A 57,671-nucleotide genomic window follows, 5' to 3' on the forward strand; every position below is an offset into this window, starting at 1 on the left:
TAAATGGCGACAAAATAGGTGGTAGAAACACATTAGCTATCGTATTAGGAAGAACGAGAGCTGCAAAAATAATTGCTGTTTGCATTCTAGGTATAGTAATTCTTATAGGTTGGTACGTTTATGAATACATATATGTAAATGACCTAGCAACTTACTATTTTATATTCCTTATCATGGGACCTTTAATGTTTGTGATGATCAAATTGTGGACCGCACAAACTTCAAAAGAATTTCACTTACTTTCTACTATCTTAAAGGTAGTTCTATTGTTAGGAATACTTTCTATTGGGATTTTTAGGATCAATTATTACTTTAATTAACACTTATGCTTAGCGCAAAATTTAAGAATACTCAAATTATTCTTGCCTCACAATCACCTAGAAGACAAGAACTTTTAAAAGGACTGGATCTAGATTTTACTATAGAGACCAGACCTGTAAATGAAATTTATAATAAAGATTTAAAAGGACATGAGATAACAGATTACCTTTCTAAACTCAAAGCAAGTGTCTTTGAAGATGACTTAAAGGAAAATCAACTTTTAATCACTAGTGACACCATCGTTTGGTTTGAAGATGCTCCGTTAGAAAAGCCTAAAAATGCACAGCATGCTAAAGAAATGATCGCTTCTATGAGCGGTTCTACTCACGAAGTGTATACTTCAGTGTGCTTTTCAACTTTTAATAAACAGCAAATCATTAACGATTGTACTAAAGTTCATTTTGCTTCTCTTACAAATGAAGAAATTGATTACTATGTTAACAATTATAAGCCTTTTGATAAAGCTGGAGCCTATGGCATTCAAGATTGGTTAGGTTATGCAGCAGTTACAAGATTAGAAGGTTGCTATTATAATGTGATGGGGTTACCTCTTCCTAAGGTGTATGAGTTTTTGAAAAGGTTTTAATGATATTTCGTTTTCGCGAAAGCGGATTACACAAAGTAATTCAAACAAAAAAATCCACTTCAATTGAAGTGGATTTTTTTTAATATAGTAAAGGCGTTCCTTAAAACATCTCACGACCTGAGAAATGGAATGCACTTTCTATAGCAGCATTCTCATCACTATCACTACCGTGAACAGCGTTTTCTCCCATGCTCTTTGCAAACATTTTACGGATAGTTCCTTCTGCAGCATCTGCAGGGTTAGTAGCACCTATTAAAGTACGAAAATCTGCAACAGCATTTTCTTTTTCAAGAACTGCAGCAACGATAGGACCACGAGTCATAAATTCTACTAATTCACCATAAAATGGACGCTCACTGTGTACCGCATAAAATTCCTGTGCATCTGCAACAGTCATTTGAGTTTTTTTAAGAGCTACGATTCTAAAACCGCTTGCTGTAATCTTATCAAGTATAGCACCTGTGTGACCGTCTTCAACGCCATCAGGCTTAATCATTGTAAATGTTCTATTAGTTGCCATTTTCATATTTTTTAAAATGCGCTGCAAAAGTAATGTTTTTAGTTAGTTTACTTTCAGCTAATTTATTGTTTTTATAAAATGTAAATCTTTCTGGAAAAATAAGTAGGTGAATCTAATAGTCTATTTCATAAAAAGCTTGAAGAACAATGCAAAATAACGCTCAAAGACTCTAATCTATCATGTTTACCTAAATCATTAAGCGATAGTTAAAGTATTTCAAATAAGAAAAGTCTGTTCACTTGAGACTGATAACTTACAGCTAAATAGCTATTTTTGCTATCCTATGAATAAAGATCAAATACAAAGCTTAAAACAAGAGCTTTCTACCGTTAAAAATATTGTAATTGTACCTCATAAAAATCCTGATGGCGATGCAGTCGGTTCTGTTACTGCGCTATATGGCTATTTAATTCAGTTAGGTCATCAAGTTACCATGATCAGTCCTAATGACTTTCCATCCTTTTTAAAATGGATGGATTACAGTGAGTTGTTTTTAAATTATGAGAATCAGGAAGAAAAAGCTAACGAAATCATCAATCAAGCAGATTTTATATTCAACCTAGATCATAACGCTTTTCATCGAGCAGGAAACATGGAGTTGATATTAAATAAAGTGACGCCTACTTACGTGATGATTGATCATCACCAGCAACCAGATGATTTTGCTACGTATATGTATAGTGATACCGCTATGAGTTCTACTTGCGAGATGATTTATCATTTTTTAGAAATGATGGGTGACACAGATAAAATAACACCTGCAATGGCGACTGCTATGTATACAGGAATTCTTACGGATACAGGAAGTTTTAAATATCGTTCTACCACTTCTACGACATTGCGAGTGGCCGCAAATCTAGTAGATAAAGGCGCTAATGCCGAAAATATAAATCGTAAGATATATGATGTAAATACTCCTTCTAGAATGAAGCTTTTAGGTGTTGCCTTAAACAACATGACGATTTTAGAACAATACCGCACAGCTTATATTACACTTACACAAAAAGAACTAGACGATAATAATTTTAAAAAAGGTGATACAGAAGGTTTTGTCAATTATGCATTAAGTCTAGATGGTATCGTTTTTGCACAAATATTTATAGAAAAAGCTAGTGAAAGTATTATCAAAACCTCTTTAAGATCAAAAGCAGATTTTGATGTAAATCAATTGGCTCGAGAACATTGGGAAGGTGGTGGCCATAAAAACGCTGCTGGAGGAAAATCAGACTTATCAATGGAACAAACAGTACAAAAATTAATTAGTATCTTGCCTACGTATGAAAAAGAGCTGCATGAAGTTGTTATTTAAGAGCGTTTTTGCTGGTGTACTAAGTGTTTCACTTTATAGTTGTAGTAATAAAGTAGAGCCTAGAAAACCCATAACAAATACCACAAGTTCTACCATACAACAATCTATCGAAAACAATAAAAAACGATATGCTGCAGAGGAAGCTTCTATAGAAAAAATAATTGCAGGTCTAGATCAAAAATTTGAACGCAGTGCAAACGGTTTTTACTATTCATTTACAAAGAAAGATTCTACAGTAGGCTTACAACCACGGTTCGGTGATCGTGTTACTTTTGAATATGATGCCGTTGCTCTAAATGGAGACACCATTTATAAAAAAGAAGACCTTTCACCTATAACTAAAAGCCTAGAACAAGAGTACGGCATTTTCAGAGGAATGAGAGAAGCTTTAAAATTAATGAAGGCTAACGAGGAAATGACTGTATATTTTCCATCTTACGCAGCTTATGGTTACTATGGTGATAATAATCGTATAGGGGCAAATGTTCCGTTTAAAAGTAATATAAAATTAATAGGTATTAACATAGAAGAATAAAAGTGAGTGAAATATCTAGCTTTTTATTATAATTTCGCTTTGGCGAAAGCATATTCTGAAATAAAAAAGTAACGAAAAATAAAAAAATGAAAATGAAAAAAATCCATGGACTTTTAGCAATACTAGCCTTAGTATTTATAACATCATCTTGTGAAGAGAAATATCCAGATGTTGAGGATGGTATTTATGCAGAAATACAGACAAACAAAGGAACCATGTTTGCCGAATTATATTATGAAGATGCACCTGTATCTAGTGCAAATTTTGTTGCATTAGCAGAAGGTAAGCATCCTCTTGTAAATGATTCTTTAAAAGGAAAACCATTTTATGATGGATTGATTTTTCATAGAGTTATCAAAGACTTTATGATTCAAGGTGGTGATATTACTGGAACAGGTGGTGGTAATATAGGCTACACATTTGATCAAGAAGTAAGTGATTCCTTAAAACATGATGAAAAAGGAATTCTTTCAATGGCAAATGCTGGTCCTAACACAAACGGTACACAGTTTTTTATCATGCATAAAGAAAATCCTGGATTAGATATGCGTTATAACGTATTTGGAAAAGTTGTAAAAGGATTAGAAGTTGTTGATTCTATTGCACTAACAAAAGTAAATGGAGAGCGCCCAGTAGATTCTATGATCATGCAAAAGGTGTCCATTATTCGTAAAGGAAAAGCGGCTAAAAAATGGAATGCTGTAAAAACGTTTGAAGAAGCTCAGGAAGCTGCAAAACAAAAAAAGGAAGAAGAAGCAAGAATTGCTGCAGAAAGAACAGCAGCTGCACCAGCTGAAAGAGCTGCAAAAGCAGCAGAACTTGCATTACTTAAAGAAAAAGCTACTAAGTTACCTAATAGTGATGTGATGGTATATGTAAAGAAAAAAGGTACAGAAGGAAAGCCTGCAGAAGGTACTTCAGTGACTATGGATTATAGTGGATTCTTTACTGATGGAACATTGTTCGATTCTTCTATGTTAGAAATTGCTCAAAAATTTGATGCTGTAAATCCTAGAAAAGAACAAATGAACGCCTATGCCCCTATGCCTGTTCAATACAGCCCATCAGTAGGAATGGTACAAGGTTTCAAAGACGCAATGTTAAGCATGGAATACGGTGATGAAATCGTTGCTTTTATACCATCTGATCTTGCATATGGTGAACGTGGCGCTGGTGGCGTCATTCCTCCTAATACAGATCTAGTATTTGAAATGACCATTACTAAATAAATAAAGCTTTTTTAAAATTCATAAAGCACGTTGTTTTGAAAACAACGTGCTTTATTTTTTGATATCTTAAAATTATCTTAGCTAGCCATAATTTCCTTTTCCCCTATATTAAATTAGTCCTATGAAAACAATAATTTACACAGATCTCGCTCCAAAACCTATTGGACCTTACAATCAGGCCGTTTTTTATAAGAACGCATATGAAGCGACACTATACACTAGCGGTCAGATCGCTATCGATCCAGCATCTGAAGAATTGAAAATAGATGATCTTAAAGAAGAGACCCATTTAGTAATGAAACATTTGAAAAGTCTATTAGATCAAGTAGATATGACTTTTGAACATGTTCTTAAAACAAGTATTTTTTTAAGTGACATGAATAATTTTGCTACTGTAAATGAAGTTTATGGCAGTTATTTTAACGAGGCTACTGCACCTGCAAGAGAAACAGTAGAAGTTGCAAATCTACCTAAGTATGTAAATGTAGAGATTTCACTTATCGCAAAAACAGACATTTAATATGCCCATAGCAAATTCAGAATTGATTATCAATCCAGACGGTAGTATTTACCATCTTAATTTAAAACCACATCAGTTAGCAGATACTGTAATTACTGTAGGAGATCCTGAACGTGTTAGTGAGGTTTCTAAATACTTTGACGTTATAGAGGTTAAAGTAGGAAAACGAGAGTTTCATACGCATACAGGTGTTTATAAAAACAGACGCATCAGCGTGATATCAACTGGTATAGGTACAGATAATATAGATATCGTTTTTAACGAATTAGATGCTCTTGTTAATGTAAATTTTCAAACGAGAGAAGTAAAAAATGAACTTAAATCGCTTGACATCATTCGTATAGGAACTAGTGGTGCGGTACAAAGCGACATTCCTATTGATAGCTTTTTACTGTCGCAACGTGGGATTGGGTTTGATAGTTTGATGCATTGGTATGATAACGATGGTGGTGATCTCGCTTTCGCGAAAGCGGTATCTCAACAAATTTCAAGATCCAACTTACATTCTGCTCCTTACGTAGTCTCTTGTGATAAACAGCTTGCCAAAAAATTCCAAACAGTAGAAATGCAAAATGGGAATACCATCACCAACGTAGGATTCTATGGACCGCAAAGTCGTAAAATAAGACTAGAACCAGCAGAGAAAAATCTAAATGAACAAATAGCTGATTTTACATTTGAAGATATTAAAATTACCAATCTAGAAATGGAAACTGCCGGTATATATGCCATGTCCTCTTTATTAGGACATAGAGCCGTTTCATTAAATGCTATATTAGCAAATAGAGCTACTGGCGAGTTTTCTTCACAGCCTAACGAACTAGTTGACAAATTAATTCTATTCACTCTAGATTGTATTGTTGCATAAATTGTAGAAGTTATTATTATTTAACGTCATTTTACCTAGACAAAGTTTTAATAATTCTTAATTTCAATGCATGGAAAAGCAAGAGGATTATCCCTTTCAACATAGAGATATTAACTGGTTAAGTTTTAATGATCGCGTGCTACAAGAGGCAGCAGATAAAAGCAATCCGTTATTTGAAAGACTAAAGTTTATTGCTATATTTTCTTCTAATCTAGATGAATATTTTAGAGTGCGCGTTTCTCAATTAAGACAACTTAAAAGAGTTGATAAGTCTATAAGAAAGAAGCTTGCTTTAAAGCCTTCTAAATTTGTGAAACAACTACTCATAAAAGTATCTTCACAACAGGAGGAATTAGGAGATATTTTCTTTGATCAAATTATTCCAGAGCTTAAGAAAAATAATATTGAACTCTTAAATGACCAGTGCATACGCGATTGTTTTAGAAATGCAGCGCAAGAATATTATCAAAAGAATTTAAAAGAATTTATTAAAGTAAATATTGTGCAAGCATCTAAATCGAGTGAAATCTTTTTAGAAAATCAACATTTGTACTATTTAGTGACGTTTGAAGACGAGAAACAGTATGGTATAGTTAACATTCCATCTGATCGTCACGATAGATTCATAGAACTTAAAAAAGATCAAGACACATTTTATATTGCTTTTGTAGATGATCTAGTTAAATTAAATCTAGCTGAATTATTTCCTAATAAGAAAGTAAAGGATTCATACGCCATAAAATTGTCTAGAGATGCAGAATTATATTTAGACCAGGAAATAGACGGAACCCTAGCAGATTTAATTTATGAATCCCTCTCACAGCGTGATGCTGGTCAGATCACTAGACTTCTATATGACAAAAAAATGCCCAAAGAAGTTAGAAAGAATTTAAGAAAAAGCCTTGGGCTGGGAAAAATCGATATGGTTGCTGGTGGGACATACCATAATTTTGATGACTTCTTTGGGTTTCCCGATATTACAAATAATAGTCGTTTGCACGCTGATACTTTACAACCAATCAAACATAAAAAGTTAGAAGAAACTTCCTCTTATTTTGAATTGATTGCTATAAAAGATCAACTAGTACATTTTCCGTTCATGTCATTTGATTATGTGCAAAATTTTATTGATCAAGCTTCTCAAGATGAATTAGTAGAAGAAATTAAAATCTCTTTATATCGTGTCGCTGAAGAATCTGCACTGACAGATGCATTGTTGACAGCTCTTAAAAATGGTAAGAAAGTTACTGTTTTTGTAGAGGCAAAAGCTAGGTTTGATGAAGAAAACAACATCAAATGGGGACGTATTTTTGAAAAACATGGAGCAAGAGTCATTTACAGCTATCCTAGGATCAAAGTACACAGTAAAGTCTTATTAATTATACGCAGAGAAAAAGGAAAGAAAAGAAGATATGCGTACATTGGGACCGGTAATTTTAATGCCAAAACATCAAAGATCTATTGCGATCATGGACTTTTTACAGCACATAAAAAAATAACAAAAGACCTTTTACGCACCTTTAAAGTATTACAAGGAGAATTAATCATTCCTCGTGCTAGTCATCTTTTGATAAGTCCATTTACCACTAGAAGCACTATAGAAAATCTGATTAGAAAAGAGATAAACCTTGCAAAAAGTGGTAAAGAAAGTAGCATCACAGCAAAAATGAATCAGCTGGAAGATTCGGGAATCATTAAATTGTTATATCAGGCAAGTCAGGCAGGCGTTAAAATCAGGATGATTGTTAGAGGTTTCTCATGTTTAATACCGCAATTAAAAGGAATTAGCGAAAATATAGAAATGACCTCTATAGTAGATCGTTTCCTTGAGCATGGTCGTATTTATAAATTTAATAATGACGGTGATCCTATAATGTTTACAGGAAGTGCAGACTGGATGAGTCGCAATCTAGATCGTAGGATTGAAGTGCTTACTCCTATTTATGATCCAGATATTTTTGAAGAATTAGACACGATATTAAATATTCAATTGAAGGATAATGTAAAAGCTAGAAGACATACACCAGAAGAAAATAATCCAATGGTGAAACGTTTTAAGAACGAGGTATCTATAAGGTCACAAAAAGAAATTTATAATTATCTGACAGCAAAAAACAGATGAAATCTATTTGAAATTTAACTAATATATCTTAAAAATACTTCTGTTTAAATGGTTACATAAGGTATTTAAAGATGTAACTTGTTGGCTTCCATTTGTAAAAAATATAAAGTCTATATTTTATCTAGCAATCAATCGATTGTAAAATTATAACTAATCGTACTAGAGCCTCCACTTTTTTCTGTTTTAATAATAACAGTTTGAGCACCTGTATAAGATGCCTCTGGTTGGAAGGTGAAAAAATTAAGCTCGTTTCCTTGATTATTTATTCTTGCAGTAATTTCACTTACTTCAAAAATATCTGCCTGACTTATAATACGATGTGTTTCATTGTCAATATCTAGACTTAATAGAATTTCAAACACTTCATCTACCTCTAGATCGACATTGATCTCTCCTACTATCTCATTATCGTCTTCAGTGCATGAAAGTGCCAATAAGCTGATCAATAATAAGAACATTACTTTTTTCATAATAAATACCTTTAAAAATTGAAAATAGCTAATTTCTTCATACCAGCAAAAATTAGTTGATCATTTGACTATAATTAATTAAATAAAATCTGAAAAATATTTTTAAATACAACAATGATTATGTTCAAATAATAATTTAAAAATAAAAATACTAACAAAACGAATGAAGTTGAAATTACAAAAGCATAAATAAGCCTTGTGTGTTATCTTTGTTACGATGGATAAAAATATAACCATAAAAATAGGAGGTGTTCCAGAACATTTCAATTTGCCTTGGCATTTAGCAATTGAGGACGACGCTTTCGCGAAAGCGGGAATAGACTTACAATGGGAAGATGTGCCAGAAGGAACTGGACAGATGAGCAGGTTGCTACGTGAAGAAAAACTGGACGTTGCCTGTATACTTACCGACGGTATAGTTAAGGATATCATCGCCGGAAATCCATCACGCATACTGCAAGTTTATGTATCTTCTCCCTTACTTTGGGGCGTTCATGCTCCAGGAAAAATTGAAGCAGATCGCACACAGCAACTGCAGGACGCTAAAATAGCTATAAGTCGCTACGGAAGTGGCTCTCATCTTATGAGTTATTTACTAGCCAAAAGGCATGGATGGGACACAGATGATATACAATTTGAGTTGATCAATACTCTAGACGGTGCGATAGAAGCTTTAAGCTCTAACAAAGCGCAGTTATTTCTATGGGAACGATACATGACACAACCCATCGTAGATCAAGGTATTTTTAAGCGTTTAGAAACAATTGCCACACCATGGCCTAGTTTTGTAATTGCGGCCACAGAAAACTGTATCAGAGAAAAAGAAGAAGCACTTGCAAGAATGCTATCCATCATCAATACATATACAGCAGATTTTAAAAATATACCAAGTATAGATCGTACCATTGCTTCTCATTATGACCTTCAGGTAGGTGATGTACAACAATGGTTATTGCGTACAGAATTTAGCGATGATCAACTTTGGAAAAGTACGGTCGATACTATTCTTGAAGAATTTATAGCCGTTGGTATCATAGAAAAAGAAGTAGCACTACAAGATTTGATTTATGAACTTCCTAAATTAGACGAAGAAGAATAACTACTTCTTATTATTTTTAAAAGTCTAATACTTCAACAATGATAAAAAACATTCTATTTAAATTACCTGAGTATTATTTCATTATCATTGTTTTTGCTGCAGGTTACACACCGCCATTCTCCATAAGTTTACTTTATATAGTGCTCATCGCAGCACTTGGGTTACAAATCTATTTTGCTAATAAAGTAAGTGGATTATTAATAGGCGGATTGATTTTCTTTTTCAATATCTTTTTTCTTGTTGCAGTGGTTTCTGAATTTAATGACTTTATAGAGTTCAATTCTGAGGCGCAACAACTTCTTTTTGTGGGTTTACTTATTTGGCTGTTGAATATGGTAGCTTCAGTCACCATGATCTATAGATATTCTAAAATGAAAACCAGAAGTAGTCAAAGAATCAAATTTTATTAAAATTACAATACTTCACTAAATAACAATTTTGAACAACCGTTAGAGTAACTTTGCGTTGTAATACAAATTATGTCCTTTACCCTACTTTCATCTCCTTTACAAGGTTTTACAGAATTTCGTTTCCGCAATGCGGTGCATGAATATTTCGGAGGAATTGACACCTATTATGCGCCATACATAAGATTTAATAACAAACCGATCATTAGTAGTAAATACCAGCGAGATTTACAATTAGAGAACAACCAGGTGCCTAATTTGATTCCGCAAGTGATGACAAATGATGCAGACGAATTTTTAATTGCTGTAAAATATATAAAATCGCTAGGTTATAAAGAACTTAATTGGAATCTAGGCTGTCCTTATCCCATGGTAACAAAAAAAGGAATGGGATCTGGATTGATTTGTGATCCTTCAAAAATAGATGCCATTTTAGAACGTGTACATGAAGAAACTGACGTGGTTGTTTCTATGAAGATGAGAATGGGATATCTAGATCCTACTGAAATACTAGGAACTTTTCCTATTCTAGAAAAATATCCTATCAAAAGTATTGCTATTCACGCGAGAATTGGAAAACAATTGTATAAAGGTGGTGTGGACCTAGATTCTTTTCAAACCTGTCTTGATACTTCAAAACATAAACTTTACTATAATGGCGATATTACTACAGTTGCCAATTTTAGAGAAATGCAAGAACGCTTTCCTAAGATAGACCATTGGATGATAGGTCGCGGCCTTATTGCAGACCCTTTTCTTCCTAGTATGATTAAAGCAGATACTGAAGAATACCCATTAAATCGCTGGGAAGTTTTTAAAGAATTTCACGATAGAATTTATAAAGAGTACGATGCTTTTCTTCAAGGTCCTACACCTATAAAAATGAAAATGCAAGGCTTTTGGGAATATTGGTCACAAACCTTTCCTAATCCACAAAAGGCATTTAAAGCGATCAAAAAAGCAAACAATCCTCGTGCTTATGAACAAGCTGTACGAGATAACTTGAAAACGGTTCAATAGGTTTTCATTTCGTAAGTCGTTGATTTCATACGCTTTTAAGAAAATACCTATTATCCAACTGAGCTAGTCTTAGACTTATGTATATTGATACAAAAATAAAATTTTAATAAGATTTATGAAATCATTGATTCTCTATTTTTCTTATGAAATACCAGTTGAATTTAATTATCACTTTTCTCTGAACATAATTGAGCCTATTGATATAGTTAGACTAATAGAAACCCAGAATTATTCAATTTTAGAATTTTACAATCAATTTGATATTATCTATGATTGCTATAATTAACAGTTTATTCAGTAAAGTTTAAATAATCTGTTTGTGATTGATCCTAAGATAATTTTAATCTTTACAAACGATAAGTAATACATATAATTGCTAATCGTTAACTAAGCAAATGACAAATAGAAAAAAACAAGCTAACCTCTTACGGTTATTTAGAAAAGCGCATAGAAAAACAGGAGCGTTTTTATTCATTTTCTTCTTTATTATTTCCATTACCAGTTTATTATTAGGCTGGAAAAAAAATAGCAATGGCACCATTTTACCTAAAACAGAAATAGGAGTTTCCAGCGATCTTAAGGACTGGATGAAAATAGATACATTGCAAACCATTGCGTTTAATACCTTAAAAAAGTCTATTGATGGTAATATCAAACTTGATCTTAACAGAATTGACATAAGACCTGAAAAAGGTGTCGCAAAGTTTAATTTTGATAACGACTATTGGGAAGTACAACTGGATGGAACTACTGGTAAAGTGCTTGCTATCTCAAAAAGACATTCAGACCTTATAGAAAATATTCACGACGGATCTATATTGGATATTTTGTTTGGTACCGATAGTGATATTTTAAAATTGATCTACACTACCATTATGGGTACAGCATTACTAATCTTTACAATAACTGGATTTTGGCTTTGGTATGGACCTAAAAAAATGAGGAAAGAAAATAGATAAGTGCCCATTAGCCCTATTATAAATTACCAATACATTTGGGTTAATTTCTACGAACATCTGGAAGAAATAAAAAAGTTGAAATTCTACAAAAATTAGATCGGTAAGCATTAGAAACTTATACTTAATAAATCTTCTAATTTTCATCATATCCTGATGATGATATGGTCAGTGAAACAAGTTAAAGGTTCGGCTTTCGCGAAAGCGAGATATTCAACAATTTCTTTTCAAAAATTATATAAAGTAACAACCTTACAAACATTAAATTTGCATTCTACATTGATTTATGCAAAAAGATCTTTTCCTTTTTACACCGCCATTTACACAACTGAATACACCGTATCCAGCGACGGCTTATATTAAGGGGTTTTTAAATACAAAAGAAATAGATTCCTATCAAATGGATTTAGGAATCGAGGTGATTCTAGAGTTGTTCTCTAGTAAAGGAATGAACGCTGTTTTTGAATATGCGCTGGATCAAAACTCTATATTAAGTGAGAACAGCCAGCGCATTTATGCATTAAGAGATCACTATATTAAACCTTTAGATGACATCATACTTTTTCTACAAGGTCATAACGATACTTTTGCAAGACAAATTTGTACCGATAATTTTTTACCACAATCATCTAGATTTGACCAATTAAATGATCTAGAATGGGCTTTTGGAAATATGGGAATACAGGATAAAGCAAAACATCTAGCTACATTATTTCTAGAAGATCTTTCTGATTTTATTGTAGACTGTGTGGATGATCATTTTGGTTTCAGTCGCTATGCAGAACGATTGGGAATGAGCGCTAATTCTTTTGACCAACTTTACAATGGATTACAACAACCACTTTCTTATATAGATCAAATTACCTTATCCATTCTTAAGGATCGATTAGAGCAAACACAGCCACAGTTGATTGTAATGTCTGTTCCTTTTCCTGGTAATTTATACAGCGGCTTGCGATCGTGCCAATTTATAAAACGACATTTTCCCAATATTAAAATTGCCATGGGTGGCGGCTTTCCTAATACAGAACTACGATCTTTAAAAGATGCACGAGTTTTTGAATTTGTTGATTTTATATGTCTAGATGATGGTGAATTACCTCTGGAACTGGTAGCAGATTTTGTATTAAATGATCCTTCAAAACCAATTGAAGAAGTAGATTTTAAAAGAACTTACGTATTAGAAAATGAAGTCGTTACTTATAAAAACAATACAGCAAAACTAGATTATAAACAACTTAAAGTAGGTACTCCAGATTATAGTGATCTTCTACTCGATAAATATATTTCAGTTATTGAAGTGGCAAATCCTATGCACAGTTTGTGGAGCGATGGAAGATGGAATAAACTAACTATGGCACATGGTTGTTACTGGGGAAAATGTACCTTTTGTGATATTTCTTTAGATTATATCAGTCTTTACGAACCTGTAGCGGCAAATGTTCTAGTAGACAGAATGCAACAACTTATCGAACAGACTGGAGAACGAGGATTTCATTTTGTTGATGAAGCTGCGCCACCGGCATTGATGCGGTCAGTTGCATTAGAAATTTTAAAGAGAAATCTTACCGTAACCTGGTGGACCAATATCCGTTTTGAGAAAAACTTTACGCAAGACCTTTGTCATTTACTCAAAGCATCTGGTTGTATAGCTGTTTCTGGTGGACTAGAAGTAGCTTCAGATCGATTGTTGAAATTAATTGACAAAGGTGTTACGGTAGAACAAGTGGCACAGGTAACTAGAAATTTTACTGAATCTGGTATCATGGTCCACTCCTATTTGATGTACGGTTATCCTACACAAACAATTCAGGAAACTATTGATAGTCTAGAAATGACTAGACAGTTGTTTGAATTAGGTATTATACAAAGTGGTTTCTGGCATCAATTTGCACTCACAGCCCACAGTCCCGTGGGAATGAATACAAAGGATTATGGCGTTGTACCTCATTTAAAAGAAATAAGTTTTGCTAATAATGATGTTCAGTTTACTGACGCAACTGGAATTGATCACAATGTATTTAGTGAAGGATTAAAGAAATCGCTATTTAATTTTATGCACGGTATCGGTTTTGATATGTCACTGCAAGAATGGTTCGATTTTGAGATTCCGTCTACTACTATCGCACCTTTTTATATTGAAGATGGTTTGGGTAAAGAATCATTTAAACCCATAAAACCTAATTCAAAGATCATCTATTTAGGTAATTTGCCCTTAATAGGTTCTTTTACTAAAACTAAAAAAGGGATAGAAATACCCTATTTAGACTTGGTTTTTCATAATAAAACGAACTCTTTTAAAATCGAACTACCAGAAGATCAAGGAAACTGGTTAATAGATCAGCTGGAACTAATACAGCCTACCAATAAACTGTCTACTTACTCTCAAATAAAAAGCGCTTACGAATCTAGATTTGGTTCCATAGAACCATTTTGGTATTCTAAAGAAATGGAACTATTGAGAAGTAATGGATTATTGGTACTTTAATCAAATAAAAAAATCTTTTAGTTGATCTTACTGCAAAAAAAAGAGAGGATCTCTCCTCTCTCTTTCAAAGCGATCTCCACCGCTTTATTTTAATAAACAAATTTGTATTAACTAGTTTGCTTATTTACTTAAACCATTACAAACATACTAGTTTTACCGAATACGACAAAATATAATCATCTTCAAAAAGCGTATTTTTACGATTAAAAGATAAGTGATTCATAAACAAAGTTCTATAAAAGTTATTTTACTACCGTTTATAGATAATTTTAATCCAATATCTTAAACAGCATCACTTAAGCAAGAAACTACTTACTCTATTACGTCCAGCTAAAAACCCTTCTTTAGAGTTGATCATATGCACTGTATAAAAACCTTCTTTTGAAAGTTGTTTCCATGATTCTCCTTGATTACCACTCCACCATATACCTTCAGAACTAACTGTAAGAATTTCATTACCATCAGTTTCTGGAACAAAAATGATATCGCTAGAATATCCTGGACCATTACCAGAATTCATATACTTCCAGTTTTTACCACCATCGTATGTAATGGCCTTGTTATAAAGATTGTCTTCTTTTTTATTCCAGTCTCCTCCTATCATGACGCCACGATTCTCATCTATAAAATCAATCGCATATATACCGGTCATTTCTCCACCAGCAATAATAGGTGTAGCATACTCTTCCCAATTAGAACCACGGTCTTTACTGTGAAAGATTCTTGCGGCAGCGCCACCAGTAGCCAGCCATACATTATCTTTATAAAGGGCAATGTTAGAATTGCTTGCTGCAAAGGCAGCCTCTCCTTTAATAAATCTTGGCATATAATTGCATTTACATTTTGCCCAAGTATCTCCTCCATCAAAAGTCTTAATTACTGACAAACAATCTTCTGTTGGATCACCAAAAGCGATACCTTCTTGATCATTCCAAAACTTCATACTGTCATAAAAAACACGTTCTTCAACTTCTTTATAAACTAATTTTACTTCATCGTTTGCATGTGTTATCTTGTAAATCAATGCTGGGTTTCCTGCACTTAATATGTAGGTATATTGATCAGTTACTGCTATAGATCGATATTCTAATTTTTCATTCTCATCAAAGGTAACTTTAGACTTTTTTACTTGGTTAGTGTTTGCATTGATTCTGCCGTATTGTCCGTCACTACCAGAAAACCAGTAGTTTCTATCGCCATAATCAAGCGCTCTAATACTTATGCTATCCGTCAACACTTCATGGATCTCTATGGTAACATCATTTCTATGACCTAGCTTAACCTGTTCATTTACAGTGTTTTTTAAATTCTCTTTGCAAGCTGTAATCAATATGATTCCAGCCATAAATAATAATTTCTTCATACGCTAAAAATAAGTTAGAAAAAGTAAATGATGGGAATGGATTTCCGCTTTCGCGAAAGCGGAATAATTATGATAATTAACTTAAAAAAACATATACTGTCAAAGGACATACTGAGGAATAACCGTACTTTTGCAAAATGAGATTTCACCATAATTTAGTTCAAGCAACAGTAGATGCTTTGCATTCCATTTTTAATGACGGTAAATATGCTGATCAAGCTATTCAGAAAATTCTAAAAAGAGATACTCGTTGGGGTTCAAGAGATAGAGGCTTTATAGCAGAGACGACTTATGACATCGTTAGGTACAAGAGATTGTTTGCCTCGATCGCAAAAGTAAGTGAGCCCTTTAATCAAGAGAGTTTGTGGAGACTTACCAGTGTATGGATAGTGTTAAAAGGACACGATCTTCCTGCATGGGATGAGTATTACAACACCCCAGTTAGACGTATTAGAGGTGGACTGGATGAAGTACGCAACAATCGTAAAATGCGTGAATCTATTCCAGACTGGTTAGATGAAATGGGTATTGCAGAGTTAGGAAATTTATGGGATCAAGAAATGACTGCCTTAAATGAGCAAGCACCTGTTGTTTTAAGAGCTAATACTTTAAAAACTAACATCGCTTCATTAAAAGAACAATTAATAGCCGAAGAAGTTTTAACGACAACTAATGAACGTTTTCCTAATGCATTGATTCTTAATGAACGTACAAATGTTTTCCGTACCAAATTATTTATGGACGGATTATTTGAAGTTCAAGATGCAGGATCACAATTAATTGCACCTTACTTAGATCCTAAGCCTGGTGAACGCATTATGGATGCTTGTGCCGGTGCTGGAGGAAAAGCGCTTCACCTTGCTGCCATGATGGAAAATAAAGGCCAAATCATTGCTACGGATATTTACCAAAGTAAATTGAATGAACTTAAAAGACGCACACGTCGTGCTGGTGTTCATAATATTGAGACTCGTTTGTTAGATTCTACTAAGGTTATTAAAAAACTAAATGGCAAAATAGATGGATTGCTTATCGACGCGCCATGCAGTGGTTTAGGAGTTCTAAGACGTAATCCAGATGCAAAATGGAAACTGCAACCAGATTTTATTGAAAAAATAAAAGAAACGCAACAAGAAATTTTACAATCCTATAGTCGCGTTGTAAAATCTGGTGGTAGAATGGTTTATGCCACTTGTTCTATATTTCCATCAGAAAATGAAATGCAGGTAGAAAAGTTTCTTAAATCTGAAGCAGGTACTGATTTTGAATTAGAAGACTCACAAACACTTTATGCGCATAGAGATGGTTATGACGGTTTCTTTATGGCAAGAATGAAGAAAAAATAATTACTATCTACTTTTAAATGTTATTATCTAAAATTTCTTAAAACTAAGAAATTTACAAAAAACACATATGAAGAATATTACCCTATTGTTCTTATTACTATCTGTAATGGGATTTGCACAAATTCCGCCAGGATATTATAATAGTGCAAATGGACTAACTGGTTATCAATTAAAATCAGAGTTAAATGACATTATTTCTACTGGCTACAATGGTCAAAGTTATGAAGCTTTAATCACGTTGTACAATACATCTGATAACGATGAGTATTATGATAATGGTACACAAACCAATACCATACTAGACATGTATTCTGAAAATCCCAATGGACCTGATCCTTACAATTGGGTAATAGGTGTAAATGCAAATTGTGGGAATTTTAATAGTGAAGCAGATTGCTACAATAGAGAGCATATATTTCCACAAGGTTTCTTTAGTCAAAATGAGCCTATGCGAAGTGACGCACATCATGTGATTCCTACAGATGGTTGGGTAAATGGTGGAAGAAGTAACTTGCCTTTTGGAGAAGTAAATCCTAACGGCGCTTCTATAACTACGTATATGAATGGTAGTAAAAAAGGACCATCCATCACTACAGGTTTTTCTGGTCAAGTCTTTGAACCTCTAGACGAATTCAAAGGTGATATCGCTAGGATGTTGCTGTATTTTGCAACGAGATACGAAAATAATATTAATGATTCTGGATGGGATGCGGCAAATGCTAGTTCTAACAATCCTCGCGATGGCTCTAGTGATAGGTTCTATGAGCAATGGTATATAGATTTATTATTGGACTGGCATAATCAAGATCCTGTAAGTCAAAAAGAAATAGATCGCAACAATGACATCTATGCACATCAAAACAATAGAAATCCATATGTGGATAACCCACAATACGTAAATATGATCTGGACAACGACTAATAACCCTTCAGGACGGTTGTTTGCTACCTTAAAAGATACTTTTATAGATGTCGACATGGATAACTTTGCAAGTGTTGGAGACCAGATCACTTATGAGTACGAGATCAATAATATTGGTACAACTAATTTGTTTAATGTGAGAGCTGTGCCCGATTTTGGAACATTTAATTCTCCAGGACAAATTGCTCAACTTAATGCTGGTATAAATAATACAGACGCTTTTGGGACTCTTACTTATACATTAACTGCAAACGATGTTGCTAGTGCTTGTAGTTGTGTGATCAATAAATTAACGGTAACAGCAAACTTTAACGCTGCTGGTACAAATGGTAGTTTAATTAAAGAAAGTGACGATCCAGATAATTTTGCCAATGTAGACGGAAACGGTGACATGTTACCTGATGACGATACTAGAACAAACCTAAATGTTCAAATGCCATCTGGAGCTGCAACAGAATTATTTATTTCAGAATACATAGAAGGTGGCGGAAATAATAAAGCTTTAGAAATTGCAAATTATACCGGTTCTTCGGTAAATCTAGCTGACTATTCTATCCAACTAAGTCAAAATGGAAGTGGTACGTGGAACGTCACTGAGACACTATCTGGAACGCTTCAAGATCAAGAGGTTTATGTATTAGCGCGAGGAAATGCAAACGCAGCAATTCTAGCCGAAGCAGATTTATTGCTAGGTAGTAGTAGTGTTTTGAATTTTAATGGTAATGATGCCATCGGATTGTTTAAAGCTGGAATTTTACTAGACGTAGTCGGTGATCCTAATAGTAATGTAGACGATATTCAGAATGAAACCTTAGTGCGCAAGTCTAATGTGACAGGTCCAAATACGACATTTGATAAAGCTGGAGAATGGAATGTTTTTGCACAAGACAATTCTAGCGACTTAGGTATCCATACCTTCGACAATACAGCAAGTAATGATGATTTTGCATTTCAAAATATAAGCATCTACCCTAACCCTTCATCAGGTACGTTCTATATTGGGAATTTAGAAAATGAAATAGAGCAATTAGATATATATGATTTATCTGGGAGACAATTAGAAATTGCTCTAAACAACAATTATTTTTATATAAATAGAACTGGGGTTTTTATAGCACGACTGAAAATAAACGGTGTTTCAAAAACCTTCAAACTTATAGTCAAATAAGGTATTTCACCATTTTAAAAATAAAAAAATGCCGCATTCAGCGGCATTTTTTTTATTCTAACCTTGCTTATAACTTAGAGAGACATATTGATCACTCCTCTAAATCGCAACTCATTATTCATCATTTTATCAAATCCTTCGTTAGCGTTTGCTAATGAGAATTCTTCAATCATAGGCAATGCTCCGGTACGAGAACTAAACTTCAACGTATCCTCACTATCTGGTGCGACACCACTAGGCCAACCTTTCAATGATTTTCTAGCTTGTAATAATTGTAATGGTGAAACTTTTACATCATCACCAGCTGCAGCGATTAATAACATCGTACCATCAATTCCTAATCCGTCGATAACACTAGAAATAGCATCAGCATGCGGTGCTGTGGCTACAATTAAGTCTGCGCCGCCAAATTTTCGTAATTGTTCTACGGCATCTTCATCTTTAGTAGCAATAAAATGATCTGCACCTAATTCCATGGCCAGATCTTTTTTATCATCTGTAGTACTTAAAGCAATGGTTCTCATTCCCATTTTATGAGCAAATTGTATTGCTAGATGACCTAATCCTCCTATTCCTTGAACAGCAACGATATCACCAGCTCTCAATCCTGCATTACGCATTCCGTTAAATACTGTTATTCCTGCACAAAGTAATGGTGCTGCTTCCGTACTTTTTAAATCTTCTGGTACTCTTGCTGCCGCCTCATAAGGCGCAGTCATATATTCTGCATAACCACCATCGTAAGAAATACCAGAAACTTTTGCATTCTCACAATTTATAAATTTACCTCGACGACATGGATCACAATCAAAGCAGTGTCCTCCATGCCAGCCTATTCCTACTCTTTCACCTTTTTCAAATAGGGTCACATCGCTACCTAATTCTTCAATAATACCTATTACCTCATGACCAGGCGTTCTAGGAAAATCATTTCCCATAGCTCCAGCTTTAGTAAAGGCATCACTATGGCATATTCCACAAGCTTCTACTTTTAATAATATCTCATTTTCTTTAGGTGATGGTTTATCCATTTCTACTACGGTTAAATCACCGCCTTGTTCTATAAATCTTGCTGCTTTCATAATTTGTATATTTATTTTAAGATAGAAAATTAGAACATCAATTCTGTTATAGGTAGGTTAAGAATTTAATTCTAAGTATTTATCATTATCATCTGCGGAAGAACTGTCCATTTTATATTTATTGAAACTTGCTTTCAAATTGTAAACAAGTCGTTCATAATTCCGCTTTCGTACCGCATCTAGTGCGGCATAAACTTGTTTGATATTGTGTTAAAAACACAAGAATCAAACAAAGCGGAAACCCTAAAAATAAAGTCCTAAAAAAGTATCTTTGCAACAGCCCACAAAAGCGCTCACAAATGATTCATTTTTACGGAAATCCTACCAAGTCTTTATACGCAGTTCATACCCAAGCACCCATCTCTGAAGAAGATGATCAGAAATTGCAATGGCTCTTTGCCGGTGCTCCTAAATTAAAAGCTGATGCTCTATCAGGTTTTTTTACAGGTCCACGTGCAACCACCATTACGCCGTGGTCTACAAATGCTGTCGAGATTACTCAAAACATGGAAATCAATGGAATACTAAGAATAGAAGAATTTCATGCTTGCACTGCAGATTCTAATTATGATAAAATGCTATTGCAAAAATTTGATGGATTAGATCAATCGCAATTTGACATTAATGTAGATGCTGAAGGTGTCTTAGAAATAGACGACATTCCTGCCTATAACATGCAAGAAGGACTTTCTTTGAGCGATGATGAAATCGATTATTTGATCCAGCTTTCAGAAAAACTAGACCGTAAATTAACCGACAGTGAAGTTTTTGGGTTCTCACAAGTAAATTCAGAACACTGTCGTCACAAAATATTCAACGGTACGTTTATTATCGATGGAGAAGAAATGCCTACTTCGCTATTCAAACTTATCAAAGAAACTTCTAAAAAATGGCCTAACGGTATCGTCAGTGCTTACAGCGATAACGTGGCTTTTGTAGAAGGACCACAGGCCGAGCAGTTTGCTCCTAAAACGGCCAATAAACCAGATGTTTATCAAACCAGCTTATTTGACTCGGTTATTTCTTTAAAAGCAGAAACACACAACTTCCCTACTACCGTAGAACCATTTAACGGTGCAGCAACTGGTTCTGGTGGAGAAATACGTGATAGACTTGCTGGTGGACAAGGTTCTTTACCACTAGCAGGAACAGCGGTTTACATGACCAGCTATTCCAGATTAAAAGAAGATCGCCCATGGGAAAACGGTTTTGAAGCCCGTAAATGGCTGTATCAAACACCTATGGATATCTTGATCAAAGCATCCAATGGAGCGAGCGATTTTGGAAACAAATTTGGGCAACCATTAATTACTGGTTCTGTACTAACTTTTGAGCATGACGAACACTCTGACGTCATTGCGAGCAAAGCGAAGCAATCTGCCAGTGATGAACAGATAACCACGTCGCAAGCTCCTCGCAATGACAGTAAAAGATATTTAGGCTTTGACAAAGTTATCATGCAAGCCGGTGGAATAGGTTATGGGAAACGTAACCAAGCTTTGAAGAAAACTCCAGACGCTGGCGATGACATCATCGTTATGGGTGGAGATAATTACCGTATAGGAATGGGTGGCGCTGCTGTAAGTAGTGCAGACACTGGCGCACTAGATTCTGGTCTAGAATTAAATGCTGTACAACGTTCTAATCCAGAGATGCAAAAACGTGCTGCAAATGCGATACGCGGACTCGTAGAAAGTGATAACAACCCTATAAAATCTATTCATGATCACGGTGCTGGTGGACACTTAAACTGTCTATCAGAATTAGTAGAAGAAACTGGCGGAACCATAGACGTTGATAAACTGCCTGTGGGAGATCCTACTTTATCTCGCAAAGAATTAATCGGTAACGAATCCCAAGAACGTATGGGATTAGTTATGGATGCAAAAGATTCACCTATACTAGAAGAGATCGCTGCTCGTGAGCGTGCACCACTATACAAAGTTGGTAAAGTCACTGGTGATAATAAGTTTACATTCAGCGAGAAAGATGGCCGCAGTCCTATGGATCTAGCACTTGAAGATATGTTCGGCTCTAGTCCTAAAACCATTATGGATGATACAACCATCAACCGTATTTATGACGCTGTTCCTTATGATGGTAAAGATTTTAAACTCTATTTATACAACGTTTTACGCATGGAAGCAGTCGCTTGTAAAGACTGGCTGACTAATAAAGTAGATCGCTGTGTAACTGGTCGTGTTGCAAAACAACAAACCTGTGGAGAACTGCAATTGCCATTAAATAACGTAGGTGTTATGGCAATGGATTATAATGGTAACAATGGAGTGGCAACCACCATAGGTCACGCACCAGTTGCTGCATTAATCGATCCTGCCGCTGGTTCTCGCAATGCTATTGCAGAGTCACTGACTAATCTAGTATTTGCACCTTTAGAAAAAGGTCTTAAAGGCGTTAGTTTGAGTGCTAACTGGATGTGGCCATGCAATAATCCTGGAGAAGATGCTCGTTTATACAATGCTGTAAAAGCCGTAAGCGATTTTGCTGTTGAACTGGGAATCAATATTCCTACAGGTAAAGATAGCCTTTCTATGAAGCAAAAATATCCAGATATGGATGTATTGGCTCCTGGAACGGTCATCATCAGTACGGTAGGTTCTTGTGATGCTATTTCTAAAGTTGTAGAACCAGTGTTGCAACGTGATTATAACGCTCCTATCTATTACATCAATATGAGTGGCGATAACCATAAATTAGGTGGTTCTAGCTTTGCACAAACACAAAATAAAATAGGTAAAGAATGTCCTACGATTGTGGATAGTTCCGCTTTCGCGAAAGCGTTTACAGCCATACAATCCTTGATAAAATCAGGCAAAGTACTGGCAGGACACGATGTTGCTAGTGGTGGATTAATTACCACTTTACTAGAAATGTGTTTCCCTTCACAAAACGTAGGAATGGAACTGGACCTGGCTGCAGTAGGTCATGATATGGTTAAAGTATTGTTCTCAGAAAATGCTGGAATCGTGCTACAAGCAACTGATGAAAGTATAGAAGAGGAATTGGCTAAAACAGGTGTTCCATTCTTCAAAATTGGAAAAGCCATAGACGAAGCCGTTCTAGACATCAACGAGTTTATCATAGACGTAGATGACATGCGCGATGTGTGGTATGAAACCTCTCACCTACTCGATCAAAAACAATCTTCTAACGGAAAAGCAGATGAGCGTGCACTGAACTACGTGAATCAGCCGCTAGAATTCAAATTTCCTGAGCATTTTACAGGAAAACTACCAGAATTGCCTCAAAAACGAGTAAAAGCAGCCGTAATACGTGAAAAAGGAAGTAATTCTGAACGTGAGATGGCACGTGCGATGTACCTCGCAGGATTTGAAGTAATCGATGTACACATGACCGATTTAATCGCTGGTCGTGAAACTTTAGAAGACGTACAATTTATCGCTGCAGTGGGCGGATTCTCCAACAGTGATGTTTTGGGAAGTGCCAAAGGTTGGGCTGGAGCATTCTTATATAACGAGAAAGCAAATACTGCTTTAAAAAACTTTTTTGCCAGACCAGACACCATGAGTATAGGTGTTTGTAATGGTTGCCAGCTGTTTGTAGAATTAGGATTAATAAACCCTGATCATGACCAGAAACCAAAAATGTTGCATAACGATTCTGGTAAGTTTGAATGTAATTTTACCAGTGTAGCAATTGATAAAAACAATTCTATTATGTTACAATCTCTAGAAGGTAGCAAATTAGGAATATGGGCCGCACACGGCGAAGGAAAATTTCATTTACCTAAAGACCGAAGTGCTTACCAAATCCCTGCAACTTATGCATACGACAGCTATCCTGCAAACCCAAATGGATCTGACTATAACGCTGCGATGTTGAATAGTGAAGATGGACGTCACCTAGTCATGATGCCACATTTAGAGCGTTCCACATTCACATGGAACTGGGCACACTACCCTAACGATCGTAAGAATGACGAAGTAACACCATGGCTAGAAGCATTTGTGAATGCTAGAGTTTGGTTAGAACGCAAGTAGTCTTTTATACTATTTAGTAAACGGACAAGTCGCTTTTAAGGAAGGGCTTATCCTAATATCTTGTGGGATAAAGTGTATATTTGAGATGGTATAACTAGTTGTAAGTAATGCAAAAAACCAGAAACCGAGTGTATAAAACAATATTTGAAATTACCAAAATGGACTGTCCATCGGAGGAAAATCTAATCCGAATGAAATTGGACGAAATTTCAAGTATTGCGAATTTAGACTTTGATATTCCGAACCGAAAACTGACCGTTTTTCACAGCGGACAAATTGACCAAATCGAAAAGTCTGTTATCGAACTGAATTTAGGCGGAAAGAAAATCTCGACTGAACAAACCGACCAGACAGAATTTAAAGAAAACGCAAACCAAAAAAAGCTACTTTGGTCTGTACTTACAATCAATTTTGCCTTTTTCATTATCGAAATGATAACGGGAATAATCTCAAAATCAATGGGACTTGTTGCCGACAGTTTGGATATGCTTGCGGACAGTTCCGTATACGGAATTAGCTTGTTTGCGGTTGGTGGAACTTTAATTAAGAAAAAACGGATAGCAAAACTTGCTGGATATTTTCAAATCACACTTGCGATTATTGGATTTGTAGAAGTTTTAAGAAGATTTTTTGGAGACGAGAAACTACCTGATTTTTCGACAATGATTATCGTTTCAATTTTTGCACTTATCGCAAACGGAATTTGTCTTTACATTTTGCAAAAGTCAAAAAGCAAAGAAGAGGCACATATGAAAGCGAGTATGATTTTCACCTCGAATGACGTGATTATCAATTTAGGAGTTATAATCGCTGGACTTTTGGTAAATTGGTTAAGTTCGAGCAAACCTGATTTGATTATTGGAACAATCGTTTTTATTTTGGTAATTCAAGGAGCGTTTCGGATACTGAGATTGAGCAAGTGAGCAGAAAGCACTACTTACAACAAAGATGTATGTAAAACATAGCTATTACAGGCTTTCCGAGAGGTCTGTGTGTATTTGCGAAGAACGCCAAATTTTTAAATTTGGCTCGTGCATAAACAGAAAAATCAGCGTCTATTTAAATCACTATTAATTATACGGTTGTAAAATAAAGTAGACCGTTGGCAATAATTAAAACAAAATGCAGAAATACCTATTAATCTTCTTAGTTTTTTCAACTTTTATAAGTTGTACTAACGATAATAAAATTGAATTCAAATCTGTTGATTATACCAAATATGTGAACCCATTTATTGGAACGGATGGAACTGGACACACCTTTCCTGGACCAAGCAGACCTTTTGCAATGGTACAACCTGGACCAGATAATACAGACTAAGGTTGGGATTACACAAGCGGTTATCAATTAAAAGACTCAACCATAATTGGATTCTCAAACACAAGAGCTAGTGGAACTGGCATAAGTGAGTTCGGAGATATTCTTTTGTATCCATTTGTTGGTAATCCTTCTGAATATTCCGCAAAAAAATAAAAGAAAATGCAGAGGTGTCTTATTATTCAGTTGAACTTTCTAGCAACATAAAAGCTGAACTTACCTCGACCGAGCGCGTATCATTTCATCGTTATACGTATCCAAATAACAAGGCAAAACTATTGGTCAACCTTCAACATGGTTTGCGGTTTTTAACAGATAGTTTGGTGTTGGATAGTGATGTTAAATTAGAAGCTGATAAGAAAACAATCTCTGGTTATTGCCACACTAAAAATTGGGTAGAACGAAAGTACTTTTTTACACTCACGTTCAATGAGAAATATGAAGCAATTAAAGAATTACCAGCTCAACCTAAAGAAAATGCACCAAAATATGTTTTAGATTTCAATCTTAAAAACAACATCTTAAAATGCAAGGTCGCCTTATCTACCGTGAGTGTTAATGGTGCAAAAAACAATCTTAAAACAGAATTAGACCATTGGGATTTTGAAAAAGTTAAAACCGATGGAAAACAAATTTGGAATACCTACCTAAAAAAGATTGAAATTGAAGCGCATGATACACAAAAAACCATTTTTTACACGGCTATGTATCATTTGTTTTTACAACCTTAAAACATCGCAGATGTAGATGGGCAGTATAGAGGTGCTGACGATAAAATTGCGATGGCCAAGAATGGAGAATACTATTCAACGTTATCGCTTTGGGATACTTACAGAGCAGCACATCCCTTATACACTATTCTTGTACCTGAACGTGTAGATGGTTTTATCAATACATTCTTAGCACATCACAAAGCCCAAGGTTACCTTCCTATTTGGACAGCTTGGGGATAAGAAAACCATTGTATGATTGGTAATCACTCTATTCCTGTAATTGTAGATGCTTATAATAAAGGATTTAAAGGCTTTAGTTATGATGAGGCCATAGAAGCCATGGTAAAAACGAGTACAGAAAATCATTTAAATTCTGACTGGGTAATGTATAACAAATACGGCTATTATCCATTTGACTTTTTAGATAATGAAGCAGTTTCTAGAACACTCGAGAGTGGATTTGATGATTACGCTATTGCGAAAATGGCCAAAAAAATAGGAAGAGATAGTATCGCTGAAATTTTTAGCAAAAGGTCAAAATACTACGAGAATTTATTTGATAGCAAGACAGGTTTAATGCGTAGAAAAGACTCAAAAGGTAATTTTAGAAACCCTTTTAAACCCTTGGAAGCCACATCACCTATGAATAATCCCGGAGATTACACAGAAGCAAATGCATGGCAATACACCTGGACACCAAGTCATTATGATGTTGAAAATTACATTGACCGTCTTGGTGGTAAAGATAAATTCACAAATCAATTACATACATTTTTTACGCTAACTAATGATGATGCAGATAAACATCTGGGACAAGAAGGATTAATTGGACAATATGCGCACGGCAATGAACCAAGTCATCACATTGCATATTTATATGCTTTTTCAAATACACCAGAAAAAGGAAATCAACTCATAACAGAAATATATAATAGGTTTTACAGCGATAAACCAGATGGAATAACTGGAAACGATGATTGCGGACAAATGAGTGCCTGGTATATTTTTTCTACTTTAGGTTTTTATCCTGTAAATCCTTCCAGTGCAGATTTTGTTTTAGCAATACCTCAAGTTAATAATGCTAGAGTTATCCTTAACAATGGAAATTTTCTAAAAATTAGGAAAGGAACATCGGATTTAGACAAAGTGAACTCAATAGAACTTAATTCTCAGCCATTACAAACGAGAATTACATATGAACAAATTATGAAAGGTGGCAAATTGGAATACAAATAACTATTACAAAAATGAACTGAGGTAAAAAACAGCCTTTTTCTTCATTTCATTTAGACACTATTTTTTGATGCTCAAAAGTCAGTAATCTGATTTTTAAGCTTTTAATTTTTATATAATCTCTACGACCTATGCTGATTTTGAAACATAGGTTTCATCGTAGGGTCTACCAGATTTTGCGATAGCAAAACATTGTTTCAGGAGCTTATTACAAACAGCTATTAGTGCCAGTTTTTTACTCTTACCATTCCACCAAATTTTTAAACGTCCGTCCTTAATTTGTTGAAGTATGACGATTTCCAATAAAAAGGATTCTACGAAAAATTAGAAAGTTCAATTCGTATTAATTAGTGAACAATTAAAGTTAAGGCAAGAATAAAGATGTAGTCATACGATTAACGGAACACCTGGTGAAAATAAACCACGCTCACTCATAACACAAGTAACTCATTACCAATAATTAGCTTCTTAAGGAAGTCAATATGAATCTTCCTTTTATCATTTATTTGTTAAATTTATGACTTTAACGAGCTAGTAACAATGAAATCATGCATTGTAGCAAAAGTAAAATAATCTAATGAACCAAAGAATACTCATCAAAAATACAACTGTTGTAAATGAAGGAAAATCATTTATTGCAGATGTACTGTTGGAAAATGAATACATTTCTGAAATCGGTAAAATTGCTATAGAGCCAGATTATAAAATCATAGACGGCACAGGAAAACATTTGTTTCCTGGTATCATTGACGGTCAGGTTCATTTTAGAGATCCAGGACTTACTCACAAAGGCGATTTATACACAGAAAGTAAAGCTGCAATTGCTGGTGGAGTAACTTCCTTTATTGATATGCCCAATACGGTACCAAATATTTTGACCGTAAAAAGTCTAAAAGAAAAATATGAAATTGCATCTAATAAATCATTAGCAAACTATTCGTTTTTCTTAGGTGTGAGTGAAGATAACATTGATGAAGTTATAAAAATGGATACCAGCAAGTTCATTGGTGTTTCTGATGACGGTCTATATTTCACTAAAAAAGGAAACATTCTTGCAGACAGTCCTGAAACAATGGAAAAATTATTTGCAAATTGTAATTCTATCATTGCTATTCATTCAGAAAAAGAAGAGATTGTAGAAGAGAATGAAAGAATTTTTAAAGAAAAATATGGAGAAGATATTCCAGCAAAATATCATCCAATGATTAGAAATACAAAAGGCTGCTATGAAGCTACAGAACGAGCCATTTCTCTAGCTAAAAAACACAATGCTCGATTACATATTCTACACCTAACTACAGAAGCAGAGACACATCTATTTAGAAATGACATTCCTCTTGAAGAGAAAAAAATAACAACAGAAGTTTCTGTACATCATTTATGGTTTTCAGATAAAGATTATGATCGACTAGGAATGCTTATAAAATGGAATCCAGCCATAAAGTCAGAAAAGGACCAACAAGGTTTATTAAAAGCACTACTCGATGATAGAATAGATCTTATCACAACGGATCATGCACCACATACTCTAGAAGAAAAACAGCAAACTTATTTTAAATCTATGTCTGGAGCACCTATGGTTCAACATACATTAAATTGCATGTTAGAATTTCATAAACAAAATCTGATATCTTTAGAAAAGATAGTAGAAAAGATGTGTCATAATCCAGCTATATTATATAAAATGACTAAAAGAGGTTATATCAGAAAAGGATACTATGCTGATCTAACACTAGTAGATTTAAATAGCAAATGGATCGTTGAAAAGAAAAACCTACTGTACAAATGCGGTTGGTCACCGTTAGAAGGAACAACATTTCAAACACAAATAAAACAAACATTTGTGAACGGAAATCTAGTGTTTGATAATGGTGTGTTTTTTGAAGAAACTAAAGGAAAAGAAATTGAATTTAGCGTTTACTAAAAAGACAAAAAGAAACCCAATCACATGAACTTGATCCAATTATTTCTAATCTCTTAATCTTTTTGTAATTCTAGCAATAAATCGACTGTGATGACCCATGGTAACAAAATGATTTAAAAGATTTTCATCAACTATAATCACACCAATTTATGTATATACATCTTTGAGACGGTAATCATATTTCCAGTTGGTTAATTTAATTTCTTGTAAAAATAAAGACTTTAATTTCCTAACATTTTTACGAACCTAAGTAACTATAAAGTAGTAAAGCATTTGTAAATTGAACAAATCAATCAATAATATTTATAAATACTGACCATATTCTCTTTCATATTGTTAAACTTATTTTCTGAAAGCTGATAACTTTTTACAAAATTGATTTATTTAATTTTATGTTGAATAAGAAGCACTTATAACTTGATTAAGAATTTCTTATGATTAGTTGAAAACTAAATAAATATTCACGACTACTTTTATTTCTTATAAAAATCTATGAGCAAGGCACAAAAATTTATTGAAAAACTAGAGTTACAACCACATCCAGAAGGTGGATATTTTAAAGAAACGTATAGAAGTAGAGGAGAAATAAATTCAAAACATCTTGAAGAAAATTACCGAGGCAATCGTAATTATTCCACCTGTATTTATTTTCTATTAACCTCTGATAAATTCTCTGCTTTACATAAAATAGAGCAAGATGAAATTTGGCATTTTTATCATGGCTCGCCTATTAGGTTGCATATGATCACTACAGATGGCATATACAGTTGCCAGATGATAGGACCTGATTTATTTAATGAAGAGGTACCACAATTTGTAGTTCCTGGTGGCTGTTGGTTTGCAGGTGAAGTGGTCAATAAAGATTCCTTTTCCTTAATAGGTTGTACCGTTTCACCAGGTTTTGACTTCAACGATTTTGAATTGAAATCCAGAAATGAACTAACAGAACTGTTTCCTGATCTTAAAGATATCATAACTAGATTAACGCATCATTAATATAGACCTATAAACCAAACATTTAATTTTAACTCGTTTTTGAATAGATGATTCGTTAATGACTATATAAAAGGTAATTTTTGGACCATTAAAAATGAATAATGAAGAAAATAGAACCCTTTAAAAGTGTAGACGATGCACTTCAGCAACTTGATAATGGTGGTAGATTCTACAACCTTTTAACTAAAGCAGATGATGGCATTATCACCACTGCAGAATTAGGAAAAGTAGGTGGTATTTTTAATGATAAGCAGCAAATGATTCTGTTTTTAGAACTATCTCTTTCAGGATTAGATGAATCCCAACGACAGGCTGTTATACTAAAATTAGATATGGATTTAAAACTTCTGTATTATAATTATCAGCCCGCATTATTTTCACCAACAGAGGCAGCTTCTAAAGCTGTTGTTGCGCAAAACACCATTATCACTGGCGTTCCTAAATTAACAGCTTCTAAAACCGATTTCAATGGTTTTATCATGATACCTATAATGACAGGATCGGTCACTACCTTCACAATGGTACCGATTATGGATATGTATGACGTTTATGAAATAAAAGATGCTACTTCTGCACAGTCTATTTTGATAGCTCATGCTAGATCGTCAGATAAACTACCTGAAAAAAAGATTCAAATAGCCGGAATAACAAAAGAATTAAAAACAGATAAAAAAGAAAAAGTCGCATCAAAAATTTTCCTTGAGGCCATTTATTATTTAGAATATGAAACCTAGTAAGTGGTTTTTATAAATATTTCGCTTTCGCGAAAGAGGAAAAATCAACCATCTAATTACTGATTTTCATACTAAATATCTAACAAGTTTTAATACAAAGAATTATTCATTCATGTAAAGGAGATAAGAACTTTTATTGCTTTACAAAAACCATGCAATGCTGCCATGGAAGATTAATGGCATTACTTTCCAGTTTAAAACCTGCTGCTTTGAATTCTTTTACAGCTTGCTTTTCGCTCATTTTATGAATTTCCTTAATCGGTACGCTAGCATCTTCTGCTCGATACTCAATCAAATAAATTTTACCATTAGGTTTTAAAGCTTTTTTTATGGAGGCGATCATTTCTATAGGAAAACTAAATTCGTGATATACATCTACCATAAGTGCTTTATTAATAGAGTTTTCAGGTAGATTAACACTCTTTTCACTACCCTTAATTGTAGAAACATTATCAATTTGCGATTCTTCCATGCGTTGATCTATCACAGCTAGCATTTCATCTTGAATATCAACAGCATAAACAAATCCATTCTTTACTGTTGGAGACATTTTAAAAACATGGTAACCAGATCCGGCTCCTATGTCTGCGATAGTATCGCCTGGTTTGAGATCCATGTTTTTAAGTAATTTTGAAGTGTTTTCTTCTTTCTCACGTTCTGGCCTCTCTAACCAATTCATGCCTTGAAAACCCATTACATAAGCAATCTCTCTTCCCATATACCATTTTCCAGTACCATTAGGATTGCCTGTTTTATAAGTATAAACCTCTTTCTCAGCAGTCTGTTGCGCTATTGAAAAAATAGGTAATGTTATTATCAATAATAGAAAAAGCTTATTCATAAAAATATTGATCTGTAGTACTATTTTCTATCAGTCGTATATTTCCTTAATAATTAATGGATTTTTAAATATTTTATGAGAGTCCTATTTTGCATTTTAAAAATTGAAAATTAGAATTCTTTTAAAAATTAAAAGCCCAAATTTTATAATCGATTGTTTTAAGCCTTTACTTTGTATAGTTGATTAGAAATTTCTTTTAAATTAGCCTTAGAAAAGTATAACATGACTAAAGAGTCTTCTTTTTGGAAAAGCTGTCCTAACTGCCAGGGACGTGGTAAAAAAAGCCAGCGCATACGCAAGAAAGCTAGACTGGCTTATCAAAGAGCTTTAAAAGAATTTAAAGAATCCAATCATAAAGAAGAAAATGCTCCTTTGCCACCTAAGGGACATCTTAAAATTTGTGATGCTTGTTCCGGTTCTGGACTGGTTTCTTCAAATCAATTTCCTGTTTCAGATGTAGAAAACTTACCACATGTTGCCATTGTAGGCGGTGGCATCGGTGGTGTTGCTCTTGCTGTAGCATGTTTACATCGTGGTATCCCTTTTACTCTTTTTGAGCGTGATAGCAATTTTAATGCTAGATCACAAGGTTATGGGCTTACTTTGCAGCAAGCGAGCAAGGCAATGGATGGCTTTGGTATTAGATATCTAGATCAAAGCATTACCTCAACTAGACATGTCGTACATAACATAGAAGGAGAAATACTAGGAGAATGGGGAATGAGAAAATGGGTGGAATCCCAATCTAAAAAAGCACCTAAAAAAACAAATATTCATATCGCGAGACAATCGTTACGACTCGCACTCTTAGAACAATTGGGCGATGAAAAATCTATAAAATGGAATCACCAATTCATAGATTATAATACAGATGGAGAATCTGTTCACCTCAACTTTCTAGTAAATGGAAAAATAAAATCTACTAGAGCAGACCTGATAGTTGGTGCCGACGGCATAAGAAGTGGCGTAAGACAAAAGTTTCTAGGTGAAAAGATAGCTCCTTTGCGCTACTTGGACTGCATGGTGATTTTAGGCATTTGTTCACTGGATTCTATAGAAAATATAAAAAGCGAGCTACTAGATTCTGCAACTGTATTTCAAACTGCAAATGGTGTGGAACGCATGTATATGATGCCTTATGACGGGACTTCTGTTATGTGGCAATTCAGCTTTCCTATTGCAGAAAGTAAGGCAAAGATTCAAAGTTCCCATGGCGCAGCATCTTTGAAGAATGAAACCTTGAAAAGAACTCAAGATTGGCACGATCCTATTCCTCAAATTATACAGGCTACTTCTACATCTTTGGTTTCAGGATATCCTGTTTATGATAGAGAATTGCTTGATAAGTCCGCTTTCGCGAAAGCAGAAAACTTAACACTAATAGGAGATGCCGCACATCCTATGAGTCCTTTTAAAGGCCAAGGTGCTAACCAAGCCTTGTTAGACGCACTCTCACTTGCTCGAGCTATTTCTACAGGCTGTCGACCACAATCCAACTGGAAAGAAATAGGAATTAGGAAAAGTGCCTTGATACCTTTTGAAAAAGAAATGTTATCACGCAGCGCTTCAAAAGTAAAAGACTCTGCCGCAGCGGCTCAATTTCTACATTCTGATGTGGTATTACATGAAGGTGATGAGCCTCGTGGGCGAGTTTTGAAGAGATAAAAGAGATTGAATCTAATATTTAAACTTGATTAGAACCACAGCATCCACTTCAAGAATCTATAGGATTACCTAACTCTTAAATCCAACTAAAAACGGCATCAAAAAAACCTCCTTTTTGTACCTTGCCTACCTATTAAAAAAGTAGCTAAATGAAAGAGAGTAACATCGTCAACTATATAAAAGAAATCATTAAAAATAAGCCTGCAGGTTGGGTAGACATTACAACACACCGACTGGATATTTATAATGAAAAATTAGCTAAAACTCAGTTTCTAGATCAGCTAGAGACTTTATATGAAAACGATAATGCAACGACCGCGGCTTTAGATATTTTACCTACCGCATATGACTATATACGTTTAGGGCATCCTTTATCATGTGTTCTGGAATGGGGAATTGCAAAAATGCACGGTTTGAAACCAGAAGCTGTAATTTGTTTTTCTTCTCAGACTGTTCCTGTGTTGGCAGTTTTAAGAACCAACTTGTTGCAAAATAAAAATACCCAAATTAATTACATTGGTCATCTACCAGAATCGTTTAATGCTGATATCATCAAAGCAGTTTACGGATATCATTTTGAGCTGAATCAGGTAAAAAGCGTTTCAGAGGTTACTGAGTTTGATGGCAGCACCATTTTTATCACAGAAAATGATCAAATGGATGCCATAGAATTACATTCAACTATAGATTTTTCTATCACACTACACGGCCGTTTAGGAAGTCTACTGGTCGTTAATGGTAAAGAAAATGAAGACTACATATCTGATATACAGCACGTACGTAGAAGGGAAACTGTTGCCATGACTCCAGCAGACTCGCTTACGGCATTACAATTATTAGTTGGTGAATCTATTGAAAGCGTAGACTCTAATTTAAAAGCTAATAAAGAAAGTGTTTTAAAGTCTGTCAAAGAAATTACAGGAACTGAAATCACGCCATTAGTTGGTTCTAGCGGATTGTCCGTTCAATATGCGATCATGATGGGATTGATCCATGATGCACAAAAAAACCATCAAGGAAAGGCGATAAAATTTATCGTTCCACCTAATTGCTATGGTGGTACTAACGATCAAGCAAGACGCGTTGCTGCTTGTCTGGATACGATTGAAATTGTAGACCTTCCAGTGGATGGCGATAACGATATGGTACAAAGTATAGATCGAGTTTTAGAAAAAATTGCTCAAGAAGATGCTATCCCTTATATCATTGCAGAGATTCCTACAAATCCACGTGTTGAAGTTCCAGATCTTGAAAAACTAAAAGCAGTTTTGAGCAAAGAGCGTAAAACTTCAAATGGCGATATTGCTATAGATCCAGTCTTTATTCTTGACCAAACCTTTTGCCCTAATGTTCATTTTTTAGGGGAAAATAAAATGCTATCTACCGTAAGAACTATTGCTTATGCGAGTGGATCTAAATTCCCAAGTGGCGGCCGCTGTACGGCTGGTTATTGCGTAGGAAACAATAAAACGCAGAATTTGATGGAGAAAATAAGTCTGCATCTTGATATTTGTGATAATGAAGCAACGCAATTGCAATATGAAATTCTTGCAGAACAATTGCCATCCATGAATCAACGTATCGCAGACGCTTACATGAATACCAGAGAATTTGTTACCTATATTCAAGAAACCTTACCAGATGCAAAAATTAACTTTGTGTCTGAAGAACTGGCAGATCAAGGATTTACACCATCTGTCTTTTCATTAGACTTGCCTAGAAAAGGTGCTAACGCTCAAGAAAAGGAAAAATACAAACGTGAACTGAATCTGAAATTGATTCATTTGATGATCAAAGAAATACCTGATGAAAGTAAATTTTGTGTTAGTTATGGTCAATTAAAAGGCTGTTACTGGACGGTACCAGCTACTTCAACACAAGGAACTACTAAAGAAGGAGATAAAGATTATATCGTGCGAGCGTCGCTTTCACCTAATTTAGATCTCGAGAAACATAAAGCAGTTTTTAAACACTTTGTAGATAGTATTTAAGCAATTGTATTTGTAATAAAGAGAGCTCTAAAAAACTAGAAATAGAATTTTAGAGCTTTTTTGATATTTTATTTCTCGCTTTCGCGAAAGTAGAAATAGAGTAAAAACACGTTAGTCTCCAAAAACAGTACAGCCTATAGGGCTTCCATCAGGAATGCTAGGCAATGGCTTAACCTTAAATAGTTCTGTATGTGCGTTGAAATGTTGAATTTGAGATAAGAGTTGGTTTTCAAATGCATCTCTTTTACTTAAGTCCTTTTGTATCTCGTTCAATTGATTTCTAGCAATAGATTTTACCTGCACATTAGTTCTAGAGCTAGCTATCAAGTTCATCAAGTGATTTAAAAATAACTCTTGGCTGCTCTGGGAAATCGCAGTTCGGTATGAATCGTCGGTATCTAGATCAGTAAATACTTGATTAGAAATCTTAGAAAATATTGTATCTAGTGTGAGCGTCGCATAATTTGAATTATCTAGACTTTCAATAGCTTGCTGGGTAACGATTCTATTCATACGATCTGGATGAAATAACAAATCAAAAGTCATATCTACACTAGTTGCTGCGGCAGTTAATGGGTCAAAAGTGACGCCAGTTTGTGATTTAAAGCTTTCTCTAGTTCTACCATATCCATAGGCACGTGGCGGAAACAGATCCAACACATGCTGCGGAATTTTAAGTGTCGATGGATCGATACTTTGTAAAAGAACCTTTAAAGCATTTTTCTGGTCGCTAGAATTAACAAGTGTAAATTCAAGATTCCTGTCATTTGTTAAGTACTCATACTCTACTCCACCTACTAGTTTTACAGCGGCTTCAACCTGATAACGATGTGCAAAATAAACCGGCACAAAAACATCTTCTAAAACACTCAATGGCTCACCAGACTTGATGTTATGAATGGAGAATTGGTTGATCGCTATTTCTCTCACGTTTAAAATGTGTTTTAACTCTTCTGTAGGACTTGATCCATTGTCCCAAAGATGTGCGCCAGCATTTGCACCACCTGTGGCTCTTGCATCACTATCTGAGATAAATTTTAAACCAGCAACATCTGCTTTTTTTAGGATTGATTTTAAATAAGAATCCTCACTTTGCTTGCCTGCTGGATTCCCATAAGAATATTGCACGGTTAATTTATCCCAAACTCCTATTCCTGCAGCATAGGCATTTTTTAATGATATTTTACCATCTACTATCTCATACTTAGGATGCGGATAATCCATTACGCTTGCTCGGTCTTGCGTACTAGCAGCAAAATTGTGTGCAAAACCTAGTGTGTGGCCTACTTCATGAGCACCTAATTGCCTAATTCTTGCTAGCGCCATTTCCATCATCGCATCATGATTATCGTCATTTTCTTTAAATGGTTCTTTTAATAAGCCTTGTGCAATCATAAAATCCTGACGGATGCGCAAACTTCCTAAGCTTACATGACCTTTGATTATTTCGCCCGATCTTGGATCTACCACGCTTCCACCATAACTCCAGCCTCTCGTACTGCGATGTACCCATTGAATCACATTGTAGCGTACATCCATAGGATCAGCATCTTCTGGTAGCATTTTTACTTGAAAAGCATTAGAATATCCAGCAGCTTCAAAAGCTTGATTCCACCAGCCTGCGCCTTCTAACAAAGCACTTCTTACTGGTTCTGGTGTACCTCGATCTAGGTAATATATAATTGGTTCTACCGCATCACTGACAGCAGCTTCTGGATTCTTCTTCTCTAACCTATGACGAGTGATAAATCGCTTTTGAATAGGCTCAAAAACTGGGGCGCTGTAATCCATATAACTTCTATAAAACGATCCACTACGTGGGTGAAATACTCTAGGCTTATAATTGGTATCTGGCAACTCCACAAAACTATGATGCTGTATAACCGTGATACTGCTAGCATCTGGAGCGACGCTGCGCACTTCTCTGCCTGTAGGCGTTCCTGTAAAGGTCAGCATTGCTTCAAACTCGCTGTTTTTAGGAAAACTCTTGGTGTTTTCCATCCATAAAACGCTACGTGTTTTATCTAATTTATAAGAACCTTGCCCACGATCTTTTAATCGATTTGCAACTCCATGAGCATCTAGCATCAAGAATGGTGTCAAATCAATTATAAAACTATTGTTTTTCTTTTCTTTAATCTCAAAACCAAATAATACCGATCTTGCAAAAGCTTGTTCTATGGAGGCTTTTTCGTCTGGATTTGAAGAGCTCGCTCGATAGCTCAAATTAGGTTGCATTAACAACAACTTGTTCCCACTTTTGATCCATTTTACAACTACTCCATCACCTAGCTGTCCTCGATCGAGTCCTATATCATTAGATCCAACACCAGAGGTTAAAGAATGAACATAAAGAAATTCTTTATTCAAGTCTTTGACTTCAAGAAGTATAGTTCCTTTATCTTCATTATAGGTAAAATCATAATAGCCTGTAAATGGTTGAGATGATGTTGTGGATTGCGCTTTCGCGAAACCTGCCTGTCGTGCCTGGGCAGGCAGGGCGGAAACCAACAAAAACAAAGAAAAAATGTGATAGAAACTTTTCATGTACTAATTTTAAAAACTAAAGATACTCGATTCTGATAAGATTAAATCTAGAGAACACGCAACCTTTTGAGTCTATTTGCATCTACTTAAAAACCAACATTATGAAAAAGATGCTTTTATTACTTAGTTTTTTTGCTGTTTTATCGTCTTGCACTTGTGTCTTTTGTAATGAAGATGATAATATTCCTTTCGATTTATTAATCTATGGAGAATGGGAATTAGAAGCTGTTCTTGCAGATTCAGGCGATGGAAGCGGTACTTTTCAACCAGCATCAGGTAAAACACTCCAGTTTACAGATCAAGGTGTGGTAAATTGTAATGTGAGTTTTTGCTTCGGTAGTTTGACACAGGCTACCTCTAGTGGGACCTTTGATATCTCAACGACAACAATTGACGTGGATAACTGCATGGGAACTTATGTTTTAACTAATGCAAATACTTTAGAAGTATCACATTTTTGCATTGAACCTTGCGGCGAGCGTTATGTAAGAGTCAATTAATTCTTTCGGTACTGAGCCGTTTGCTCAAAAACATGATCTAAAATATCTATATCAATCTGTTCTAAAGATAAACCGCGTCTTTTCATTACTACATCAGCAACTTCATAGGCTTTATTAGTCTTATAGGTCATATTACCTTGTGGTCCACCCCAATTAAATGATGGAATAAAGTTACGTGGATAACCTGCGCCGTAAATATTAGCACTTACTCCTATTACCGTTCCTGTATTGAACATGGTATTGATACCACATTTAGAATGATCGCCCATCATCAAACCACAGAATTGCAATCCAGTTTTTGCAAATCGGCCTGTTGCATAATCCCAAAGTCTTACTTCAGCATAGTTATTTTTTAGGTTACTGGTGTTGGTATCTGCTCCAATATTGCACCATTCTCCTAGAACAGAGTTTCCTAAGAAACCTTCATGTCCTTTATTAGAATAACCAAATATCACAGAATTGTTTACCTCACCTCCTATTTTAGAATGTGGTCCTATAGTTGTAGGTCCGTAAACTTTAGTTCCCAATTTAGTCGCGCTATGCTCGCAAAGAGCAAAAGCACCACGTATAATAGAACCTTCCATCACCTCTGCATTTTTACCTATGTATATAGAACCGGTAGAAGCATTCAATGTTGCAAATTGAAGCGTTGCTCCTTCTTCTATAAAAATACGATCTTCATTGATGTAATTAACGGACGCTGGAATAGGCTGGCTTTTTCTTCCTTTTGTTATGAGGTCAAAATCGGCTTCAAGAGCCTTTCCATTTTTTGAAAATATATCCCATGTATTTTCGATTCCATCTACTTCTTCTTCTAAGAATAGTACTTGCTCTAATTCTATAGTAGGTGTATGCAAGTCTTTAACTCGATAAGCAATGACGTTATTTCCAGCAAGAAGTTTTTGTTCTGGTTTCAAGTTCTTTATTGCCTCACACAAAGTTGCTGTAGCAAAAACATTTCCAGCAATAACGATATTGTCCTCTGTTTCCACAAGCGGATATTTAGTTTGCAGGTATTCTTCTGTTTGAAAACTTATCTTCTCACCTAACTGCTTTTCCCATTTTTCTCGTAATGTGATGATTCCACAACGTATCTCGCAAGTAGGTCGCGTGTAAGTAAAAGGTAACAAAGATTGATGTTTATTGAAGTCAGCTAGTATAAAGTTCATTTTCTCTTAATTATGAAATCAAAGGTCGTGAAAGAATAATCAAATCAAATATATTTGAGTAAAATTTAAAGAGTCTTATTCTCCATGCTTAAAAATAGATCGTTACTTATCGCCATTGGGTTATTAGTTCTTCAAGTTCTATTTTACTACAGTTTGCGATACGTTCCAGCAAAAGTAGAGTCTTTGTACAGCACCGGGCTCTATCCTTATATCGCAAAAGCCATGCGATTTGGGTTAGGTTGGTTACCTTTTTCATTTGGTGATTTAATTTACACCATTTCCATAATCATGATCATAAGATGGTTATGGTTAAGTAAAAAGGGTTTGATCTCGCTTTCGCGAAAGCGGTATACCCAACTATTCCTTTCTCTTAATATAATCATCGCCCTTTTTCACTGCATGTGGGGTTTTAATTATTATCGTGAACCGCTACATGAGGTTCTAAATTTAGAAAACGATTATACGACTGAAGAACTGGAAACCGTCATTTGTCAACTGGTTGATACTTCCAATAAATTGTATGATCAATTACAACCTGTAGATTCTTTGCCAGTTGTTTTTAATCGATCACAGTCAGAGCTATTTGAACTTGCGCCAAAAGGATTTAAAAATATCGATCACATTTATCCAGCGTTGAGCTATGGAAATGCTAGTATTAAGAAGTCCTTACTCACTGTACCATTATCTTATATGGGATATAGCGGTTATTTGAATCCGCTTACTGGTGAAGCGCATACCAATGCATGGATCAATAATTATAAAACGCCAGTGCTTACGTTACATGAAATGTCCCATCAGTTGGGTTTTGCAAAGGAAAATGAAGCAAATTTCATTGCCATCATAGCAGGAATGAATCATGAAGATCTTTATTTTCAATACAGCGCATCTATTTTTGCACTGCGTTATTGCATTAATGATTTGTACCGACGTGATCCTGAGAAGTACCAAAGCATACGACCATTAATTAAGGACGGGATTTTTAGAAACTATCAGGAATTAAGAGATTTCTGGAAGCAATATGAAGGTATTATTGAAGATGTTTCTCAAGTTACCTACAATGCTTACTTAAAAGCAAATAATCAACCTGGTGGAATGGATACTTATAGCTATGTAGTTGCATTACTGGTTAATTATTATAAGTGATTTTAGAAATCTGAAAAACATTATCTTTAAAGATTCAAAAATCAACAAAAACAACCAAATGAAGAATTTAAGTGCATTTTTTCTATTAGTATTTTTAAGTTTAGGAATGATAGTAACGGCCCAAAAGAAAAAGGTAGCTGTGATTACTTTCTATGCAGATAAAACTATCGATTTATCAAACATAAGCGGAGCTGCAGATTTGATCGCAAAAAACACGAGTCTGAGCGAAGATCCTAACTTTAACCTTACAGAACCTTTAAATAAACTACACAAAGCATTTTTTGCAGAATATAAAAAGAACTTTGATTTTGAAATTATAGATGAACAAACTGTCATTAATAATGAGGCTTACAAATCATTTGAACCTGTTTACACAGAAGGAAAAAGTTTATTTACTAATTCTGAAACAACAGTTTCCATAGATGGTTATCAAGCTATTCCTCCTTATCGCAAAAATGTTAAGGCTTTAAAAGCCGTAGCAGAAGCTCTAGATGTAGATGCAATTATGTTTGTTAAATTATCTTTTGGTTTTGTTAAAACAGGAGTTGGTAGTTTTGGCTATGTTAGTATTCAAGCTCGTTACAGCATGGATTTATATACTAAAGATAACAATAGTATATTCCAATTTAATGAAGTTGCTGGTTCTAAGAAAAAGGCTGTAATGGTAGGAGGAGTTCCAGTCATGAAAACTGAAAAAATTCAACCTATGTGTGAAAGCGCTGTAGATAAATTAATGAAAGACTTAAACAAAAAGGTAAGCCGATTAGCTAAAAAAGCTAATCGTAAAATGAAGTAGCAATCTTTTCTTTAAATAAAAAAGTCTCAAATCTAACTTTAGATTTGAGACTTTTTTATTTAAATTCTTATAGTCATTCAAATTAATTTACTAGAGACCTGCATAACAAGCCTGTTAAGGTCTTTAAGAAATCTTTATGAGTTGTATTCCCTTCCGTTTTGGCTATATTTATAGTCTAAATCTTAATTCATGAAAAGAATACTATCTCTCATGCTTTTGGTTTGTTTTTCTTTGCAAGCTCAAGAGTATTTCCCAAACAATGATGACATCAGTGCTGTGAGTAATGTCACTCGTGTTATTACAAATGCTACCATAGTGACGAGTCCTGGAAAAGTCATTTCCAATGGGACGATTATCATTAAAAATGGTAAAATTGAAGCTATAGGAAGCGGTATCACTATTCCTAAAAATGCAGTTATTGAAGATGCTGCTGGTAATTATATTTACCCATCATTTATAGAATCTTACGGTGATATTGCAATGAAATCTCCTCAAAGAGCTTCTAGTAGTAGAGTAGCCCAATATGATGAAGGACGAAAAGGATATTACTGGAACGATCACATAAGAGCAGAACAAAGTGCTATGGATCATTATGAATATGATGAAAAAGAGGCTAAAAAATATATCGATGCAGGTTTTGGATCTATGCAAACTCATCTTCATGATGGAATTGCTCGTGGAAACGGAATGTTTATAGCGCTAGAAAATAACAGTACGGACGAAAACCGTATACTAAAACAAGAAAGTGGAAACTTTTTCTCTTTGAGTAGAAGTAGTCAGACCAATCAAACCTATCCTACTTCACTTATGGGTACTCTGGCATTACTTAGACAGACACACTTTGATGCAGACTGGTATGCAAAAGGACATGCAAAATCAAAAGACCTGTCTTTAGAAGCACTTAATGCAAAAAAGAACCTAGTTCAAATTATTGAAGCCGGAAACAAGCGTAATATCTTAAGAGTTGATAAGTTAGGAGATCGTGTAGGAAAACAATTTGTTATCGTAGGTGGAGAAGATGCTTATGAAATGATTGATGATGTTAAAGCAACTAATGCTGCGCTAATTGTACCAGTAAACTTTCCAGACGCCTATGATGTTTCTAATCCTTATCTAGAAGATTTTGTAAACCTAGGTGACATGAGAGAATGGAAACAAGCTCCTGGAAATTTAATGATGCTAACTAAAGCTGGAATCACTTATGCCATAACTACAAAGGATTTAAAATCTCCTGGAGAATTAATGAAAAAGTTAAAGCAAGCAATGGAATATGGTCTTACAGAAGATCAAGCGCTTGCCGCTCTTACAACTACTCCAGCAAGTATTCTTAAAGTATCAAATATGGTTGGAACACTTGAAAAAGGAAAGCTAGCCAACTTTATTATGACCTCTGGAAAGTTGTTTGAAGACGATACAGAGATTTATGAAAATTGGGTTAAAGGATCTAAACATATTCTTAAGGATAGAAGTACTCAAGATATAGATGGTTCTTACACTACAACGATAAATGGTTTAAAATATGACATCACTATTAAAGGAAAAGGGAAAAGCTCTACAGTAAAAATAGATAGCACAACCTTAGGTTCTAAAATTTCGTACGACGGCGATTGGATCAACATTGTGACAACTCAAAAGGATAAAGACAACAAGTCTTATACACGCTTTCTTGCGACAACACAAAAAAATGATTTAAAAGGAACAGCTTATTTACCTAATGGTAGTGAAGTAACTTTTACAGCCGTAAAGTCTGATACTGATGCTAAAAAAGAGGATGACGAAGATGAAGAGAAAGAAGATGATAAAAAATCTATAAAGCAAATGGGCCGCATGACCTATCCTAATATAGGTTATGGAAGTGAAACAAAACCTACTGAAGAAACTGTCTTATATCGCAATGCAACAGTATGGACTAATGAACAGGATGGTATTCTTGAAAATACAGACGTATTAGTAAAAGACGGAAAGATTTCAAAAATCGGTAAAAACTTAAGTGCTGGAAGTGCTCGTGTAGTCGATGCTACAGGAAAACATTTAACTTCTGGAATCGTAGATGAGCATTCTCATATAGCCATTGATAATGGTGTAAATGAAGCTGGTCACAATTCTACTGCAGAGGTGACAATTGAAGATGTCGTAGATCACGAAGATATCAACATTTACCGTGATCTTGCTGGTGGTGTTACCACATCACAATTACTACATGGTAGTGCAAATCCTATAGGTGGAAGAAGTGCGATCATTAAATTAAAATGGGGCTACAAAGCAGACGAGATGATTTACAGTGATTCTCCTAAATTTATAAAATTTGCACTAGGAGAAAATGTTAAGCAATCGCGTTATCAATTTGGTGTTCGTTTTCCACAGACTCGTATGGGTGTTGAACAAGTTTTTGAAGATTATTTCTCCAGAGCTAGAGAATATGCCAATTCTAAGAAAGATGCCGACTTCCGTTATGATGAAGAAATGGAAGTATTACTTGAGATCTTGGAAAGTGAACGTTTTGTTTCTTGTCACTCTTATGTACAAAGCGAGATCAATATGTTAATGAAGGTTGCAGAGAAGCACGGTTTCCGTATCAACACTTTTACGCATATTCTTGAAGGATATAAAGTGGCTGATAAAATGGCAAAGCATGGTGTAGGCGGTTCTACATTTAGCGACTGGTGGGCTTATAAATACGAAGTGAATGATGCTATTCCTTACAATGGTGCCATCATGCACTCACAAGGTGTAACTGTAGCTTTTAACTCTGATGATGCAGAGATGTCAAGACGTCTCAATCAAGAAGCTGCAAAAGCTGTAAAATATGGAGGCGTTAGTGAAGAGGAAGCTTGGAAGTTTGTAACTCTAAATCCTGCAAAACTATTACACATCGATGACCGTACTGGAAGTATTAAAAAAGGTAAAGATGCAGATTTAGTTCTTTGGAATGCAAATCCATTAAGCGTTACCGCAAGACCAGAAATTACCATGATAGATGGAATTGTGTTTTTTGATATGGAACGCGACTTACGCTTTCGCGAAAGCATAAAAGAAGAAAGACAACAACTAGTAAATGAGATGATCCTTGCTAAAAACAAAGGAATGAAAACTCAAACACCTAAAAAGAAGGATAAAGGTTTATATGAATGTGAAACAATCCACTGGTAAAATGAAGACAATGAAAAACTTATTATATACGATTTGTGCCTTATTTGCCATGACTGCAATAGCACAACAGACGCCAGCACCAGTACAAACTGGGACGTACACTATTATGAATGCAACCGCTCATATAGGTAATGGAGATGTGATTGAGAACTCTGTTATAGTGATTGAAAATGGTAAAATCAGTGCCATTGCAGACGCTACTGTGGTGAAAATGGACATTAAAGGAGAGAAAATTGATGCTTATGGAATGCATGTGTATCCCGGAATCATAGCGATGAATTCTACTTTGGGATTAGTAGAAGTTGATGCTGTAAATGCAAGTGATGACGAGCGCGAGATAGGAACCTACAATCCGCATATACGCTCTCTAATTGCTTATAATGCTGAAAGTCGCGTGGTAGAATCTATGAGACCTAATGGTGTACTTATGGCACAAATAGTACCACGAGGTGGACGAATTTCTGGAAATTCTAGTGTCGTACAATTAGATGCCTGGAACTGGGAAGATGCTGCGGTAAGGACAGACGATGGAATCCATATCAACTGGCCATCTACATTTAGTAGAAGTGGTTCATGGAGAAATCCAGGACCTATAGAACCTAGTAAAAACTATGACGAGCAAATTGAAGAGTTATCTGACTTTTTGAACAGCGCGCGAGCTTACAGCGCAACACCTAATCCTGTAGGTGTTAATTTAAAATATGCAGCGCTTAAAAATGCTTTGAATGGTGACGATAACTTTTATTTTCATGTAAATGGTGAGAAAGGAATCATCGATGTGCTGGCTTTTGTAAAAGCAAACAATATCAAAAAACCTGTCATTGTAGGTGGTCGTGAAGGAGATAAAGTAGCGGCACAATTAGTTGCTATGAATGTTCCTGTTCTTGCTGGTCGTGTTCATGATTTACCTTCTAGAGAAGATGAAGACTTTGATATGCCTTATAAATTTCCAAAACTACTTGCTGATAAAGGCGTGATGGTAGCTTTAGAAAATTCTGGAAGTATGGAAAGACATCAAACGCGTAATTTTCCTTTCTATGCAGGAACCGTTGCTGGTTATGGAATGGATATGGAAAAAGCATTAATGATGATTACTTTAACTCCTGCAAAAATCTTAGGAATCGATAAAAATTACGGTTCTTTAGAACAAGGTAAAAGCGCTACTTTATTTATTTCTAGAGGAAATGCTTTAGACATGCGAGGTAATCAATTGACACGGGCATTTATTGATGGTAGAGATATTTCTTTAAACTCTCATCAAACACAATTGTATGAGCGTTATATGAATAAATTTGGAGCTGAGATTAAGAGGTAATTAAATTTAAAACACATATTTAAAATCGCTCATTTGAATAAATGAGCGATTTTTTTTTAATTTATTTAATATGAAGTATCATATCAAAGAAGAAGAACTAGTCTTCAATGACTTTCTTAAAATCTATAAGGCAGAGGTTACTCATGACTCTTTCAATAGCGATCAAAAAGTAACTGCCACTCGCCTAGCCTTAGATAAAGGAAATGCTATTGCTGTTTTACTATATGAAAAGGATACCGATAGCTTTCTATTTATAAAACAGTTTCGCTATCCTAGTTCAAGACATGGTCATGCCTGGACCATCGAACTTCCTGCAGGTGCCATAGATAAAGATGAAACAGCTGAGCAAGCTGCGATAAGAGAAGTGGAAGAAGAAATAGGTTACCAAGTGACCGATTTAAAACTTATAGTAGAATACTTTCCGTCACCAGGAATGTTATCTGAACAAATTAGTATTTTTTATGTAGAGGTAACTTCTTTACAAAAGATCTCAAAAGGTGGTGGTTCTACTTCAGAAAAAGAAGACATTGAATTGATTAAAATTCCGAGAGTTGAAATCAAAGATAAATTGAATAACCATTTTTTTAATAACTCTATATCGATAATAGGTTTGCAATGGTTTTTGTTAAACAAGGTTTAAATTAAGTTTTACAGGTTAAGGTAGTTTTTGTAATATATAAAATACGACCGCTCCAATAAGATAGCAAATGATATCCCACACATCACCAGTATAGCGTGAATTATATTCTGGCAGATATAGCTCAAAGTAAACAGAATATAATATTAACAAGCTCGCTAAACTAAAAACATCTAACCTTATACCATAGTCTTTTTTAATGAGCCACAAAATATACAAGCTTATGGTAGCAACAATAGGAATTGCTATAAGATCATTCATATAGTAATTAATAAAGGAACTGGATGGATACTCAAAGAACTTAGTAAGTTGCACCCCAAAGTAGGTAATTACAAATATTACAAACGCTATGTGCAAAGTTTTTAAAGGAATCTCTTGTATCATGTAGCTAATATGGCAATCAACCAAGCAAGAAACATACCTACGGCCATGACAACTATCCAGATAGAATGTAAAACTTTATAAGAAATTCGTACAGCTAGAAATCGACTGTTCTCCCATCTGTAGGACAAAGATCTCTTTTTCATCGAATTTTTGATATTTAAAGTTTGTATTTCCTTTTCAGAATTTGAATTCAGACTATTGGAATCACCTCCTTTATCAAGCTTACTTTTCATTTTTAATTGTACTTCAGATAAAAAAATTATCTAGTAATTTGACATTTTATTCAATTTATTTAAAGTTACTAAATGAAAACAAAATTAATTGGTAAAAAAAAAGTGTTCTTCCTAAAATTATTTTAAAAACCGTTAGATTCTTTGCCTAGTTCCATAAGATCATCAAAATAATTGAATAACTGACCTTTAGTTATTATCGCACCTGTTTCAATAAGCTTAAACTTATCTGCATTAGGATCATCACTATATGCTTTTTTTGCAGTGAATATTTTTACTTCATCGTCTAATAAGTTTTTTTGAAGCCATTGATATCCTTCTTTAGTGGTAATATCAATTAATTCGTCTCCTACCATTATAGAAATCAATTCCATTTCTTTTTCTCCTAATGAAAACAAATTCATTGTTCTAGGAGAGATATGTTCTAAAAACTCTGCTTTAGTCAAAACACCTTCCCAAACAAGATCAGAGAATACATCTATTTCTTGCTCTGCAATTTCTGGTTGATTCGTTTTAATATCATTCCATTCTTTGGCTGTAATGGATTGAGTCGCCAAAAAGTTAATAAACTCTTGGTGCATTTCTTCTAACTGTTCTTTAGTAAGTCTTCTATATTTCATAAAATCTTATTTGAAAATTAAAATTAAAAAAAGCCGTTTCAATAAATTGAAACGGCTTTACTAAATATAAGATATACTCTTATTTCTCTTCTACGACAGTAAATGTAGCTTTTGCAGTTACATCTCTGTGAAAACGTATATCTGCTTCGTACTGTCCTAATCTTTTAATTGCACCACCAGCAACTGAGATAAATTTCTTCTCTATCTCGATTCCGTTTTTGGCAAGTAAATCAGAAACATCAGCAGTAGTAATAGAACCAAATAATTTGCTTCCATCACCAGTTTTTGCAGGTATTTTTAATTCAAGAGTTGCAAGTTGATCAGCTTGCGCTTTTGCAGCTTTTACATTTGCAGCTTCTTTGTGAGCTCTTTGCTTAAGAGTTTCAGCCAATACTTTCTTTGCACTACTGGTAGCCATTACAGCCATACCTTGAGGGATTAAGAAATTACGACCATAACCAGGCTTAACAGTCACTAAATCGTCAGTAAAACCTAGGTGCTCTACGTCTTTTTTTAATATAAGTTCCATATTGTTAATCTGATTTTATTATTTAAGTAAATCACCCACGTAAGGCATGATAGCTATGTGACGAGCACGCTTAACAGCTACAGCTACTTTACGTTGATATTTTAAAGAAGTTCCAGTAAGACGACGTGGAAGTAATTTTCCTTGTTCGTTCACAAATCCAAAAAGCCAATCTGCATCTTTGTAATCTATGTATTTAATACCACTACGTTTGAAACGACAGTATTTCTTTCTTTCTTGAGTCTCTATCTTTAAAGGAGAAAGGTAACGGATATCACCATCTTTTTTACCTTTAGCTTGTTGTTGTAATGTTGCCATAATTTAAGCTTTAGATTTTTTAGACATTCTACTTCTTCTTTTTTCTGCCCACTCGATAGCATACTTATCAAGCTTAACAGTAAGGTATCTCATGACACGCTCATCACGACCGAATTCTACTTCATAGTCGTTAATAACCTCACCAGGTACTTCAAATTGGAAAAGGTGGTAAAAACCACTTTTTTTGTTTTCAATTGCATAAGCCAGTTTTTTTAGGCCCCAATCTTCTTTGGCTACCATTTTTGCACCACGCTCTGTAAGGAAATTCTCAAACTTCTTTACTGTCTCCTTTACCTGATCATCAGATAAAACGGGATTCAAAATGAAAACAGTTTCGTATTGATTCATAATTAATATTTTTAAACGGCTGCAAAAATAATCTTTTTCTAGTCTATAAACAATAAGTTTCTTTTTAATTTTGCGTCGCTAATAAAGAACCTTAGGATCGTAATTTCTAAAGTCTTAAATCCAGACTTATTTATTGATAATTAACACGGTCATTGTATTATTTTCACTGTGATTAAATGGCTACTCATAAGAAAACCGCTAATACAAAATTCATTAAGTTCACAATTAATTAAAACTTATAAAGGCTCACCTTTAATATATAACTCAAAATAAGGGATAATGACCTAATATTCTTAAAAACCTATACATAGTTTAAAATACACATATTGTTATAACTATGGTAAATTCGCTAAATAGTATATAAATTCGTTTAAATGTGAGTAGCACTTGCATTTCATCAGAAAAGAGAGTATTATTGTCTTAAATATCTTAAAATTTACCATGAGTAATATTACCCTTAATTGTTTTGTAGTAGATGATTCTAGTATACAAAGACTGGCGATTGTAAAAATGATCGAAAGCCACCCCAATCTTAAACTAAAGGGCGAATTTAGTAACGCGGTAGAGACTGAAACTGCATTAAAAGAACAAAGTATTGATCTAATTTTTTTAGATATTGAAATGCCCATTCTTAGCGGTTTTGACCTCTTAGATGACATTTCGGATAAGCCAGGTGTGATTTTCATAACAGGACAAACTAAATATGCAGTAAAAGCATTTGATTATGCTGCCATAGATTATTTACAAAAACCTATTAAAAAGGATCGTTTTTTATATTCGGTTGAAAGAGCATTACTTGCACAAAAGATGAAAACAGAGATGGTAGAAGATCGCGGTGAATTTATCTTTGTTAAGAGTAATCTTAAAAAGCGTAAGGTTTATTTAAAAGAATTAAAATATATACAGGCCTTAGGTGATTATGTAAAATTAATTACTGATGAAGACAACCTTATCGTACTTTCTACCATGAAATCCTTTGAAAATTCACTTCCTGCAGAGGATTTTTTACGCATACACAAGTCTTACATTGTTAATCTAAGAAGAGTAGAAAAGTTCAATTCTAAAGCTGTAGAATTAGGCAACGAAGTTCTTCCACTAAGTCGTAATAGAAAATCTGATTTAGTTGAAGCCTTGTCCCAGTTTTAGAAATAATGTCCTAAAAATTTAAGCCACTTTACAAGAGGCTTTTTTTAGCACCATTTTTATTCCGCTTTCGCGAAAGCGAGAACAACAAGACTTATTTAATAAGCATCTACATCTATATTGCACCTCACAGACCTATATTGCTTAATAGATTCAAAACTTTTTTTGACCTTAATTATATAACCCTTTATTTGCTCTGGAGATTGTTGTTTTGCCAGTTTTATGATGACATGAATATTGTACAAATTTCTAATACGTGAAACTGGTGGAAATTCTGGACCTAAAACAACTACTCCATGCGGTATCTGATTTAATGCATTTACAAACCAGGTGCTAGAATCCAATGTAGTCTGATAATCACGGTGTTTAAATGTTATTCTTATCAATCTTTGAAATGGCGGATATTTAAATTGATAACGCTCCTCTACTTGCTCTCTATACATAGTGTTATAATCGTAAGAACTGACCTGCTGTAAAATCATATGCTCTGGATTATAACTTTGTATCAAAACTTTACCTCTTTCTTTAGTTCTTCCTGCCCTTCCAGCCACCTGAGTTAACAGTTGAAAACATCTTTCATGAGCTCTAAAATCTGGGAAATTGAGCATAGAGTCTGCATTCATAACGCCTACAAGACTTACATTTCTAAAATCAAGGCCTTTTGTAATCATTTGCGTACCTACTAGACAATCTATCTCACCAGTATCCATCTGATGAATCAATTTATGATAAGAATTTTTTCCTCTAGTGGTATCTAAATCCATACGAGCTACCTTGTGATTAGGAAACAACATTCTAAATTCTTGCTCAATTTGCTCTGTACCAAAGCCTTTTGTATCTAGAGCATTGCTAGAACATGAAGGACATTCTTTAGGAACAAAAGTATGGTATCCACAATAATGACATCTTAACTGTCCTTTGTATTGATGATAAGTTAAACTTACGTCGCAATTAGGACATTGTGGCGCATTGCCACATGTACCACACTCCATAATAGGCGCATATCCTCTTCTATTTTGAAAAAGTATAACTTGGTTTCTTTCTTTAAAAGCTAGCTGCATTTGATCAATGAGCGTATCAGAGAAATGACCATTCATTTTCTTGCGCTTATGTTTTTCTTTAATATCTACCATATTGATTTCTGGCATCTGGACATTACCAAAGCGCCTTTTCAATTCTACAAGATGGTATTTACCAGAACTGGCGTTGTAATAGCTTTCTAGTGATGGTGTCGCACTACCCAACAGTACCGCAGCCTTCTTCATGTGACCTAAAACTATTGCCGCATCTCTGGCATGATAGCGTGGTGCTGGGTCAAATTGCTTAAAGCTAGTTTCATGCTCTTCATCTATAATGATCAATCCCAATTTTTGAAAAGGCAATAACATAGAACTACGAGCACCTATAACCACGTAAGGCTCACTAGCATTAATTACATGATTCCACACTTCTAGCCGTTCATTAAGGTTGTACTTTGAATGATAGACTAGTACTTGATGTTTAAAAAAGTTTTTTAACCTAGAGATTAATTGCGTGGTCAATGCTATTTCTGGAAGTAAGTAAAGTGATTGATTTCCTTTTTCTAATTGTTTTTTGATCAATTCTACATACAGTTGGGTTTTTCCACTGGACGTAACACCATGCAACAATACCGTTTTCTGCTGCTCAAAACTAGATTTAATTTCTTTCAAAGCATTATTTTGATCTTCATTAAGTTCAAATAATTCTGCTCCTTCTTCTTCTTTATCAAGAACACGATCTATATCCTTTTCTACTTCATTAAGAATGCCTTTAGAAACTAGCGATTTGATGACAGCAGCGGTTACGTTTGCGCGTTCTAGAAGTTGTTTTTTAGTCACATCTCTTTGATTTCCTGCTTGCATCATAAAGAGCGTCATAACTGCTTCTCGTTGTTTAGGAGCGCGCTGCAATTCTTCTAAAACAGATTTTAATCGTTCTTCTTTCTTAAATTCTTTTTGAAGAAAGATATATTTCTGGGTTTTAGATTTATAGGTATTGTACAATTCTTCTTGCAGAATGATGTAACCCTTTTCTAGCATTGTTTGTAAAATAGGCAACACCGTTTTACGATCTAGAATATCCATTACCTCTTGTACTTTTAAGGCATTGCGATTCTGTAAAGCTTCCATAACTAGAAATTCGCGATCATTCAACTCGGTATCTTCAATGAAAGTCGATTCGTTTTTTAACACGATCGTTTCACTTTCTAAAAGAAACGATTTAGGTAACGCCGCTCTCATTACTTGACCTACGGCACACAAATAATAAGAGCTAATCCATTCCCAAAACTTGAGCTGATCCTTTGTTACAATAGGATCTTCATCAATAATGAATTCAATATCTTTCACTTCATAGGTTGCAATATTTTCTTGATGTACTCGATGAACAATCCCAGTATAAATTTTAGATTTTCCAAATGGAACGGCCACTCGCATACCTGGCTTCAGAAACTCAAACTCGGCAGCGTTGATAGTATAGGTAAAATACCTTTCTAGCGGAAGTGGTAGAATAACATCAATGAAATACTGCATAGGTGTAAAAATAAGAACCTCTATTGATTTTTGAGCTTTGGTTCTGAATTATTATATCACTAAGATGGTTAATTTATATCGCTTTCGCGAAAGCGGAATAACCAGATAATTATTCAAAAACTTTTAAAAGATATTAGTGTTAACAAACTTGTTGAGAATCGAACTAAGCTAATACCTATCTAACGGAAGTGCGACCTTATATTTAAAAAAAATGTCATGGACCAAAGAGATGAAAATTTAGTAAGACTTAGACCTAACCTTATTGGAGTGCGTATAGATGAAAACATGAGCGATGAAGAACATTTTCAAAATGCTACTTTAAGACCTATTGCAAAACTACAAAACGATCTATTGATAGCTATTTTTAAAAATTACATTACCAAGCACAAAAATGTGTTTTACGGGCTCACGGCACAAAAACGAATGGATTATATTGAAAACGCAGTCAATAGAGACCAAAAATTTAGAAGTACACTAAAAGGCGTCTTTACTGGTTTATTTACGATGGATGAATTCGAACATTACACCACAAATTCTAGCGCTTTAAATAAACGTATAATGAATCTAGTGCGTGAACGATTAATAAGCAACATGCAGTTATTTGAAAATTCCAGTGGATAGAATTATAAAATAGACTCGCCATTTAAATCTGTGGTTAACACATCAGTCATGTAGTCTAAAAACGGTCTTATTTTTTTAAAACAATCATCAACTATTTTTGGAAATGCCGTACTCATGACTTCTTCATTTGTGAATGATTTCATGAAGTAGAAGGACTTGTATCGTATAAGATCCATATCAGGATGATTCTTATCAAAATTTCTAGGTGCTGTTTTAAGTTGTTCTCCTTGTAGATCGCCCCAACAATTTTTTAAATTGTTTTCTTTAATTATGGAACGCAACTCTTGTGCATCTAATTCTAATTCTTTCCTAACTCTTAATAAGTCTTCTTTTTCTGGGCCAAAGAATCCTACACCTATCAAATTATCGTTGGGCTTAATGCGCATAAAGTAACTACCTCTCCTTTCTTCTCCTGCTCTGATCCAATTAACACTACGATGTGTTTTGAAAGGTGTTTTATCTTTTGAAAAGCGGATATCTCGATAAATTCTAAATGTTTTTGTTTTTTCAATAACATCGTGTTGATCAAGATTTTCCTTGATATGTTTTGCGACATTTTTAAAATCTGCATCTAGCTTTTTGAAAAAAGGCTTACGCTCTTCAAACCATGGCTTATTGTTATTCATTGCGAGCTTCTCTAAAAACGCTATTAAACTGGGATCAATCATAAAAAAATTGCCTTTGTTAGAAAACAAAGGCAATTTATCAATTAATTTGAAGTGAAAGCTATTTCACAATTAATTTTCTAGTTTCAAATGTTTTTCCACTCCTTACTCTTACAAGATAAATACCACTATTCAATTGAGACACATCTATGGATTGTTCAAAATTACCAGAATTATCATAGGTATTACTCATAATTTGTTTTCCTAAAATGTCGAAAACATCAATAGAAACTTCTTTACTAAAATTTGCGCTTCCTAAAGAAACATTAAATTGATCATTTGCTGGATTAGGGAATAATTTAAGAGAATTTAATTCATTAAGATCAGTAGATAAAGTACCTGAAGTAACCCCAGTAACAATCAGACTGAAGTTTTGTGCTCTTGACCTAAATAAGCTTCCTTTATGTGAAACAGAAACTGTAAAATCACCAGTTAGTTGATCTATTTCGATTTTTTCATAGTTGTCTACGTCATTAACACCAGTTGTCGCAGCGGTGTTAGGAAAATCTGGATCTAGTTTCCAAGGATAATATACAGTCCCTGATGAAGAAGTCACTACTAGATCTAGATCATTTACAATCATTGGTGCTCTATCATCATTTAAAAGACTTGGAAGATTATTAGCAGGAGTATCAGTCCAAGATATTGAAATAACTAGTTTATTGTCGAAATCTAAATTTCCTGTAGAAGTAAAAGTCTCTGTATAAGTTGTACCCTGGGAAAGGCTTAACTCTGATATAGATGCTTCATTTCCTTTGCTCCTTATCGCCGTAGCAGCCTTTTCTGTATTTAAAAGCCCCCAACCAAAAGCGTAATCTGGACCATCAAATCTACCAGCTTCATCTGCTGTATGTAACATTAGCCCCTTAAGCGTAGCGGCTTTCATATAATTGTTATTAAGAGAATTGTAATACTGTTGTAACAATATCGCACCAGCAGCAACAGCAGGAGAAGACATAGAAGTACCACTTCTAAAAGAGTACTGCGTATCAGACAGTTCACTAGTGCTGTACATAGCAACGCCTTTGGTGCTAATATCTGGTTTTATTCTACCATCATCAGTTGGTCCCCAACTGCTAAAATTGGACATCGATACACTTGATGGTCCCGTATAATTAGCCACACCTTCTGTAGCTCCTACTACTAAATTATTTTTTGCATTAGAACGAGAAGTAAGTAAATCATAACCTCCATCAGAAGGATTTACACCTGTATTTCGAGAGTTTCCTGCAGAAGAAACTATCAAATAATATTCATAGGTTCTTGCTACTTGATCCCAAGATTGTGCAGTGGAATCATATTTACCTAAATCAGAATTAGAAATAACATCTGCTGGAATACCATAACTATGATTTGACACAAGCATTCCACTAGCAGCTGCGGCACTCATTTCCACAGCATCTAAGACACCACCTTGAGATTCAGGTAACCTCTGAAATTCATAATATTCTATAGTTGATTGAGGCGCAATACCTCTAGCTGCTGAATCTCCAGCACCATTAGAAGCAATAGTACCTGCTACGTGCGTAGCATGTCCACTTAAAGTTGTTAAAGCTTCTCCTGGTACAGTTCTTCCAAAATAGGATAGGTGTGAATCTCTAATCTGACCGCCGTCCCATACACCAACAGTCATGTCCTGACCTTCTATGTTCAAACCAAACGAGCCACCAGTTTGTAGCTCTCTGGCACCTTGCATCTGGGCAGCCTCTTCATTCATTGTACTTACGTATAACGGACTATCCCAATCATTAACACCTATTAAATAAGCTGTGTTACCACTTTTGGTCTGGATTGTTTCCGGCCAATCATATGTCGCTTTCAATAATTTTAACCGAATGCTATTGGTCTTACTGTAATTATTTAAATAATTATTTAAAGAAATAATCTGCTCTTGATTGTAACTATCTGAAATAATTCGTCTTTCTTCATTAGTCTGTGCAGTGGAAAGTATTGCACTTCCTAAGAGTAAAAAAATAAGATTGTTTATAGTTTTTTGAAACATAAAATTATATTTATGGAAAAAATTTAATTATTAATAAAAATATTATGGTACTCGATATATATAAAATATCTTTGTAATAAGGTTATAAATATAGTTACCACACCCTGAAAAAACGAAAAATTAATAACTTTCGTTAAATAAAAGAAATTATTATCACAATATAATAACACTCTGATGAAATTTATAGTATCTAGTTCTTATTTACAAAAACACCTACAACTACTAGGAGGAGTCATTAACAATAACAATACCTTACCTATTTTAGATAATTTTCTTCTAGAACTTGTTGGTAATAAACTGAAAGTATCTGCTAGTGACATGGAAACAACCATTGTTAGTAAGCTTGATGTAGAAAGTGAAGACGATGGAAGCATTGCTTTGCCTGCAAAATTACTTTTAGACACTCTCAAAACTTTTCCAGAGCAGCCACTTACTTTTCATTCTGTAGATAATATGATGATTGTAAGCCATGATAAAGGTAAGTCTGAAATCGCTTGCGCGGCAGCTGAAGAGTTTCCTAAATCAGTAAGCATATCTGACCCAAGCAGTACTTCTATTATGGGAGATACTCTTGCTACAGCGATCAACAAAACTATTTTTGCAGCTGGTAACGACGATCTTAGACCTGTAATGAGTGGTGTATTTTTTCAATTTGCAAGCGATTCTTTAACCTTTGTTGCAACTGACGCCCATAAACTGGTTCGCTACAAAAGAGAAGATCTTTCAGCTAGCCAAACGGCTGAATTTATAATGCCTAAAAAACCTCTTAACCTCCTAAAGGCTATGCTACAAGGAAGCGAATCCGAGGTATTAGTAGAATATAATGAAAGTAATGCACAATTTAGTTTTGACAGCACAACGATCATATGTAGATTGATTGATGGTAAATATCCTAATTATGAAGCTGTCATCCCAAAAGAAAATCCAAATAAACTTACGATTTCTAGAACACAATTCTTAAACTCTGTAAGACGTGTTAGTATTTTCTCTAATAAAACTACACATCAGATCAGGCTTAAAATGGCAGGTGCAGAACTAAACATAAGTGCTGAAGACTTAGACTACAGTAACAAAGCAGATGAGCGGTTAACTTGTGACTATCAAGGTGATGATATGCAAATAGGTTTCAACAGTAGATTTCTTATAGAAATGTTGAATAATTTGACTTGTGACGATGTTTCTTTAGAGATGTCTTTACCTAATAGAGCAGGTATTCTTACTCCTGTAGATGGACTAGAT

46 protein-coding genes and 3 pseudogenes (2 of these 49 running past the window's edge) are annotated in these 57,671 nt (G+C 34.6%); 33 read left to right on the top strand and 16 right to left on the bottom strand.

Features of this window, described 5'->3' with window-relative positions; all coding sequences use genetic code 11:
- Nucleotides 1-320: the final stretch of a geranylgeranylglycerol-phosphate geranylgeranyltransferase gene (locus ACTF54_RS06845; RefSeq protein ID WP_438969025.1), read on the top strand. Its footprint begins 601 nt before the window's first position; the window shows 320 of its 921 coding nt (coding positions 602-921); its start codon lies off the left edge, out of view; the stop codon is at nt 318-320.
- Between the two features lie 5 nt (nt 321-325).
- Nucleotides 326-907, top strand: coding sequence for a Maf family nucleotide pyrophosphatase (locus ACTF54_RS06850; RefSeq protein WP_347196569.1), 582 nt, complete (start codon nt 326-328; stop codon nt 905-907).
- A gap of 100 nt (nt 908-1,007) precedes the next feature.
- Here the strand turns inward: ACTF54_RS06850 and ACTF54_RS06855 are convergent, their stop codons facing one another.
- Nucleotides 1,008-1,427: a nucleoside-diphosphate kinase gene (locus ACTF54_RS06855; RefSeq protein ID WP_347196568.1), complete on the bottom strand. Its 420-nt coding sequence runs from the start codon at nt 1,425-1,427 to the stop codon at nt 1,008-1,010.
- 283 nt (nt 1,428-1,710) lie between these two features.
- Here ACTF54_RS06855 and ACTF54_RS06860 point away from each other — a divergent pair, with 283 nt between their 5' ends.
- The 6 genes from ACTF54_RS06860 (at nt 1,711) to ppk1 (ending at nt 8,010) form a co-directional block, all read left to right on the top strand.
- Nucleotides 1,711-2,736: a DHH family phosphoesterase gene (locus tag ACTF54_RS06860; RefSeq protein WP_347196567.1), complete on the top strand. Its 1,026-nt coding sequence runs from the start codon at nt 1,711-1,713 to the stop codon at nt 2,734-2,736.
- Nucleotides 2,720-3,271, top strand: a complete 552-nt coding sequence (gldI, locus tag ACTF54_RS06865; protein ID WP_438969026.1) for a gliding motility-associated peptidyl-prolyl isomerase GldI — start codon at nt 2,720-2,722, stop codon at nt 3,269-3,271. Before ACTF54_RS06860 ends, gldI begins: the two co-directional genes overlap by 17 nt.
- 92 nt (nt 3,272-3,363) lie before the next feature.
- On the top strand, nt 3,364-4,500 hold the full coding sequence (locus ACTF54_RS06870) for a peptidylprolyl isomerase (protein ID WP_347196565.1): 1,137 nt from the start codon (nt 3,364-3,366) through the stop codon (nt 4,498-4,500).
- A gap of 121 nt (nt 4,501-4,621) precedes the next feature.
- Entirely contained in the window at nt 4,622-5,020 is a 399-nt protein-coding gene (locus ACTF54_RS06875; protein ID WP_347196564.1) for a Rid family detoxifying hydrolase, read from the top strand.
- Between the two features lies 1 nt (nt 5,021).
- A complete protein-coding gene (locus ACTF54_RS06880; RefSeq protein ID WP_438969027.1) occupies nt 5,022-5,888 on the top strand; it encodes a nucleoside phosphorylase in 867 nt (288 codons plus the stop codon).
- Between the two features lie 70 nt (nt 5,889-5,958).
- Complete coding sequence (gene ppk1 / locus ACTF54_RS06885; protein ID WP_438969028.1) at nt 5,959-8,010, top strand: polyphosphate kinase 1; 2,052 nt, start codon at nt 5,959-5,961, stop codon at nt 8,008-8,010.
- 128 nt (nt 8,011-8,138) lie between these two features.
- On the opposite strand, the gene ACTF54_RS06890 is transcribed toward ppk1, so the two are convergent.
- Nucleotides 8,139-8,480: a hypothetical protein gene (locus ACTF54_RS06890; protein WP_347196561.1), complete on the bottom strand. Its 342-nt coding sequence runs from the start codon at nt 8,478-8,480 to the stop codon at nt 8,139-8,141.
- Nucleotides 8,481-8,697: 217 nt separating this feature from the next.
- On the opposite strand from ACTF54_RS06890, the gene ACTF54_RS06895 reads away from it, so the two are divergent.
- The 5 genes from ACTF54_RS06895 (at nt 8,698) to ACTF54_RS06915 (ending at nt 14,450) form a co-directional block, all read left to right on the top strand.
- Nucleotides 8,698-9,579, top strand: coding sequence for a substrate-binding domain-containing protein (locus ACTF54_RS06895; protein WP_347196560.1), 882 nt, complete (start codon nt 8,698-8,700; stop codon nt 9,577-9,579).
- Between the two features lie 38 nt (nt 9,580-9,617).
- Nucleotides 9,618-9,989: a hypothetical protein gene (locus ACTF54_RS06900; protein WP_347196559.1), complete on the top strand. Its 372-nt coding sequence runs from the start codon at nt 9,618-9,620 to the stop codon at nt 9,987-9,989.
- Nucleotides 9,990-10,058: 69 nt separating this feature from the next.
- Nucleotides 10,059-11,006, top strand: a complete 948-nt coding sequence (locus ACTF54_RS06905; protein ID WP_438969029.1) for a tRNA dihydrouridine synthase — start codon at nt 10,059-10,061, stop codon at nt 11,004-11,006.
- A gap of 395 nt (nt 11,007-11,401) precedes the next feature.
- Entirely contained in the window at nt 11,402-11,965 is a 564-nt protein-coding gene (locus tag ACTF54_RS06910) for a PepSY domain-containing protein (protein WP_347196557.1), read from the top strand.
- Nucleotides 11,966-12,248: 283 nt separating this feature from the next.
- Complete coding sequence (locus ACTF54_RS06915) at nt 12,249-14,450, top strand: B12-binding domain-containing radical SAM protein (protein ID WP_347196556.1); 2,202 nt, start codon at nt 12,249-12,251, stop codon at nt 14,448-14,450.
- A 292-nt stretch (nt 14,451-14,742) separates the two neighbouring features.
- On the opposite strand, the gene ACTF54_RS06920 is transcribed toward ACTF54_RS06915, so the two are convergent.
- Complete coding sequence (locus ACTF54_RS06920; RefSeq protein ID WP_438969030.1) at nt 14,743-15,813, bottom strand: WD40/YVTN/BNR-like repeat-containing protein; 1,071 nt, start codon at nt 15,811-15,813, stop codon at nt 14,743-14,745.
- Between the two features lie 137 nt (nt 15,814-15,950).
- Here ACTF54_RS06920 and ACTF54_RS06925 point away from each other — a divergent pair, with 137 nt between their 5' ends.
- Together ACTF54_RS06925 and ACTF54_RS06930 are read left to right on the top strand one after the other, a co-directional pair.
- Nucleotides 15,951-17,159, top strand: coding sequence for an RsmB/NOP family class I SAM-dependent RNA methyltransferase (locus ACTF54_RS06925; protein ID WP_347196554.1), 1,209 nt, complete (start codon nt 15,951-15,953; stop codon nt 17,157-17,159).
- A 67-nt stretch (nt 17,160-17,226) separates the two neighbouring features.
- Entirely contained in the window at nt 17,227-19,248 is a 2,022-nt protein-coding gene (locus ACTF54_RS06930) for an endonuclease (RefSeq protein WP_347202134.1), read from the top strand.
- A 74-nt stretch (nt 19,249-19,322) separates the two neighbouring features.
- On the opposite strand, the gene ACTF54_RS06935 is transcribed toward ACTF54_RS06930, so the two are convergent.
- Complete coding sequence (locus ACTF54_RS06935; protein ID WP_438969031.1) at nt 19,323-20,330, bottom strand: alcohol dehydrogenase; 1,008 nt, start codon at nt 20,328-20,330, stop codon at nt 19,323-19,325.
- Between the two features lie 299 nt (nt 20,331-20,629).
- Between ACTF54_RS06935 and purL the strand changes: the two genes are divergently transcribed.
- The 4 genes and pseudogenes from purL to ACTF54_RS06955 all read left to right on the top strand — a co-directional run bounded on the left by purL (nt 20,630) and on the right by ACTF54_RS06955 (nt 27,618).
- Nucleotides 20,630-24,352 carry a phosphoribosylformylglycinamidine synthase gene (gene purL / locus ACTF54_RS06940; RefSeq protein ID WP_347196551.1) on the top strand — a complete coding sequence of 1,241 codons (3,723 nt, stop codon included), beginning with the start codon at nt 20,630-20,632 and terminating at the stop codon, nt 24,350-24,352.
- Nucleotides 24,353-24,480: 128 nt separating this feature from the next.
- On the top strand, nt 24,481-25,275 hold the full coding sequence (locus ACTF54_RS06945) for a cation transporter (RefSeq protein ID WP_438969064.1): 795 nt from the start codon (nt 24,481-24,483) through the stop codon (nt 25,273-25,275).
- A gap of 199 nt (nt 25,276-25,474) precedes the next feature.
- Nucleotides 25,475-25,825, top strand: a pseudogene (locus tag ACTF54_RS06950) (hypothetical protein).
- Nucleotides 25,822-27,618, top strand: a pseudogene (locus tag ACTF54_RS06955) (GH92 family glycosyl hydrolase). Before ACTF54_RS06950 ends, ACTF54_RS06955 begins: the two co-directional pseudogenes overlap by 4 nt.
- A gap of 126 nt (nt 27,619-27,744) precedes the next feature.
- Here the strand turns inward: ACTF54_RS06955 and ACTF54_RS06960 are convergent.
- Nucleotides 27,745-27,861 (bottom strand): annotated as a pseudogene (locus ACTF54_RS06960) (IS110 family transposase); the annotation flags it as partial.
- 331 nt (nt 27,862-28,192) lie between these two features.
- On the opposite strand from ACTF54_RS06960, the gene ACTF54_RS06965 reads away from it, so the two are divergent.
- The 3 genes from ACTF54_RS06965 to ACTF54_RS06975 all read left to right on the top strand — a co-directional run bounded on the left by ACTF54_RS06965 (nt 28,193) and on the right by ACTF54_RS06975 (nt 31,269).
- Nucleotides 28,193-29,539: a dihydroorotase gene (locus tag ACTF54_RS06965; RefSeq protein WP_347196549.1), complete on the top strand. Its 1,347-nt coding sequence runs from the start codon at nt 28,193-28,195 to the stop codon at nt 29,537-29,539.
- A gap of 492 nt (nt 29,540-30,031) precedes the next feature.
- A complete protein-coding gene (locus ACTF54_RS06970) occupies nt 30,032-30,535 on the top strand; it encodes a cupin domain-containing protein (protein WP_347196548.1) in 504 nt (167 codons plus the stop codon).
- Between the two features lie 101 nt (nt 30,536-30,636).
- A complete protein-coding gene (locus ACTF54_RS06975) occupies nt 30,637-31,269 on the top strand; it encodes a hypothetical protein (RefSeq protein WP_347196547.1) in 633 nt (210 codons plus the stop codon).
- Between the two features lie 133 nt (nt 31,270-31,402).
- Here ACTF54_RS06975 and ACTF54_RS06980 read toward each other — a convergent pair whose 3' ends face one another.
- Entirely contained in the window at nt 31,403-32,110 is a 708-nt protein-coding gene (locus tag ACTF54_RS06980) for a class I SAM-dependent methyltransferase (protein WP_438969032.1), read from the bottom strand.
- 222 nt (nt 32,111-32,332) lie between these two features.
- Here ACTF54_RS06980 and ACTF54_RS06985 point away from each other — a divergent pair, with 222 nt between their 5' ends.
- Both ACTF54_RS06985 and ACTF54_RS06990 read left to right on the top strand, forming a co-directional pair.
- A complete protein-coding gene (locus ACTF54_RS06985) occupies nt 32,333-33,775 on the top strand; it encodes an FAD-dependent oxidoreductase (RefSeq protein ID WP_347196545.1) in 1,443 nt (480 codons plus the stop codon).
- 149 nt (nt 33,776-33,924) lie between these two features.
- Nucleotides 33,925-35,766 carry a cystathionine beta-synthase gene (locus ACTF54_RS06990; protein WP_347196544.1) on the top strand — a complete coding sequence of 614 codons (1,842 nt, stop codon included), beginning with the start codon at nt 33,925-33,927 and terminating at the stop codon, nt 35,764-35,766.
- Between the two features lie 111 nt (nt 35,767-35,877).
- On the opposite strand, the gene ACTF54_RS06995 is transcribed toward ACTF54_RS06990, so the two are convergent.
- A complete protein-coding gene (locus ACTF54_RS06995; RefSeq protein ID WP_438969033.1) occupies nt 35,878-38,313 on the bottom strand; it encodes a zinc-dependent metalloprotease in 2,436 nt (811 codons plus the stop codon).
- A gap of 101 nt (nt 38,314-38,414) precedes the next feature.
- Between ACTF54_RS06995 and ACTF54_RS07000 the strand changes: the two genes are divergently transcribed.
- Nucleotides 38,415-38,813, top strand: a complete 399-nt coding sequence (locus ACTF54_RS07000) for a hypothetical protein (RefSeq protein ID WP_438969034.1) — start codon at nt 38,415-38,417, stop codon at nt 38,811-38,813.
- Here the strand turns inward: ACTF54_RS07000 and ACTF54_RS07005 are convergent.
- The gene (locus ACTF54_RS07005; RefSeq protein ID WP_438969035.1) at nt 38,810-39,982 is read right to left on the bottom strand and encodes a GlmU family protein; all 1,173 of its coding nucleotides are present in this window, start codon (nt 39,980-39,982) and stop codon (nt 38,810-38,812) included. The two genes, ACTF54_RS07000 and ACTF54_RS07005, sit on opposite strands and share 4 nt — an antisense overlap.
- 84 nt (nt 39,983-40,066) lie before the next feature.
- Between ACTF54_RS07005 and ACTF54_RS07010 the strand changes: the two genes are divergently transcribed.
- The 5 genes from ACTF54_RS07010 (at nt 40,067) to ACTF54_RS07030 (ending at nt 47,026) form a co-directional block, all read left to right on the top strand.
- Nucleotides 40,067-41,125 carry a DUF3810 domain-containing protein gene (locus ACTF54_RS07010; RefSeq protein WP_438969036.1) on the top strand — a complete coding sequence of 353 codons (1,059 nt, stop codon included), beginning with the start codon at nt 40,067-40,069 and terminating at the stop codon, nt 41,123-41,125.
- 58 nt (nt 41,126-41,183) lie between these two features.
- Nucleotides 41,184-41,921: a hypothetical protein gene (locus ACTF54_RS07015; RefSeq protein WP_347196539.1), complete on the top strand. Its 738-nt coding sequence runs from the start codon at nt 41,184-41,186 to the stop codon at nt 41,919-41,921.
- A gap of 189 nt (nt 41,922-42,110) precedes the next feature.
- The gene (locus ACTF54_RS07020) at nt 42,111-45,071 is read left to right on the top strand and encodes an amidohydrolase family protein (RefSeq protein WP_347201954.1); all 2,961 of its coding nucleotides are present in this window, start codon (nt 42,111-42,113) and stop codon (nt 45,069-45,071) included.
- A 1-nt stretch (nt 45,072) separates the two neighbouring features.
- Nucleotides 45,073-46,386, top strand: a complete 1,314-nt coding sequence (locus tag ACTF54_RS07025) for an amidohydrolase family protein (protein WP_347196600.1) — start codon at nt 45,073-45,075, stop codon at nt 46,384-46,386.
- Between the two features lie 70 nt (nt 46,387-46,456).
- Complete coding sequence (locus ACTF54_RS07030) at nt 46,457-47,026, top strand: NUDIX domain-containing protein (RefSeq protein WP_438969037.1); 570 nt, start codon at nt 46,457-46,459, stop codon at nt 47,024-47,026.
- A 377-nt stretch (nt 47,027-47,403) separates the two neighbouring features.
- Here ACTF54_RS07030 and ACTF54_RS07035 read toward each other — a convergent pair whose 3' ends face one another.
- The 5 genes from ACTF54_RS07035 to rpsF all read right to left on the bottom strand — a co-directional run bounded on the left by ACTF54_RS07035 (nt 47,404) and on the right by rpsF (nt 49,449).
- Complete coding sequence (locus ACTF54_RS07035; RefSeq protein WP_438969038.1) at nt 47,404-47,640, bottom strand: hypothetical protein; 237 nt, start codon at nt 47,638-47,640, stop codon at nt 47,404-47,406.
- A 122-nt stretch (nt 47,641-47,762) separates the two neighbouring features.
- Nucleotides 47,763-48,257 (bottom strand): DUF6495 family protein, encoded by a 495-nt coding sequence (locus tag ACTF54_RS07040; protein ID WP_347196596.1) that lies wholly within the window; start codon nt 48,255-48,257, stop codon nt 47,763-47,765.
- 79 nt (nt 48,258-48,336) lie between these two features.
- Complete coding sequence (gene rplI / locus ACTF54_RS07045; RefSeq protein WP_347196595.1) at nt 48,337-48,786, bottom strand: 50S ribosomal protein L9; 450 nt, start codon at nt 48,784-48,786, stop codon at nt 48,337-48,339.
- Between the two features lie 18 nt (nt 48,787-48,804).
- Complete coding sequence (gene rpsR, locus ACTF54_RS07050; RefSeq protein WP_015363620.1) at nt 48,805-49,101, bottom strand: 30S ribosomal protein S18; 297 nt, start codon at nt 49,099-49,101, stop codon at nt 48,805-48,807.
- 3 nt (nt 49,102-49,104) lie between these two features.
- Nucleotides 49,105-49,449 carry a 30S ribosomal protein S6 gene (rpsF, locus tag ACTF54_RS07055; protein WP_347196594.1) on the bottom strand — a complete coding sequence of 115 codons (345 nt, stop codon included), beginning with the start codon at nt 49,447-49,449 and terminating at the stop codon, nt 49,105-49,107.
- Nucleotides 49,450-49,890: 441 nt separating this feature from the next.
- On the opposite strand from rpsF, the gene ACTF54_RS07060 reads away from it, so the two are divergent.
- Nucleotides 49,891-50,595: a LytR/AlgR family response regulator transcription factor gene (locus ACTF54_RS07060; RefSeq protein ID WP_438969039.1), complete on the top strand. Its 705-nt coding sequence runs from the start codon at nt 49,891-49,893 to the stop codon at nt 50,593-50,595.
- Nucleotides 50,596-50,690: 95 nt separating this feature from the next.
- Here the strand turns inward: ACTF54_RS07060 and priA are convergent, their stop codons facing one another.
- Nucleotides 50,691-53,144 carry a replication restart helicase PriA gene (gene priA, locus ACTF54_RS07065; protein WP_438969040.1) on the bottom strand — a complete coding sequence of 818 codons (2,454 nt, stop codon included), beginning with the start codon at nt 53,142-53,144 and terminating at the stop codon, nt 50,691-50,693.
- 216 nt (nt 53,145-53,360) lie between these two features.
- On the opposite strand from priA, the gene ACTF54_RS07070 reads away from it, so the two are divergent.
- Nucleotides 53,361-53,765 carry a glyoxalase gene (locus ACTF54_RS07070; protein ID WP_347196591.1) on the top strand — a complete coding sequence of 135 codons (405 nt, stop codon included), beginning with the start codon at nt 53,361-53,363 and terminating at the stop codon, nt 53,763-53,765.
- 2 nt (nt 53,766-53,767) lie between these two features.
- Here the strand turns inward: ACTF54_RS07070 and ACTF54_RS07075 are convergent, their stop codons facing one another.
- Nucleotides 53,768-54,433 (bottom strand): DUF2461 domain-containing protein, encoded by a 666-nt coding sequence (locus ACTF54_RS07075; RefSeq protein WP_347196590.1) that lies wholly within the window; start codon nt 54,431-54,433, stop codon nt 53,768-53,770.
- A gap of 58 nt (nt 54,434-54,491) precedes the next feature.
- Nucleotides 54,492-56,432: a S8 family serine peptidase gene (locus ACTF54_RS07080; protein ID WP_438969041.1), complete on the bottom strand. Its 1,941-nt coding sequence runs from the start codon at nt 56,430-56,432 to the stop codon at nt 54,492-54,494.
- A 174-nt stretch (nt 56,433-56,606) separates the two neighbouring features.
- Between ACTF54_RS07080 and dnaN the strand changes: the two genes are divergently transcribed.
- A protein-coding gene (dnaN, locus tag ACTF54_RS07085) for a DNA polymerase III subunit beta (RefSeq protein ID WP_347196588.1) crosses the window boundary here: on the top strand, nt 56,607-57,671 show its 5' portion. 51 nt of this gene lie beyond the right edge of the window; the window shows 1,065 of its 1,116 coding nt (coding positions 1-1,065); its start codon is at nt 56,607-56,609; its stop codon lies off the right edge, out of view.

The sequence above is a fragment of the Nonlabens sp. genome (genome assembly GCF_965657255.1).
Classification (GTDB): domain Bacteria; phylum Bacteroidota; class Bacteroidia; order Flavobacteriales; family Flavobacteriaceae; genus Nonlabens.

Coding starts and splice junctions, on each gene's coding strand:
- ACTF54_RS06890 (WP_347196561.1), bottom strand. CDS start 8,480: ATGAAAAAAGTAATGTTCTTATTATTGATCAGCTTATTGGCACTTTCA.
- gldI (WP_438969026.1), top strand. CDS start 2,720: ATGAAGTTGTTATTTAAGAGCGTTTTTGCTGGTGTACTAAGTGTTTCA.
- ACTF54_RS07025 (WP_347196600.1), top strand. CDS start 45,073: ATGAAGACAATGAAAAACTTATTATATACGATTTGTGCCTTATTTGCC.
- ACTF54_RS06860 (WP_347196567.1), top strand. CDS start 1,711: ATGAATAAAGATCAAATACAAAGCTTAAAACAAGAGCTTTCTACCGTT.
- ACTF54_RS06895 (WP_347196560.1), top strand. CDS start 8,698: ATGGATAAAAATATAACCATAAAAATAGGAGGTGTTCCAGAACATTTC.
- ACTF54_RS07010 (WP_438969036.1), top strand. CDS start 40,067: ATGCTTAAAAATAGATCGTTACTTATCGCCATTGGGTTATTAGTTCTT.
- ACTF54_RS06905 (WP_438969029.1), top strand. CDS start 10,059: ATGTCCTTTACCCTACTTTCATCTCCTTTACAAGGTTTTACAGAATTT.
- ACTF54_RS06880 (WP_438969027.1), top strand. CDS start 5,022: ATGCCCATAGCAAATTCAGAATTGATTATCAATCCAGACGGTAGTATT.
- ACTF54_RS07020 (WP_347201954.1), top strand. CDS start 42,111: ATGAAAAGAATACTATCTCTCATGCTTTTGGTTTGTTTTTCTTTGCAA.
- ACTF54_RS06925 (WP_347196554.1), top strand. CDS start 15,951: ATGAGATTTCACCATAATTTAGTTCAAGCAACAGTAGATGCTTTGCAT.
- ACTF54_RS06990 (WP_347196544.1), top strand. CDS start 33,925: ATGAAAGAGAGTAACATCGTCAACTATATAAAAGAAATCATTAAAAAT.
- ACTF54_RS07000 (WP_438969034.1), top strand. CDS start 38,415: ATGAAAAAGATGCTTTTATTACTTAGTTTTTTTGCTGTTTTATCGTCT.
- purL (WP_347196551.1), top strand. CDS start 20,630: ATGATTCATTTTTACGGAAATCCTACCAAGTCTTTATACGCAGTTCAT.
- ACTF54_RS07005 (WP_438969035.1), bottom strand. CDS start 39,982: ATGAACTTTATACTAGCTGACTTCAATAAACATCAATCTTTGTTACCT.
- ACTF54_RS07080 (WP_438969041.1), bottom strand. CDS start 56,432: ATGTTTCAAAAAACTATAAACAATCTTATTTTTTTACTCTTAGGAAGT.
- ACTF54_RS06980 (WP_438969032.1), bottom strand. CDS start 32,110: ATGAATAAGCTTTTTCTATTATTGATAATAACATTACCTATTTTTTCA.
- ACTF54_RS06870 (WP_347196565.1), top strand. CDS start 3,364: ATGAAAAAAATCCATGGACTTTTAGCAATACTAGCCTTAGTATTTATA.
- ACTF54_RS06930 (WP_347202134.1), top strand. CDS start 17,227: ATGAAGAATATTACCCTATTGTTCTTATTACTATCTGTAATGGGATTT.
- ACTF54_RS06970 (WP_347196548.1), top strand. CDS start 30,032: ATGAGCAAGGCACAAAAATTTATTGAAAAACTAGAGTTACAACCACAT.
- ACTF54_RS06995 (WP_438969033.1), bottom strand. CDS start 38,313: ATGAAAAGTTTCTATCACATTTTTTCTTTGTTTTTGTTGGTTTCCGCC.
- ACTF54_RS07075 (WP_347196590.1), bottom strand. CDS start 54,433: ATGATTGATCCCAGTTTAATAGCGTTTTTAGAGAAGCTCGCAATGAAT.
- ppk1 (WP_438969028.1), top strand. CDS start 5,959: ATGGAAAAGCAAGAGGATTATCCCTTTCAACATAGAGATATTAACTGG.
- rpsR (WP_015363620.1), bottom strand. CDS start 49,101: ATGGCAACATTACAACAACAAGCTAAAGGTAAAAAAGATGGTGATATC.
- ACTF54_RS07015 (WP_347196539.1), top strand. CDS start 41,184: ATGAAGAATTTAAGTGCATTTTTTCTATTAGTATTTTTAAGTTTAGGA.
- ACTF54_RS07040 (WP_347196596.1), bottom strand. CDS start 48,257: ATGAAATATAGAAGACTTACTAAAGAACAGTTAGAAGAAATGCACCAA.
- ACTF54_RS07030 (WP_438969037.1), top strand. CDS start 46,457: ATGAAGTATCATATCAAAGAAGAAGAACTAGTCTTCAATGACTTTCTT.
- ACTF54_RS06935 (WP_438969031.1), bottom strand. CDS start 20,330: ATGAAAGCAGCAAGATTTATAGAACAAGGCGGTGATTTAACCGTAGTA.
- ACTF54_RS06850 (WP_347196569.1), top strand. CDS start 326: ATGCTTAGCGCAAAATTTAAGAATACTCAAATTATTCTTGCCTCACAA.
- ACTF54_RS07070 (WP_347196591.1), top strand. CDS start 53,361: ATGGACCAAAGAGATGAAAATTTAGTAAGACTTAGACCTAACCTTATT.
- ACTF54_RS06900 (WP_347196559.1), top strand. CDS start 9,618: ATGATAAAAAACATTCTATTTAAATTACCTGAGTATTATTTCATTATC.
- ACTF54_RS06985 (WP_347196545.1), top strand. CDS start 32,333: ATGACTAAAGAGTCTTCTTTTTGGAAAAGCTGTCCTAACTGCCAGGGA.
- ACTF54_RS06910 (WP_347196557.1), top strand. CDS start 11,402: ATGACAAATAGAAAAAAACAAGCTAACCTCTTACGGTTATTTAGAAAA.
- ACTF54_RS06875 (WP_347196564.1), top strand. CDS start 4,622: ATGAAAACAATAATTTACACAGATCTCGCTCCAAAACCTATTGGACCT.
- ACTF54_RS06965 (WP_347196549.1), top strand. CDS start 28,193: ATGAACCAAAGAATACTCATCAAAAATACAACTGTTGTAAATGAAGGA.
- rplI (WP_347196595.1), bottom strand. CDS start 48,786: ATGGAACTTATATTAAAAAAAGACGTAGAGCACCTAGGTTTTACTGAC.
- ACTF54_RS07035 (WP_438969038.1), bottom strand. CDS start 47,640: ATGAAAAGTAAGCTTGATAAAGGAGGTGATTCCAATAGTCTGAATTCA.
- ACTF54_RS07060 (WP_438969039.1), top strand. CDS start 49,891: ATGAGTAATATTACCCTTAATTGTTTTGTAGTAGATGATTCTAGTATA.
- ACTF54_RS06975 (WP_347196547.1), top strand. CDS start 30,637: ATGAAGAAAATAGAACCCTTTAAAAGTGTAGACGATGCACTTCAGCAA.
- ACTF54_RS06855 (WP_347196568.1), bottom strand. CDS start 1,427: ATGGCAACTAATAGAACATTTACAATGATTAAGCCTGATGGCGTTGAA.
- rpsF (WP_347196594.1), bottom strand. CDS start 49,449: ATGAATCAATACGAAACTGTTTTCATTTTGAATCCCGTTTTATCTGAT.
- ACTF54_RS06915 (WP_347196556.1), top strand. CDS start 12,249: ATGCAAAAAGATCTTTTCCTTTTTACACCGCCATTTACACAACTGAAT.
- priA (WP_438969040.1), bottom strand. CDS start 53,144: ATGCAGTATTTCATTGATGTTATTCTACCACTTCCGCTAGAAAGGTAT.
- ACTF54_RS06920 (WP_438969030.1), bottom strand. CDS start 15,813: ATGAAGAAATTATTATTTATGGCTGGAATCATATTGATTACAGCTTGC.